Annotated in this window: 47 protein-coding genes, 1 tRNA gene and 2 pseudogenes (2 of these 50 cut by a window edge); 17 read left to right on the plus strand and 33 right to left on the minus strand. The window is 71.6% G+C overall.

The genetic code is table 11. From position 1 onward, the window contains the following. The 7 genes from bcsN to DK419_RS00165 all read right to left on the minus strand — a co-directional run. On the minus strand, positions 1–387 hold the 5' end (the start) of the coding sequence (gene bcsN, locus DK419_RS00135) for a cellulose biosynthesis protein BcsN (RefSeq protein ID WP_162561092.1). Its footprint begins 525 nt before the window's first position; the window shows 387 of its 912 coding nt (coding positions 1–387); the start codon lies at positions 385–387; the stop codon falls past the left edge of the window. After that, the gene (locus DK419_RS00140; RefSeq protein ID WP_109957304.1) at positions 384–2,180 is read right to left on the minus strand and encodes a tetratricopeptide repeat protein; all 1,797 of its coding nucleotides are present in this window, start codon (positions 2,178–2,180) and stop codon (positions 384–386) included. The genes bcsN and DK419_RS00140 overlap by 4 nt, the downstream gene beginning before the upstream one ends. After that, positions 2,165–3,220, minus strand: coding sequence for a family 8 glycosyl hydrolase (locus tag DK419_RS00145; RefSeq protein WP_109962027.1), 1,056 nt, complete (start codon positions 3,218–3,220; stop codon positions 2,165–2,167). The genes DK419_RS00140 and DK419_RS00145 overlap by 16 nt, the downstream gene beginning before the upstream one ends. 23 nt (positions 3,221–3,243) lie before the next feature. Then, positions 3,244–5,577 carry a cellulose biosynthesis cyclic di-GMP-binding regulatory protein BcsB gene (locus tag DK419_RS00150; protein WP_109957305.1) on the minus strand — a complete coding sequence of 778 codons (2,334 nt, stop codon included), beginning with the start codon at positions 5,575–5,577 and terminating at the stop codon, positions 3,244–3,246. A 12-nt stretch (positions 5,578–5,589) separates the two neighbouring features. After that, positions 5,590–8,253, minus strand: coding sequence for a UDP-forming cellulose synthase catalytic subunit (gene bcsA / locus DK419_RS00155; RefSeq protein ID WP_109957306.1), 2,664 nt, complete (start codon positions 8,251–8,253; stop codon positions 5,590–5,592). Then, positions 8,253–8,939 carry a cellulose biosynthesis protein BcsS gene (gene bcsS / locus DK419_RS00160; RefSeq protein WP_162561093.1) on the minus strand — a complete coding sequence of 229 codons (687 nt, stop codon included), beginning with the start codon at positions 8,937–8,939 and terminating at the stop codon, positions 8,253–8,255. Before bcsS ends, bcsA begins: the two co-directional genes overlap by 1 nt. A 547-nt stretch (positions 8,940–9,486) precedes the next feature. Beyond that, positions 9,487–12,249, minus strand: coding sequence for a PAS domain-containing hybrid sensor histidine kinase/response regulator (locus DK419_RS00165; RefSeq protein WP_109957308.1), 2,763 nt, complete (start codon positions 12,247–12,249; stop codon positions 9,487–9,489). A gap of 236 nt (positions 12,250–12,485) precedes the next feature. Between DK419_RS00165 and DK419_RS00170 the strand changes: the two genes are divergently transcribed. After that, positions 12,486–12,830 (plus strand): PilZ domain-containing protein, encoded by a 345-nt coding sequence (locus tag DK419_RS00170; RefSeq protein ID WP_162561094.1) that lies wholly within the window; start codon positions 12,486–12,488, stop codon positions 12,828–12,830. Positions 12,831–13,394: 564 nt separating this feature from the next. On the opposite strand, the gene DK419_RS00175 is transcribed toward DK419_RS00170, so the two are convergent. After that, a complete protein-coding gene (locus DK419_RS00175; RefSeq protein ID WP_109957310.1) occupies positions 13,395–14,555 on the minus strand; it encodes a ceramide glucosyltransferase in 1,161 nt (386 codons plus the stop codon). A 201-nt stretch (positions 14,556–14,756) separates the two neighbouring features. On the opposite strand from DK419_RS00175, the gene DK419_RS00180 reads away from it, so the two are divergent. Both DK419_RS00180 and DK419_RS00185 read left to right on the plus strand, forming a co-directional pair. Next, the gene (locus DK419_RS00180; protein ID WP_109957311.1) at positions 14,757–16,844 is read left to right on the plus strand and encodes a prolyl oligopeptidase family serine peptidase; all 2,088 of its coding nucleotides are present in this window, start codon (positions 14,757–14,759) and stop codon (positions 16,842–16,844) included. Between the two features lie 110 nt (positions 16,845–16,954). Next, on the plus strand, positions 16,955–17,587 hold the full coding sequence (locus tag DK419_RS00185; protein ID WP_109957312.1) for a L,D-transpeptidase: 633 nt from the start codon (positions 16,955–16,957) through the stop codon (positions 17,585–17,587). A gap of 122 nt (positions 17,588–17,709) precedes the next feature. Here DK419_RS00185 and DK419_RS00190 read toward each other — a convergent pair whose 3' ends face one another. Next, entirely contained in the window at positions 17,710–18,792 is a 1,083-nt protein-coding gene (locus DK419_RS00190; RefSeq protein ID WP_109957313.1) for an inositol-3-phosphate synthase, read from the minus strand. Between the two features lie 144 nt (positions 18,793–18,936). Here DK419_RS00190 and DK419_RS00195 point away from each other — a divergent pair, with 144 nt between their 5' ends. From DK419_RS00195 to DK419_RS00205, 3 genes are all read left to right on the plus strand, one after another. Further along, entirely contained in the window at positions 18,937–19,395 is a 459-nt protein-coding gene (locus DK419_RS00195) for a MaoC family dehydratase (protein ID WP_109957314.1), read from the plus strand. A 494-nt stretch (positions 19,396–19,889) separates the two neighbouring features. Next, positions 19,890–21,869: a hypothetical protein gene (locus tag DK419_RS28410; protein ID WP_162561095.1), complete on the plus strand. Its 1,980-nt coding sequence runs from the start codon at positions 19,890–19,892 to the stop codon at positions 21,867–21,869. A 341-nt stretch (positions 21,870–22,210) separates the two neighbouring features. Continuing rightward, on the plus strand, positions 22,211–22,612 hold the full coding sequence (locus DK419_RS00205; protein ID WP_109962028.1) for a DUF4345 domain-containing protein: 402 nt from the start codon (positions 22,211–22,213) through the stop codon (positions 22,610–22,612). Between the two features lie 149 nt (positions 22,613–22,761). Here the strand turns inward: DK419_RS00205 and DK419_RS00210 are convergent, their stop codons facing one another. Together DK419_RS00210 and DK419_RS00215 are read right to left on the minus strand one after the other, a co-directional pair. Beyond that, positions 22,762–23,175, minus strand: a complete 414-nt coding sequence (locus tag DK419_RS00210) for a DUF2147 domain-containing protein (RefSeq protein ID WP_109957316.1) — start codon at positions 23,173–23,175, stop codon at positions 22,762–22,764. 69 nt (positions 23,176–23,244) lie between these two features. Further along, the gene (locus DK419_RS00215; RefSeq protein ID WP_109957317.1) at positions 23,245–24,402 is read right to left on the minus strand and encodes a zinc-binding dehydrogenase; all 1,158 of its coding nucleotides are present in this window, start codon (positions 24,400–24,402) and stop codon (positions 23,245–23,247) included. Positions 24,403–24,579: 177 nt separating this feature from the next. Between DK419_RS00215 and DK419_RS00220 the strand changes: the two genes are divergently transcribed. The 4 genes and pseudogenes from DK419_RS00220 (at position 24,580) to DK419_RS00235 (ending at position 28,126) form a co-directional block, all read left to right on the plus strand. Beyond that, positions 24,580–26,604, plus strand: a complete 2,025-nt coding sequence (locus DK419_RS00220; RefSeq protein WP_109957318.1) for an FUSC family protein — start codon at positions 24,580–24,582, stop codon at positions 26,602–26,604. Next, positions 26,594–26,788 carry a DUF1656 domain-containing protein gene (locus DK419_RS00225; protein WP_109957319.1) on the plus strand — a complete coding sequence of 65 codons (195 nt, stop codon included), beginning with the start codon at positions 26,594–26,596 and terminating at the stop codon, positions 26,786–26,788. The genes DK419_RS00220 and DK419_RS00225 overlap by 11 nt, the downstream gene beginning before the upstream one ends. Before the next feature lie 10 nt (positions 26,789–26,798). Next, a pseudogene (locus DK419_RS00230) lies at positions 26,799–27,671 on the plus strand (efflux RND transporter periplasmic adaptor subunit); the annotation flags it as partial. Positions 27,672–28,039: 368 nt separating this feature from the next. Continuing rightward, positions 28,040–28,126: transfer RNA gene (locus DK419_RS00235), tRNA-Leu, on the plus strand. 25 nt (positions 28,127–28,151) lie between these two features. Here the strand turns inward: DK419_RS00235 and DK419_RS28415 are convergent. From DK419_RS28415 to DK419_RS00245, 3 genes are all read right to left on the minus strand, one after another. After that, a complete protein-coding gene (locus DK419_RS28415) occupies positions 28,152–28,442 on the minus strand; it encodes a hypothetical protein (protein ID WP_162561096.1) in 291 nt (96 codons plus the stop codon). Positions 28,443–28,626: 184 nt separating this feature from the next. Further along, positions 28,627–29,274: a DsbA family protein gene (locus DK419_RS00240; RefSeq protein WP_109957321.1), complete on the minus strand. Its 648-nt coding sequence runs from the start codon at positions 29,272–29,274 to the stop codon at positions 28,627–28,629. A 22-nt stretch (positions 29,275–29,296) separates the two neighbouring features. Then, positions 29,297–29,902 (minus strand): NAD(P)-dependent oxidoreductase, encoded by a 606-nt coding sequence (locus DK419_RS00245; protein WP_109957322.1) that lies wholly within the window; start codon positions 29,900–29,902, stop codon positions 29,297–29,299. A 135-nt stretch (positions 29,903–30,037) separates the two neighbouring features. Between DK419_RS00245 and DK419_RS00250 the strand changes: the two genes are divergently transcribed. Next, positions 30,038–30,409 carry a winged helix-turn-helix transcriptional regulator gene (locus tag DK419_RS00250; RefSeq protein ID WP_109957323.1) on the plus strand — a complete coding sequence of 124 codons (372 nt, stop codon included), beginning with the start codon at positions 30,038–30,040 and terminating at the stop codon, positions 30,407–30,409. 128 nt (positions 30,410–30,537) lie between these two features. On the opposite strand, the gene DK419_RS00255 is transcribed toward DK419_RS00250, so the two are convergent. The 5 genes from DK419_RS00255 to DK419_RS00275 all read right to left on the minus strand — a co-directional run bounded on the left by DK419_RS00255 (position 30,538) and on the right by DK419_RS00275 (position 34,116). Beyond that, positions 30,538–31,062: a prolyl-tRNA synthetase associated domain-containing protein gene (locus tag DK419_RS00255; RefSeq protein ID WP_109957324.1), complete on the minus strand. Its 525-nt coding sequence runs from the start codon at positions 31,060–31,062 to the stop codon at positions 30,538–30,540. After that, positions 31,059–32,015, minus strand: coding sequence for a threo-3-hydroxy-L-aspartate ammonia-lyase (locus DK419_RS00260; RefSeq protein WP_109957325.1), 957 nt, complete (start codon positions 32,013–32,015; stop codon positions 31,059–31,061). Before DK419_RS00260 ends, DK419_RS00255 begins: the two co-directional genes overlap by 4 nt. After that, a complete protein-coding gene (locus tag DK419_RS00265) occupies positions 32,015–32,788 on the minus strand; it encodes an enoyl-CoA hydratase (protein ID WP_109957326.1) in 774 nt (257 codons plus the stop codon). The genes DK419_RS00260 and DK419_RS00265 overlap by 1 nt, the downstream gene beginning before the upstream one ends. A gap of 78 nt (positions 32,789–32,866) precedes the next feature. Further along, a complete protein-coding gene (locus DK419_RS00270; RefSeq protein WP_109957327.1) occupies positions 32,867–33,604 on the minus strand; it encodes a phosphatase PAP2 family protein in 738 nt (245 codons plus the stop codon). After that, entirely contained in the window at positions 33,604–34,116 is a 513-nt protein-coding gene (locus DK419_RS00275; protein ID WP_109957328.1) for a 2'-5' RNA ligase family protein, read from the minus strand. The genes DK419_RS00270 and DK419_RS00275 overlap by 1 nt, the downstream gene beginning before the upstream one ends. An 86-nt stretch (positions 34,117–34,202) precedes the next feature. Between DK419_RS00275 and DK419_RS00280 the strand changes: the two genes are divergently transcribed. Beyond that, the gene (locus tag DK419_RS00280; RefSeq protein ID WP_109957329.1) at positions 34,203–35,138 is read left to right on the plus strand and encodes an alginate O-acetyltransferase AlgX-related protein; all 936 of its coding nucleotides are present in this window, start codon (positions 34,203–34,205) and stop codon (positions 35,136–35,138) included. Between the two features lie 65 nt (positions 35,139–35,203). Further along, entirely contained in the window at positions 35,204–36,178 is a 975-nt protein-coding gene (locus DK419_RS00285) for a glutathione S-transferase family protein (RefSeq protein WP_109957330.1), read from the plus strand. Positions 36,179–36,200: 22 nt separating this feature from the next. Here the strand turns inward: DK419_RS00285 and DK419_RS00290 are convergent, their stop codons facing one another. From DK419_RS00290 to DK419_RS00305, 4 genes are all read right to left on the minus strand, one after another. After that, entirely contained in the window at positions 36,201–36,803 is a 603-nt protein-coding gene (locus DK419_RS00290) for an SOUL family heme-binding protein (RefSeq protein WP_109957331.1), read from the minus strand. A 9-nt stretch (positions 36,804–36,812) separates the two neighbouring features. Beyond that, positions 36,813–37,463: an NAD(P)-dependent oxidoreductase gene (locus DK419_RS00295; RefSeq protein WP_109957332.1), complete on the minus strand. Its 651-nt coding sequence runs from the start codon at positions 37,461–37,463 to the stop codon at positions 36,813–36,815. Between the two features lie 379 nt (positions 37,464–37,842). Continuing rightward, complete coding sequence (locus DK419_RS00300) at positions 37,843–38,559, minus strand: PhoH family protein (protein ID WP_109957333.1); 717 nt, start codon at positions 38,557–38,559, stop codon at positions 37,843–37,845. 371 nt (positions 38,560–38,930) lie between these two features. Continuing rightward, the gene (locus tag DK419_RS00305) at positions 38,931–41,273 is read right to left on the minus strand and encodes an ATP-dependent helicase (RefSeq protein ID WP_109957334.1); all 2,343 of its coding nucleotides are present in this window, start codon (positions 41,271–41,273) and stop codon (positions 38,931–38,933) included. 150 nt (positions 41,274–41,423) lie between these two features. Here DK419_RS00305 and DK419_RS00310 point away from each other — a divergent pair, with 150 nt between their 5' ends. Continuing rightward, positions 41,424–41,678 carry a hypothetical protein gene (locus DK419_RS00310; RefSeq protein WP_109957335.1) on the plus strand — a complete coding sequence of 85 codons (255 nt, stop codon included), beginning with the start codon at positions 41,424–41,426 and terminating at the stop codon, positions 41,676–41,678. A gap of 33 nt (positions 41,679–41,711) precedes the next feature. On the opposite strand, the gene DK419_RS00315 is transcribed toward DK419_RS00310, so the two are convergent. Continuing rightward, the gene (locus DK419_RS00315) at positions 41,712–42,275 is read right to left on the minus strand and encodes a thioesterase family protein (RefSeq protein WP_109957336.1); all 564 of its coding nucleotides are present in this window, start codon (positions 42,273–42,275) and stop codon (positions 41,712–41,714) included. Positions 42,276–42,511: 236 nt separating this feature from the next. On the opposite strand from DK419_RS00315, the gene DK419_RS00320 reads away from it, so the two are divergent. Beyond that, positions 42,512–43,930 carry an FAD-binding oxidoreductase gene (locus DK419_RS00320; RefSeq protein ID WP_109957337.1) on the plus strand — a complete coding sequence of 473 codons (1,419 nt, stop codon included), beginning with the start codon at positions 42,512–42,514 and terminating at the stop codon, positions 43,928–43,930. A 97-nt stretch (positions 43,931–44,027) separates the two neighbouring features. On the opposite strand, the gene DK419_RS00325 is transcribed toward DK419_RS00320, so the two are convergent. The 7 genes from DK419_RS00325 to DK419_RS00355 all read right to left on the minus strand — a co-directional run bounded on the left by DK419_RS00325 (position 44,028) and on the right by DK419_RS00355 (position 52,442). After that, entirely contained in the window at positions 44,028–44,612 is a 585-nt protein-coding gene (locus tag DK419_RS00325) for a L,D-transpeptidase (RefSeq protein WP_109957338.1), read from the minus strand. 125 nt (positions 44,613–44,737) lie between these two features. Continuing rightward, positions 44,738–47,014 (minus strand): CDC48 family AAA ATPase, encoded by a 2,277-nt coding sequence (locus DK419_RS00330; protein ID WP_109957339.1) that lies wholly within the window; start codon positions 47,012–47,014, stop codon positions 44,738–44,740. Between the two features lie 280 nt (positions 47,015–47,294). Then, positions 47,295–48,116, minus strand: a complete 822-nt coding sequence (locus DK419_RS00335) for a DUF2182 domain-containing protein (protein WP_109957340.1) — start codon at positions 48,114–48,116, stop codon at positions 47,295–47,297. A gap of 12 nt (positions 48,117–48,128) precedes the next feature. After that, positions 48,129–49,712 (minus strand): tyrosinase family protein, encoded by a 1,584-nt coding sequence (locus DK419_RS00340; RefSeq protein WP_245442768.1) that lies wholly within the window; start codon positions 49,710–49,712, stop codon positions 48,129–48,131. A 144-nt stretch (positions 49,713–49,856) separates the two neighbouring features. Continuing rightward, positions 49,857–50,753, minus strand: coding sequence for a metallophosphoesterase family protein (locus tag DK419_RS00345; protein WP_109957341.1), 897 nt, complete (start codon positions 50,751–50,753; stop codon positions 49,857–49,859). A gap of 51 nt (positions 50,754–50,804) precedes the next feature. Next, complete coding sequence (locus DK419_RS00350) at positions 50,805–51,212, minus strand: VOC family protein (protein WP_109957342.1); 408 nt, start codon at positions 51,210–51,212, stop codon at positions 50,805–50,807. 51 nt (positions 51,213–51,263) lie between these two features. Then, positions 51,264–52,442, minus strand: coding sequence for an FAD-binding protein (locus tag DK419_RS00355; protein ID WP_109957343.1), 1,179 nt, complete (start codon positions 52,440–52,442; stop codon positions 51,264–51,266). A gap of 803 nt (positions 52,443–53,245) precedes the next feature. Between DK419_RS00355 and DK419_RS00360 the strand changes: the two genes are divergently transcribed. Continuing rightward, the gene (locus tag DK419_RS00360; RefSeq protein WP_109957344.1) at positions 53,246–53,551 is read left to right on the plus strand and encodes a hypothetical protein; all 306 of its coding nucleotides are present in this window, start codon (positions 53,246–53,248) and stop codon (positions 53,549–53,551) included. A gap of 26 nt (positions 53,552–53,577) precedes the next feature. On the opposite strand, the gene DK419_RS00365 is transcribed toward DK419_RS00360, so the two are convergent. Together DK419_RS00365 and DK419_RS00370 are read right to left on the minus strand one after the other, a co-directional pair. Beyond that, positions 53,578–55,005: a polysaccharide biosynthesis C-terminal domain-containing protein gene (locus DK419_RS00365; protein WP_109957345.1), complete on the minus strand. Its 1,428-nt coding sequence runs from the start codon at positions 55,003–55,005 to the stop codon at positions 53,578–53,580. Between the two features lie 154 nt (positions 55,006–55,159). After that, positions 55,160–56,400, minus strand: a pseudogene (locus tag DK419_RS00370) (glycosyltransferase family 4 protein). Positions 56,401–56,540: 140 nt separating this feature from the next. Here DK419_RS00370 and DK419_RS00375 point away from each other — a divergent pair. After that, positions 56,541–56,638 carry the beginning of a DMT family transporter gene (locus DK419_RS00375; RefSeq protein WP_109962030.1) on the plus strand. Its footprint extends 790 nt past the window's final position, so 98 of the gene's 888 nt are visible here — the first part of the coding sequence; the start codon lies at positions 56,541–56,543; its stop codon lies beyond the right edge, outside the window.

Consider the following 56,638-nt stretch of genomic DNA (forward strand, 5'->3'; position numbering starts at 1 on the left):
GGTGACGACCTGCATCGCCACGCCCGGGAAGGCGGCGGCGATCTCGGCGCGGATGCCGGCCTCGGTCGGCTTCCCGCCGAGGGCGGCATCGAGGGCGCCCGCGCGCGGGCTCGAGACCAGCACCAGGTCGTCGCGGCCGCCGCTCCGCCCGGGCGCCGCCAGGGTGAGCGCCTGCTCGAAGCCGCCGGGGCCGTCGCGCTCGCGCAGGGCGACGGGCCGTCCGATCCAGGCCGGCAGGACGACGACCGGCGTCGCCCGGGCCCGGCGGACCGGGGCGGGCGGCAGCGACGCGTCGAGGCTGGCGAAGAGCGGTCCCGCGGGACGCTCCTGCGCGGTGCAGGCGGCGAGCGCGAGGGCCGCGGCGGCGAGGACGAGCGGGCGGATCACGGCAGGGTCCTTCGGGTCGCGGCGGCGAGGGCGCCGGTGGTGGCGGTGTCCGGCCGGGCCGGCGGGTCGGCGGGCACCGCCTGCCTCGCCGACCACAGGGTGCCGAGGGGGGCGGGACGCTCGGCGGCGCTCGGCGCGCTCGGGCCGGTCTCGCCGGTCCAGGCCGGCAGGAGCGCGAAGCCGAAGCGCTCGTAGGGCATCGGCCCGACCCCAGGGACCCGCCGCGCGGTGGTCGGACCGCGCGCCGCAGCCCGCGGCGGGGCGAGGGCGACCGGGCTGCCGGCGGGGGCGGCGCGCAGGTCGTTCTCCATCGCCACCGCCAGCGGAAAGTCGCTCCGGCGCACGAGCGGGGCGGACGCCGCCTCGAGGGCGTCGGGCTGGGGCACGCGCCCGCGCGGCTCCGCCCTGGGGGCGAGGTCGAGATAGGCGCCGCGGGCGGCCGGCTCGGCGGGGCGGGCCGGGCCCGGATCGCAGGGCGAGTTCCGCTCGGAGCGGGCCGCGAACAGCAGGCCGACCACCCGCGGAAAAAGCCCGTCGTAGCGGTTGACCACCTCGACGAAGGCGCGCTGCTGCCCGGCCCGCTGCAGTGCCAGGGCGTAGCCGTAGACCGTGGCCTCCTTGGGGAACCAGGCCACGGCGCGGCGGAACCAGGCCAGGGCCGCATCGAACTGGCAGGTGTTGGTGGCGTACCAGGCGAGCGCCTGCGCGCCCTCGCCCGAGGCGGTGGCGGCGGTGACCTCGGCGTAGCGGCGCAGGCGCTCGGGCTCGATCGCCGGAGGCACGGCCCGGGTCAGGTCGCGCTCCAGGATGTCGATGAACAGGAGCGCGTTGTTCACCAGCGGCTCGCGCCAGGCATAGGCCACGTCCTCGGCCTCCCGGCGCAGGCCGAGGCGCAGCAGGGTGTGGGCGAGGCCGTGCGCCACCATCGCGTCGCCGCCGCGGGCGATGGCGCGCTTGAACCAGGCGAGCGCCTCCGGCAGGTCGCTGCGCTTGAAGGCGTACCAGGCCACGAGGCCGGCCTGATCGGCGTCGGGGGCGGCCGCCGCGTAGGCCTGGAAGGCGGCGAGGTCGTCCGGCCGCACCGCCTGCCCGGCCTCGTCGTGCAGCACGGCGGCGATGCGGGCGCGGATCAGGTCGATGCGGACCGGCGCGAGGTCGTCGGCCGGGATGCCGGCGGCGAGACGGTCGATCTCGGCCATCGGCAGCAGAGGGAGCGCCCGCAGGAGGCCGGCCCGGCGCTCGCCCGCGCTGGCGCGGGGGGACGCGAGGCCGGCGCCGAACAGGGCCACGGCCTCCGGCGCCCGGTCGGTGCGGGCGAGCGCCTCGGCGACCGTCCAGGCCACCTCCGCGTCGCCGGCCTCGATCTCCGGCCGGCGCCGGTCGAAGAGGGTCGCGAGGTCGCTCCAGCGCCCGGCCTTGCCCGAGGCCCGCACCTCGTCGCGCAGGATCCGGCGGGCGAGGGCGCCGGCGAGCGCCCCCGAGGGTGTCCAGCCGGGCTCGGTCCGGGCGCGCTCGGCCATGGCCCCGCGCAGGGCGTCGAGGCGGTCGGCATTCAGGAGGTTCCAGAACCCGTCCTCGTCCTCCGCGCCCGGCTCGGCGGACCAGAGGTCGGCGGGCGGCGTCCAGCCCGGGAAGCGGCGGGCGAGGCGCTCGGCCTCCGCGGCCACCCGCTCGGTCCGGGCCTGCGAGGCGTAGTAGCGCAGGGCCGTCTCGTCGGGCCGCTCGGCCGCGAGAGCCGGCGGCGCACCGGCGAGGAGCGCGGGGCCGAGGGCGAGGATCAGCGCGGCGCGCATGCGGGATACCTCGTCTTCAGGGTGGCCAGCGCCAGGAGCTGCAGGGTCGCCGGGTAGTAGTGCTCGCTCTCGGCCCGCACCCGGGTGAGGCCGGGCGGGAACGGCACGGCCTTCGCGGCGCAGGCGGCGAGGGCGGGAATCGCGCCGTAGCCGGATTCGGCGAGCCGGGCGGTGACCCGGCCGCTCGCCACCTCGACGAGGGCGAGCCCGGCTTCCGGCCGCGGCCAGAGGTCCAGGAAGGGCGCGTAGAGGTCGGCCTCGGTCGTCCCCGCCATGGCGAGGTAGAGCGGAATCCGGAGGGCGTTGTAGGCGAACTCGGCCGGAAAGCCGTCGGCCGGGCGCGGCGCCCCGGCGAGGGAAATCCACTCGCTCGGCAGGCGCGCCGGGCCGAAGCGGGCGGCGCGGATCAGCCGGCGGCCGCTGCGGTCGAGCCCGGCCCAGTCGAATTCGGGGGCGAGGAGCGGCATCCGGTCGAAGGCCGGGAAGATCCAGTACGAGAGGTTGACCACCGGGCCGTCGGGCCGGTCCTCGGCGGAGAAGCCCGCCACCGCCGGCAGCAGCAGCGGCCCGTGGGCGGCCCGCGGCAGGATCAGCTTGCGCCCGAGCTCGACCGCGATGCGCCGGCCGGCGACCCGGTGCGAGGGGTCGCCCCACGCCGCCACCGCCTCGGCCAGCGCCCAGGCGACCAGGAGGTCGCCGTCGGCGGCGTCGTTCATGTCGGCGACCGCCGGACGCCGGTCGGGCTCCCAGCGCCAGGCGACGAGCTGGTCGTCGCGCACCATCAGGTTGGCGCGGGTCCAGGTCCAGATCCGCTCGAAGGTGGTCCGGTCGCCGGCCATCGCGGCGAGGAGCATGCCGTAGCCCTGGCCCTCGCTGTGGCTGATGCCGTTGTTGCCGGTATCGACCACCCGGCCGGACTCGGTGACGAAGCGGGCCTTGTAGGCGCGCCAGCCCTCGCTGTCGGCGAGCGGCGCCGTCTGGGCGGCGGCGGTGACGCACGGGCCGAGCAGGGCGAGAAGGACGGCGAGGATTCGCGTCACCTTCGGCCTCGGAACGCGCACTCTCACGACGTCCTCCTGCCGAGGTTGCGCACCAGCCGGTGGGTCGAGGCGGCGAGCAGCCCGGCGCAGGCGAGCGCCAGCAGGGCGTAGACCCCGCCGTTGAGGGAGAGCCAGCCGGCGGCGACGCGGCGCAGGTTGCCGAACGAGGCCGGGGCCGTCGCGACGTAGCGGGCGTTCTCCGGCGGGCTCGCCGTCACCGCGCCGTCGGGCGCCATGAGGGCGTGGCCGCCGCGGAGGCGGCTCCAGACCTGGGGCTGGACGAGGCAGCCGACCGCCTCGCTCAGGCCCGCCGGGGTCGGGGCGGTGACGAGGGTCAGCACGTCGTCCGGCGCCGGCCCGGTCACGGCCTGGGCGAGGGCGAGGGCGGCCTGTGCGACACCGGCATTCGGCGCGCCGGGATCCGATGCCGCCGGCCCGCGGCAGCCCGGGGGCGCGCCGAGGCGCAGGAGCCGGCGGCGGGCGGCCGCTCCCGCGTCGGGTGCCGAGATTTCGTCACCCGGGGCCGAGGATCGGCGCCGGGCCGGGGAGTCGCGCAGCGCCCAGGCGTCGCGCAGGGCCTGCGGGTCGAGGCCGGCCGCGGTCACGAGCGGCGCGTCGAGGCTGCGGGCCGCGGCCACCACCAGGGTCGGGCCGAGGATGCCCGCGCGCCCGGCCGCGAAGGCGAAGGGGATCGGACGCCCGGCGGCGAGGCCGAGGCGGGTCGCGAGCGTGGCGGCGGCCGCCATCGTGTCGCGGTCCGGGGCCGGCACCGCGAGGGTCGGGGCGCGGCCGCGCGCCTCCGGCCGGTAGGGGAACCCCGCGGCCGCGGTGGCGGCGAGGTCGGGCTGGCGGGCGATCCGGGCCAGGCGGGGAACGGTCAGGCGGGTGCTGGCGCGCAGCAGCAGGCGCTCGCCGGCCGGCGCCGCGCAGGCCTGGTCCCGGTCCCGGGGCAGCTCGGCGACGAGGTCGATCCGGTTGAGACCGGGGCGCAGCAGGCGCAGCGGCAGGAAGACCGTGCGCCGGCGCAGGGTCTCGCCGCCGGCCCGCCCGAGGGGGACGCTGCCGGCCGCCTCGCCGTTGATCGCCAGGCCGATCTGCGCGCCCGGCGCGAGGCGGGCCGGGTAGGTCGCGTCGAGGTCGAGGGCGAGCTTGTCGTAATCCGCCGCCAGGAGGTCGTGCGGCAGGGCGAGATCGAGGGTGAGGCGGTGGGTCCGGCCGGTGACGGCCGCGTCGGTGAGGCCGAGATCCGCGAGGGTCAGGCTCTCGCCGCCCTCGATCCGCCGCCCGCCGGCCGCGCTCAGGGCGGCCAGCCCCTCCGGGGTGCCCTTGAGCTTCGCGGCGGCGAGGTCGGCCAGCTGCGCCAGCGCCGCCGTCACGTCGGCCTCGCTCGCCCCGGTGACGACGACGACCGGGCGGCGCTCCGGCGTGCCCGGGATGAGGGCGAGGCGCGGGCCGGTGACCGGGCCGAGGGCCGCGATGTCGAGGCTGCGGGCGAGCTCGGCCGCCGGGGCCACCGCGAGCGCCACGCCGTCCCCGGCCTCGGGTGCCGGCACCGGTGCTTGCGTAAGCACCGGTGCTTGCGCCGGCACCGGTGCTTGCGCCGGCACGAAGGCGACGGCCGGATTCGCGAAGCGGCCGGCGAGCGCGAGCGCCTGGGCGGCGGCGAGCAGGCCCTCGACGCGGCGCTCGGACAGGCGCTCGCCGGTCTGGATCAGGCGGATCGGCACGGCGCCGTCGGGCCCCGGACGGAGGGCGGCGAGGTCGCCGAGCTCGGCCACTCCCCCGCCGGCGGAGACGAGGCCGGTGGTCTCGGTGTCGATCTGGGTCCACAGCTCGTAGGTCGCCGCCACCGTGCAATCGACGCGGTGGCGCTGCTCGACCGCGATCGAAAGGGCGTTGAAGCCCGGGCGCAGGGCGCCCGGCGGGATCGTCACGGTGTCGAGCGTGAGGCCGCGGGCGCCATCGATCGCGGTGCGGCCGATCTCGGCGCCGTTGAGGCCGATCCGCAGGCTCGACGCCTCGGGCAGGACCGAGATCGCCGAGAGGGTGCCGACCTGGAACCGCCCGCCCGCCCGCGCCTCGGCGGCGGTGACGAAGAGCGGCCAGGTCACGCTGCCGCCCTCGCCCCAGAGCCGCAGCGGGCGCGCGACGGCGGGGAGGCGCCGCAGGACCGGGCCCGCCGCGGCGGGCGGCGGGGCGGTGGCCGGGGCCGGCACCGGGCCGGGGGGAGCGCCCGGCAGCAGCATCGTGGGGGTCGGCCCGAATCCGGAGAAGGTCTGGGCCAGGGCTGGCGCGCCGCACAGGAAGGCGGGCGCGCCGCACAGGAGGGCGCCGAGCGCCGGGGGGAGGATGCGCATGGTTCGGGCTCCTCAGGCGGCGTTGCGCGAGGCCGCGAGCGCGTCGCGCAACGCGGCGATGAGGTCGCGGGCATCGCCGGCAGGAGCGGCCTGGACGGGCGGCACGCGGTGGGGCGGCGCGACGACGACCGGCGCCGACCCGGCCCCGGCGAGCGCCCGGATGCTCTCGGCCCAGGCCGTCGCGTCGAGCGTGGCCGCCTCGGGGGAGGACGCGGCGGCGAGGAGGTCGGAGATGGCGGCGCGCCACTCCGCCTCGGCCGCCGGCGCCTCGGGGGCAGAAATCGCTTCAGCGAGGGCCGGAACCGGGACGGGGGCGGACGCTCCCTCCCCCCGCACGGTCGCCGGGGCGACGATCGGAACGGGCGCCGGCACGACCGGGGCCGCCGGTGCGGTGGCGACGGGCGCGTCGACCGGACGCTCCCGGGCGATCTCGGCGGCGAGGATCAGCTGCGGCGCCGGCTCGGCCGCCTCCGTCGCGGCGGGTGCCAAGGCGGCGTGGACCGTGGCGGCGGGGACCGTGGCGATCGGCCTTTCCCGCGCGGCGGGAGCCCGAACGGCCGGCGGCGCGGCCTTGCCGAGGTAGGACAGAGCCCGCACCGGCTCGGCGACGCCCCAGGCGAGGAAGCGCAGGGTGCCGGTGACGAGGTCGCGGTGGCGCCGGCGCCCGTCGAGGAAGCCGCGCAGGGCCCCGGCATCGCCGTAGATCAGGCCGGCGAGCGTGCGGTAATCGGCGGTCGCCAGCGGCGCGAGGGCGACGCGGCACCGGTCCGGCCCGGTGATCGCCCGGAGGGTGAAGCGCAGGGGCGGTCCGCCCTCGGCGTGGAGGCGGCCGCCCTCCGGCATCGCCGGGAACGGCGCGCCGTCGGCCCGGCGCAGCGTCGCGGCCTCGGGGCTCATGCGCTCGACGATCACGGCCAGCCGCTCGGCGCCGATCGCGGCCTCGGCCGGACGGCCGACCGGCAGGCTCGGACTGCGCTCCTCCTGGCGGCGCTCCGCCACGACGCCGAGGCCTACGCCGGCGATCACCAGGTTGAAGGCGCACCACAGGCCGACGACGAGCATCAGGCTGGTGACGCCGGGCTCGTAGAGGTAGCGCCACGCCGCCATGCCGCAGCCGGCGGCGAGGCTTGCGAAGATCGCGAAGAACGGCCAGGCGAGGGCCGAGAGGTGGTCGTGCTCGAGGCTCACGCCCTTGGCGGTGACCGAGAAGCTCGGGCGCCGGGGCGAGGCGATCACCGAGACGATCGAGCGCACCAGGAACACGCCCTGGACGTACTCGTACAGCTCGGAGACGAACGGCCAGCGCACGTGGCCGTAGAGGTAGTTCTGGATCATCAGGTTGGCGACGATGTAGGTCGCCGTGTAGGCCAGGGCCTCGTCGACCGACGAGACGAAGATCTTGACGTCGAAGAAGATGTGCAGCAGCGGCGCCAGCATGAAGATCAGCCGCGGCAGCGGGAAGAACCAGAACGTCATGCTCGACAGGTAGGCGAGCCGCTGGATCGGCCGCAGACCCGGCTTCAGCAGCGGGTTCTTGAGCATCAGGATCTGGATCATGCCCTGGCACCAGCGCGAGCGCTGGACGACGAAGTCGGCCAGGCTCTCGGGCTGCAGGCCCGCGATCAGGGGCTTGGCGACGTAGGCGCTGGTCCAGCCCCGGCCGTGCAGGTCGAGGGCGGTCTCGCAATCCTCCGTGATGGTGATGCCCGAGAACCCGCCGACGGCGTCGAGGGCCCGCCGCCGCAGGAGCGCCGCCGAGCCGCAGAAGAACGAGCCGTTCCACTTGTCGAGCCCGGTCTGGGTCACGCCGTAGAACATCTCGTTCTCGGACGGCATCCTGGCGAAGGTGCGCAGGTTGCGCTCGATCGGGTCCGGGTTGAGGAAGACGTGCGGCGTCTGGACCAGGAACAGGTTCGGATCCTGGGAGAACAGCCCGACGGTCTCGGCGAGGAACGAGCGGAACGGCGCGTGGTCGGCGTCGAGCACCAGCACGATCTCTCCCTGCGAGGCGGAGAGCCCGTTGTTGAGGTTGCCGGCCTTGGCGTGCGCGTTGCGCTCCCGCGTGAGGTAGCGCGCGCCGAGCGCGCCGCAGAGCGCCCGCAGCTCGGCCCGCCGCGCCCGCGCGGCCGCTGCCTTCTCCGGGTCCGTGTCGGCGCACTTCTGGTCGGTGCCGCCGTCGTCGAGGAGCCAGACGGTCAGCTTGTCGGCCGGGTAGTCGAGGTTGAGCGCCGCCGCGACGGTGACGGCGAGGATCGAGGCCGGCTCGTTGTAGCTCGGGATCAGCACGTCGACGGCGGGCAGATCTGCCGGCAGGGCGGCGGTCTCGCGCACCAGCGGATCGGCGTTGACGACGAGGCTGACCGCCAGGATCAGCACGCAGTAGAGCTCGGCGGCGAGCAGCACGAGCCCGAAGCCGAGGCCGACCGGGTCGTCGGGGGACGGCAGCGTGCCGGTGACGCGCCAGTAGACGTAGCGGATCACCACCAGCGTCCCGAGCGCCAGGAAGGCGAGCCGGGGCAGGCCGCGGCGCGGGGTGGCGAGCCAGAGCACCACCATGCCGGCACACGCCCCGCCGCAGAGCCAGGCCTGCGCCTCCGGGCCGACCGGCTGGACGAGGAGACCGACGGTGAGGAGCGCCGACAGGCCCCAGGCGGTCCAGCGGAGAGCGGCGGCCATCAGAATCCCGCCCGCATGTCGACGGTGGTGTAGAGGCCGCCCTTGCGGGCCTGGTCGTGCAGGTAGCCGGCGGCGAGGCCGAATTGCAGCGCGCCGAGCTGGAATCCGCTCCAATGCGCGCCGATCCGCCACTGCCGGTAATAGTCGTCGCCGAGCAGCGCGACCTCGGGGCCGAGGAACCCGCCCATGACCGCCACGCCGCCCCGCACCCGGCCGTAATAGGCGTTGAAGGTGCTGGCATAGGTGCCGGTGGCGTGCACCATCGTGCCCTCGGTCGGCCGGGCGTAGACGTCGAGCGCGGCCTTGAGGCCGCCGGCGTTGCGCACGCTCGCCTCCAGCCCCGGCACCTCGTTGCGGCGGACGTTGAGGCCGACGAAGGCCGACAGCACCGCCTCCGGCCAGACCCAGCCGTAGCCGATCATCGCGGCCGCCTCCGCCTGCTGGCCGAGCCCGGTCCCGGCCCGGTAGGAGCCGATCGCCGTGTCGGCACGCAGGCGCAGGCCGCTTTTCAGAAGGGTGCCCGCCGGCGCCGCGGTGGCGGTGGCCCCGGCGAATTGCGAGCCCTGCGAGCTCACGGTCGCCGAGGTGTCGACCGAGACGATCCAGGCGTCCTGCGCCCCTGCGGGCTCGGCGCCGGTATACCAGTCGGCCGCGAACGCCGGCCGGCCACCGAGAGCGGCCGCCACCAGGACGCACGGAAGTGGGCCGCGCCGGACCACGGCGCGAGCGAGATTGCGGTGCATGTCGATACGCCACGAGACCCTGCGACACGGACAGGATCGGGCGTGCAGCGTTAAGCGGACCTTGCCGGGAAGACCTGCATCCCATGCGATGAAGTCTTACGACCTTCAGGATAATTTCCGCCGGCGGGGTAGCCCGCCGAGGCGCGTCAAGCCTACGGGAGCCTTGCATCCACAGCCGCGGCGGGGGAGGTGGGCCAGGCGCGTCGCGCCGGCTTCACCAAGCTCCGGGACATCGCGGGATCCCCTCCCCCGTGTGGGAGAGGGGTAGGGGTGAGGGTGCGACGCCTCCGGTTAGGTCGCTGAGCGTGGTGCTGGTAGCGGAACGGCCGACGCTTTGTTCGGCACCGTCTCCACCCTCACCCCCGACCCCTCTCCCACACGAGAAAGGGGGGAGCGCTCGACTTGCGAAATCGTGTGTCGTCGGACGCGAGCATTGGACGACGTGCTGCCGATACTTTCGAACCGCAAGCCCCTCCCCGCCCGTGGCGCCCTAGGCCGTACGGCCGAAGTTCGCCGGCGCGGCGGTTCCGGCGTCCAACTCGGCCCTCAGGCGCCGGATCTCGAACGAGGCGGCGGCGCAGCGGGCGCGGGCGCGCGCGAGCGCCATCGCGAAGGCCGCCCCGTCGCGGGCGACCTCGTCCTCGTCGCAGGCCTCGATCTCGGCGCAAGCCCGCGAGAGCGCCGCGAACCCGAGCATGCCGGCCGCCGAGACGAGGCCGTGCGCCTCGAAGCGCAGGCGCGCCCGGTCAGCCGCGTCGGTTCCGTCCCCGGCGAGCGCCCCGGCGACCTGATCGGCGAGGTGGCCGAGCAGCCGGCGCACCGCCTCCGGCGGCAGGATGGCGCGCACGCCGTCGTAGAGCGCGTGGTCGAGCGCCGCGGGCTCGTCCGCGGCGGGCGGCGCGGCCGGGCCGCGGTCGAGCCATCGCGCGAGCATCGCGGCGAGCTCGGCCGGGGTGAACGGCTTGCCGAGGTGGTCGTCCATCCCGGCGTCGCGGAACGACTGCACCTGGTCGGGCAGCACGTTGGCGGTCATGGCGATCACCGGCACCCGCGCGGCCTCGCCCGGCAGGCACCGGATCAGCCGGGTCGCCATCGTGCCGTCGAGGCCCGGCATCTGGACGTCCATCAGCACGAGGTCGTAGGTGCCAGCCTCGACCGCCCGCACCGCCTGGAAGCCGTCGACGGCGACGTCGACGCTGTGGCCGGCGGCCCGCAGGGTCAGGCAGGCGAGCTCGCGGTTCACCTCGATGTCCTCGACGAGGAGGATGCGGCCCCGGCGCCCCGGCACGGCGGCGGGGCGGGGTTCCGGCGCCGCCTGGTCCTCGGCCCGGGGCAGGGTCAGGGTGAACCAGAAGGTCGAGCCGCACCCGGCCTGCGAGATCACCCCGATCTCGCCGCCCATCGCCTCGACGAGGCGGCGGCTGATCGCCAGCCCGAGGCCGGTCCCGCCGTAGTCGCGGCGGATCGAGCTGTCGACCTGGGAGAAGCGCTCGAACAGCCGGTTCTGCTTGTCGGCCGGGATGCCGATGCCGGTATCGGCGACGCTGAGGCGGATGCGCTCGCCGGCCCGGCCGCTGCCCTCGTGGCGCAGCGAGAGGGCGACGCTGCCGCGGGGCGTGAACTTCACCGCGTTGTTGAGGAGGTTGATGAGGATCTGGCGCAGCCGCGCCTCGTCGCCGACGAGGCGGCGCGGCAGGCTCGCGTCGATCGCGCTCGTCACCGCGAGGCTCTTCTCGGCGGCCGCACCCCCGACGACGCCGAGGCAGGCCTCGGCCAGGGCCTCGATCGCGAACGGGTCGCGGCGCAAGGTCACCGCCCCGGCCTCCACCGACGAGAAGTCGAGGATGTCGTTGACGAGCGTCAGGAGGCCGCCCGCCGAGGAGCGCGCGAGAGCCGCGTAGCGCCGGAGCTCCGGCTCCAGCCCCTCGGCCTGGGCGAGCAGGCCCGTGAAGCCGATCACCGCGTTGAGCGGCGTGCGGATCTCGTGGCTCATCGCCGACAGGAAGTCGGTCTTGGCGGCGTTCGCCCGCTCGGCGGCGGCCTTCGCCGCCTCCGCCGCGGCCTTGGCGGCGACGAGGCCGGCCTCCGCGTCCTTGCGGGCCGAGATGTCGAGGTTGAGGCCGGTGACCCGCAGGGCCCGGCCGTCGGCATCGCGGCCGAGCCGGCCGATCGCCTGGATCCAGCGCATCCCGCCGGGGAGCACGACCCGGAAGGCGATGTCGACGGTCCCTCCCCCGGCCACCGCGCCGCGGAAGGCGGCGAGCGCCGGCTTGCGGTCCTGCGGCGCCAGCCGCCGCAGCCAGGCGCCGAGCGCGATCACCGCCGGCCGGTCGCCGGGCAGGCCGTGCAGACGGGCGCTCTCTGGCGCCAGGGTGACCTCGCGGGTGACGAGGTCGAGGTCGAACAGGCCGGCGCCGGCCGCCTCCTGGGCCAGCCGCAGGAGGTCGCCGGTCTCCTCCAGCGCCTTGCGGGCGGCCAGGATCTCGTCGATGTCGAGGGCCGAGCCGAGCCAGCCGAGGAGCGCGTCGTCCTTGCGCAGGGGCTGGAAGGAGAGCTGGTGCCAGCGATAGGCGCCGTCGCGGTCGCGCAGGCGCCCCTGCGCCTCGCCGCTGCCGCCCTCCCCGAGGGCGGCGGCGATCCGCGGCCGGTCGTCGGGGTGATAGCGCTCCTCCCGGCCTGCGCGGCCCGGACCGATCGCGCCGAAATAGCGCTCGAAGGCCGGGTTGGCGTAGACGGTCTCGCCGGTATCGGTGCGCTCCATCCAGACGAGCTGGGGCAGCGTGTCGGCGAGCGCGCGGTAATGCGCCCGGCTCGCCCGCAGCGAGGCCTCGGTGTCCTGGCGCGCGGCGGCGTCGCGGATCGTCGCGACGAAGGGCGGGCCTTGCGCCGACAGCCGGGTCTCGACCCAGATCCAGCGCCCGTCGGCATGGGCGAGGCGGTGCACCAGGGCGCCGCCCCCGGCGAGGAGCGTCGCGAGGCCGGCGCGGTCCTCGGGATGGACGAGGTCGGCGAGGACGAGGCCCGCGAGGGTGTCGGGCGGGCGGCCGGTCAGCGCCCGGCTCGCCGGCGAGGCGCCGACGAGCCGGCCGGAGCGGTCGATCTCGGCGACGAGGTCGGGGCAGGCGGCGAGAAGCCGCGCGGCGCTCCCGCCCCCGAACAGCCGCGCGAGGGCGGCGCGCCAGCCGGCGCGCGTCGGCTCACGCGCCATGACCTCACGCGCCATGACCTCACGCGCCATGACCTCACGCGCCATGACGGCGGTCCGGCCCGGCGCCGCGCACCGCCCTTCTCCGTGCCCGGAGGACCACCGGATGCGGCTTCGTGTCGGAACCCATCGTCATGTCGCGGCGATCTCGGGAAGAACGAAAAGTTGTCAGATGATGGTTAACCGTCAATTCATTAAACGGGACTTAACCTCTCTCTGCGACCACGGACCGTATGAACGCCACGCCCCACACGCCACGAACCGGTCCGGTTTCCCCAGGGTCGGTGGGCCTCGTCGCCGAGGCGCGGAACGGCGGCGAGCGGCGTCGCGACCGGCGCTTCCCCGTCACCCTGTCGGCCCGGCTGCGCCACGGCGATCGGAGCTACCGCACCGAGATCCTGAACCTGAGCCGCGGCGGGCTGCTGCTGGCGCCGGTGGCGGCGATTCCGCTCGGTCCCGGCGCGGCGATCCGGATCGAGGCGGCGTCGATCGGCGAGGTCGAGGCCCGCGTGGTCAGCCTGAGCGCGCTCGGGATCCACGTGCGGCTCGAGGACGCCTCGGAACGCTTCCAGCACGCCCTGGTGCGTCTCGCGCGGCTGACGCGGATCTGGACGGTGCCGGGGGTGTGAGCGGGTTGCCCGACCGCACCGGTCGGCAGCCCGGACGAGCATCCTGTCGGCGCGACGTCCCGATGGCCTCCGCGCCATCCCAGGGCTGCGCAGCGGAGCCCGGTATCCATCAGCGCCGACGATCCAGGATGAGATGGCGGGCGTGCCGCATTCTCCGGAGCCGTCGGCGGCTCCCGGGTCGTCGCCTCCGACGAGCCGCAGGATGACGCGGAGGGCTTCGCGCCGAGGAAGAACATCGGAGACCGGCGTCGCGGGTACGCCGGATACCAGAGCGGAGGCGGCCGAGGTCGGGGCTCATCGGTCACCGGAAGGCGCACGCGAGCGCGTGGCTTCACCGCCCCGTGGGGGCCGCCTCCGCCCCGTCATCCGCTGGATCTGCCGCTACGCCTCGGCCCGAACGGGTGCCGGGGCGATCGTCGCGGCCCGCCTCATGGGTGGCGTCATGCCTTCCTCCGTCGGTGCCGCGCTGCCCGCGAACGGTGGAGCGCGAACGGGAGCCTGATCCCGTCCGCGCCGGCCGTCAAGCGGCCGATGCAAGCGGCCGATGCAAGCGGCCGATGGAGGTCACGCCGCCGAGGCGTCGGCGCCGAGGCGGGCGGGCTTGGTCCGGATGTCCTTCGTCCGGATATCCATCGCGTTGCCGCGCCAGACGATGTCGCGGGCGACCCAGGCGGCGAGCCAGATCGGCACGAACAGCAGGTCGCGGGCGAGGCAGGCGAGCGGGAAGCGCGGGGAGCGCGGCCAGCCGTTGCGGGCGGCGAGCCGCCATTCGGCGCCGTACCAGGCGGCCGCCGTCCCGAGCATCGCCGCGAGGCCGGGGAGCCCGCCGCCGGCCGCCGGATAGGCCGCGAGCATCGGGATCACCGCGCCGGTGCCGATCTCGGGGGCGAAGAACAGCGGGAAGGTGACGCGGCGCAGCCGCGCCCAGCGCAGCTGGCGCGACCACACCTCGCCCGCCCGCCGGGGCCCGAGGGGCTGGGCGAAGGGCGAGGCGACGAGGTGGACCTGCCGGCCCATCGCCCGCACCAGCTTGGTCGCGGCGGCGTCCTCGGCGATCTCGGCGGCGAGCGCCCGGATGCCGCCCTTCGCCTCGAGCAGCGGCCGGTGCCAGAGCATGCTCTTTCCTTGCGCGAAGCCGAGGCCCAGGGCCTCGCCGACGTACTGCCACCGGGCCTGGAGGGTGTTGAGGAAGGCGCACTCGACCTCGGCCCAGAAGCTGCCGGGCCGCGTGCCGATCGGCGTCGAGCAGACGAGGCCGGTCTCGGGCCGCCAGGCCGCGCGCAGGCGCTGGACGTAGTCCGGCGGCATCAGCACGTTCGAATCGGCCAGGACGATCCAGTCGTGGCGCGCCGCCTCCCAGCCGCGGATGCAGTTATTGAGCTTCGGGTTGTCGCTCACGCGCTCCTCGCCGACGATCAGCCGGGCCGGCACGGAGGGGTGACCGGCGATCAGCCGCTCGACGAGCGGCACGATCGGGTCGGTGGCGCGGGCGACGCAGAAGACCAGCTCGTAGGCCGGATAGGCGAGGCGGAAGCTCGAGGTCAGGGTCTCCTCGCTGTAGGTCTCGAGGCCGCAGACCGGCCGCACGATCGTGACCGGGACGTCCGCGAGCATCGCCGGCTCGGGATCCGGCCGCCCGAGCCGGCGCAGCGCGATGGCGAGGCTCGCGAGGTTGATCAGCGTGAGGGTGAGGCAGATGATGGCGGCGATGCCGGTACCGGTCATGCGGGTCCTCCCGGGCCGGTGCCGACCCGGGCCCTGTCCTCCCCTCAAACAGGCGGGCTGTTGCAGCCGTATGACGGTGGGGCGCTCCCGGGCGCGGCGTTCCCCGCGATGCTCCCGGGGGCGTTCCCCGGCGGCATCACCCTGGACCCCGCCCCCGGCCAGGCTAGATCTGACCCGACCCGCGAACCCGAAGGGCCCGGCATGACGCGCACCCCCGATCCCCGCCCGACCCTCCAGGCCCCCGACGACGATCCCCATCTCTGGCTCGAGGAGATCGACGGCGAGCGGGCGCTCGCCTGGGTCGAGGCGCAGAACGCCGACACGCTCGCGGCCCTCGCCGACGGGCGCTACGCCGCCGACCGCGACGGCCTGAAGGCCGCCCTCGACCGGCCGGACAAGATCCCGGGCGTCACCCGGCGCGGCGGCCTGTTCTACAACCTGTGGCAGGATGCCGGGCATCCCCGCGGCCTGTGGCGGCGAACGACGGACAGCGAGTACCCCAAGCCCGAGCCGGCATGGGACGTGCTGCTCGACCTCGACGCGCTCGCCCGCGACGAGGGCGAGGACTGGGTGTGGAGCGGCGCCGCGAGCCTGCCGGGCAGCCACGCGCGGGCGCTGGTCCAGCTCTCCCGCGGCGGCGGCGACGCGACCGTGGTGCGCGAGTTCGACCTCTCCGAGCGCCGCTTCGTCGAGGGCGGCTTCGCGCTGCCGGAAGCGAAGAGCATCCCGGTCTGGCTCGACCCCGACACGCTGCTCCTGGCCTCGCCCCTCGGCGGGCCGGAGCACGCGACGCCGGCGGGCTACGCCCGCACCGTGCGGCTGTGGCGGCGCGGCACCGACCCGCTCCAGGCCCCGGTGATCTTCTCGGCCGGTCCGACCAGCATGGTCGCCTACGCCTATCCGGACCGGGAGGCGACACCGGAGCGCCTGGTCTTCGCCGAGCGGACCGGCTTCTTCGACGGCACGATCGGCTTGGGCGACCGCACCGGCCCGAAGACCCGCCTCGACATCCCGACCGATGCCGATGCCCATTGGCATCGCGGCTTCCTCGCCATCCGCACCCGCACGCCGTGGGAGGTGGGCGGGACGACCCATCCGGCCGACAGCGTGCTCGGCATCGGGCTCGACGCGTTCCTGGCCGGCGCGCGGGACGTGGAGGTGCTGTTCACCCCCGGTCCGCGCCGGGCGCTGCAGGGCTTCTTCTGGACCGGCGGTCGGCTGGTGATCTCGGTCCTCGACGACTTGAAGGCGGTCTTTCCGGTCTTCACCCCCGCGGCGGGCGGCTGGACCGAGAGCAGGGTGGCGGGGCTGCCGGAGCTCGGCGTGGTCGGCGTGTGGTCGATGGACGGCGAGGAGGAGGAATCGAACGGCGACCTCCTGGTGGCGGCGAACGACCCCGTCACCCCCTCGACCCTGCTCGCGTCGAATCCCGACCTCGCCGCGCCGGTGCTCCTGAAGCAGGCCCCGTCCCTGTTCGAGGCCGACGGCCTGGTGGTGACCCGGCACGAGGCGGTGTCGAGCGACGGCGAGCGCATCCCTTACGTCCAGGCCGGGCCGCCGGGAGAGACCGGCGAGGCGCCGGTGCACCTGTCAGGGTATGGCGGCTTCCAGGTGACGAACCTCGCCGGTTACTCGGCGGTGCTCGGCCGGCTCTGGCTCGCCAAGGGCGGCACCCGGGTGGTGGCCAACATCCGCGGCGGCGGCGAGTTCGGCACCCGCTGGCACGAGGCCGGGCGGCGCGAGGGCAAGGCGCTCACCCACGACGACTTCGCGGCGGTGGCCGCCGACCTCGTGCGCCGCGGCGTGACGCACCCCAAGCGCATCGCCGCCGAGGGCGGCTCGAACGGCGGACTCCTGGTCGCCAACATGCTGACGCGTTACCCCGAGCGGTTCGGGGCGCTGTTCTGCACCGTGCCGCTGATCGACATGCGGCGCTACACCAGGCTGCTCGCCGGCGCGAGCTGGATCGCCGAGTACGGCGATCCCGACGTCCCGGAGGACTGGGCCTTCCTGCAGACCATCTCGGCCTACCACGTCGCGGAAGCCGGCAAGCCCTACCCGCCGATCCTGATCGCCACGACGCGACGCGACGACCGGGTGCATCCGGGCCACGCCCGCAAGATGGCGGCGAAGCTCCAGGCGCTCGGCTACGACGCCCGCTTCTACGAGCCCGAGGCCGGCGGCCATTCCCACGGCAAGAACAGCGCCGAGACCGCCGCCTTCGCGGCGCTCGGCGCCGCCTTCCTGCGCCGGGCGATCGGCTGGGAGCCGGAAGTCGCTGGCACGTAGAGGTATCTGCGCAGTCAAACCCGGGAACCTTGACGCGGCGCGCACGTCTTTCCGGCACTCGAAGCGTGGCATATCGCCCCCGCGTCAGTCCGGATGAGGAAGTCTCCACGATGCGCGCCGCAACAGCTCTCCTCGTCACCCTCTGCGTGGCGGGGGCCGGTGCCGGGATGACCGAGGCGCGGGCCGGGATCCTGATCCGGGTCGACAAGACCACCCAGCGAATGACCGTGACGCGCGACGGGCAGACGCTCTACGACTGGCCGGTCTCGACCGGCATGGCCGGCTACAGCACGCCCCGCGGCGCGTTCGCGCCCTCGCGCATGGTGGTCGATTACCGCTCGCGCGAGTGGGACGACGCGCCGATGCCGCACGCGATCTTCTTCACCGGACGTGGCCACGCCATCCACGGCAGCTCCCATACCGGCCGCCTCGGCAGTCCTGCCTCCCACGGCTGCGTGCGCCTCGCCCCGGGCAAGGCCGCGGCCCTCTACGCCCTCGTGAAGGCCGAGGGCATGGGCAACACCCGGGTGGTGATCGGCGGCGACGAGACCGTCCTCGCCGGGCGGGCCTCGCCGCGCCGTGAGGCGCGGGCGCGCCTCGACCAGGACGGCTTCGCACCGGTCGTCCGCGCCGCGCGCGGCCGCTCGTACGATCCGTGGGGCGATGAGGGCTGGCAGCCGGTCGGGGCGACGTACCCGTCTCCCTACGGCGGGACGTCCTACTCGTACGGGCCGTCGTATTGAGAGCGGCGACGTCGCTCAGGTCGAGGTGACATCGTGTCCGGAAGATGACTTCCGGACACGATGTCACAAGCCCGCGCGGTGAAGCCGACGGCTTCACACGCCTGAGCGAAGCCGAGGGCGTCCTACCGCCCCTCCCCCGCCACGAAGGCCAGCGTCCTGCGGTGCGCCTCCTCGTCGGTGAACTGCTCCGGCGGCGACTTCATCAGCCAGCTCGACGGCCCGACCAGCGCCCCCCCGATGCCGCGCTCCCGCGCCAGTGCGGCGCAGCGCACCGCGTCGATGACGATGCCGGCGGAATTCGGCGAATCCCACACCTCCAGCTTCAGCTCGAGGTTCAGCGGCACGCCCCCGAAGGCCGTGCCTTCCAGGCGGATATGCGCCCATTTCCGGTCGCTCAGCCACGGCACGTAGTCGCTCGGGCCGACATGGATGGCGTCGGGCGGCAGGGCGGTCTCGAGCTGGCTCTGCACCGATTGCGTCTTCGAGATCTTCTTCGATTCGAGTCGCTCGCGCTCCAGCATGTTGCGGAAATCGGCGTTGCCGCCGAAATTCAGCTGGTAGGTCCGCTCCAGCCTCACGCCGCGTTCGCGGAAGAGATGGGCGAGCGCCCGATGCACGATGGTGGCGCCGACCTGGCTCTTGATGTCGTCGCCGATGAGCGGCAGCCCGGCGGCCGCGAAGCGCTGGCGCCATTCGGGATGCGAGGCGATGAAGACCGGGATGCAGTTGACGAAGGCGCAGCCCGCCGCCAGCGCCGCTTCCGCGTAGAACTCGGTGGCGGCTTGCGACCCGACCGGCAGGTAGGAGACCAGCACCTCGGCGCGTGCGCGCCGCAAGCTGGCGGCGACGTCGACCGGCCGGACGGAGGATTCCGGCACGATCGCTTCCAGATAGCGGCCGAGCCCGTCGAGTGTCGGGCCGCGCTCCACGGTGACGCCCGTCGGCGCCACGTCGGCGAAGCGGGCGGTGTTGTTGGGCGCGGCCAGGATCGCCTCGGCGAGGTCGCGGCCGACCTTGTCCCGCGCGACGTCGAAGGCCGCCGCCACCGTGACGTCCGCTACACGGTAGCCGCCGAGATCGGGGCTCATCAGGCCCGGCACCGCCTCGCCGGGGCCGGCTTCCCGGTAATAGGTCAGGCCCTGCACGAAGGAGGACGCGCAGTTGCCGACGCCCGCGATCGCGACCCGCACGCTCTTCTGGCCCACTGACGGCACTCCTTCAGACCGATACCCTCCGGGACTAAGTAGAACACTCCGGCGGAGTATCGATCCCCGATCGAGCGTGGCCGTACGCCGCCTCGCGTCCTATAGTGCCGCGAGGCGGCGAGGACCGCGTCGGGAGGAGACCGCATGGAAATCTTCGACGGGCCGGAGGCCCTGAAGGCGTCGATCGGGCAGGAGATCGGGGTCGGCGAGTGGGTCACCGTCGACCAGGCGATGATCGACCGCTTTGCCGAGGCGACGGACGACCACCAGTGGATCCACGTCGATCCGGAGCGGGCGGCGCGCGACTCGCCCTACGGCGCCACGGTGGCGCACGGCTACCTGACCCTGTCGCTGGTGCCGCGCTTCATCGCCGGGGTGCGCCGCCTCGACGGCCTGCGCCTCAGCCTGAATTACGGCCTCGACCGGGTGCGCTTCCCCGCGCCGGTGGTGGTGAATTCCCGGCTGCGCGGGCGGGTTCGGGTGGCGAACGCCCTCGACGTGCCGCCGCGCGGCCTGCGCGTCACCTACGGGGTAACGGTCGAGATCGAGGGCGCCGAGAAGCCGGCCTGCCTCGCCGAGGCGGTGGTGCTGCACCACTGGTGAGGTCTCCGCATCTCGCGGAGCGATTCGAGCCGAGATGGGCACGAGCCCATCCCCGGCGGCCGGCCGCATGTCGGCACCTGCCTCGGCGGGTTTCGCCGTTGATCGGGCGGCGCCGGTCCACTGAAGCCGGCATGACTTCGGACCGTCGTCAGTCTTGGCGAGCAAAGATCCTCCGATCGACTTTCATTTCCTTGAACTCCGGGCGACGCAATCGTTTCTATTATCGCAAATTCAGAAATAAAATTTGTGGTCAGATCTTATAATGATATGATACGATTGATCGGAGGTCCGGCGTCGGTCGTGATAAATCGAAGCGCTCATTCCTTTGGGCTGAGGACTTGCCGGCGCTTCTATCGACAGCTACAAATGTGATGACACGATCGGCGGATCAAATTTCACGCCGAGGCATAATGGGGCTGCATTGCTGCCGACCTTATGATGGTGCCGCAATGTGCATACGTCATGACGTTCTCGCAACCTGATCGGGAATCAAGATGATCTTTGTCCTGACCGGCGCCTTGGCGGCCATATCGTTCTACTACCTATTCGTTATTCAGAATTCTCCGGTTGTCAAACCCGTCCAGTCTTGGGTCGTCGCTCGTGCAAAGCCTACACCTGCCACGCAGGATAGTCAGCAGCCTGGATCGTCATGGCTTTCGAGCTTCAAATCCATTGTTGCGGTCGCATTATTACTGATTCTATTCGGCATTCTGATCTGGCCGGCCCTCTACACATCCGGGCGTCTGATCTACCACGGGTCGAGCATCGACAAGGCGCTGGTCGATGTGCTGATCCCCTGGATCGTCGGAGCCGCATTCGGATACGGATTCGCAAGGATCTTTTCGACAATCAATATCAACAATGCATCCTACATCAAGGCTGCCGCTTTTCTGCTCGTATCCTTTCTATGTACTTTGTTTTTAATGACAGACGGTGAGTACAGCTGGATCAGACGTCTGCAGAAATTCAACGTTGCCGGCAGCTCAATCGAATTTTCGGCCGTCACGACGGCGATCGGCGGCTCGTCATATCCAACCTCCGAAAAATCCTTTCCGTCGTCGGTCGGCGTACCGACCGTCGGCGCCGATCGTATCGAGAACCTGATCTCATACATGGAGTCCTGGAGCGAGACGATCGACCGCGATCGAGACTACGCCAACGAGGCCGGCTTCAAGGCGGGCTTAGACGACAAGCTCCTTCAGCGGGAGAAGACATTCGGTGAGACCGACATCGTACCGCTCGGCAAGATTATAAAATACATTCATAATAATCGTGCCTACAACAACGTCGACACGCTCATACCGCCCGACGACCGCAACAAAATCAGGCAAGAATTGGTCTACGGTGTCTCCAATCGTTATCGAAACAAGACCAGCACGTCGGCGCGTCATAGAGATTTTCAATTAGCTATCAGGGCTTTGTGGAAATCGGCGTGCCGGGCCGCAAAAGACATAGATATATACACAAAAAATGTAAGCAATAAATATATCGATGAATACGAAATGCGTTTCATCAAGTGTCAGGAAAAATTAGCCAACGATGATGAGCCCGCCATTTCTGTTGATCCAAATCTGAATTATTACCATGATGAAACGATGATTCGATTGCCTTACCAGATCATACTGTCGTCGTATCTGCTCGCTGCCGCTGGCGACGACGATGCCGCCATCAAAGACATCGAAGGCTGGATGAAATCGGAGGAGCCAATCATCAGGCGTAACCGGGAGAGTTTCGGCTGGCTCCTGATGTATCGCGCGCATTATATGGTTGCTGCGATCCTGAATGGAAGCAGCACGATCAACGCTCGATCTTATCTTCTGATCGATCGGCACCGGAAGATCATCGATATCGGTCGGAATATACTAACATCCAAGCAAATCAGCGACCCCAAAAGTAAAGAACCGAAATCGTGGCGCCAATTCTCATCCGGCATGAAGATCGAGGAGAGTCCATTTTCTCTCATCAACAACAGTGCTTGCCTGCAGGATGCGAGCGAGGCGTTCAAGAAATTCTTCCAATCTTACGTTTCAGCTGCGAATAACATGGTATGGTTTTCGAGCCAGGAAAAATTTTTCACCGAAAATGAGAATATTATGAACGAAATGCAGGAGAACAATAAGTTTATTTCGGCGGTCAACATGTATTGCCTCGAAAATCGGAAAAACGCTGCCTCGCGACAGGATATCGAAAAAGCCAAGGCCGCGCTGCTGGACACCTCCGCCTCGGCCGACATTTCCATGGCCGAGTTCGAAGAGAAGGACACGATCGCAAAAGATCTGATCTGCAGCGCCCAGCGAAAGCAAAATGAGGCAGTTAAAATATTCGATAAAACGAGATCGATTTTCGCCGGGCATGCGCCAGAGCAATGGAAAGACGCAAGAAATCAAGCAGACGACATCGAGAGATTGCTATCCTACCGCCGCCGCCTGCTGTACATACAAGGCCTGATCAAGGACAAGAGCATCAGATGTTGAAGCTACGGCTGCGATGTGCTCGGTCCGGCCATCGCCTCCATGATCGGCATCATCGCGAAAATGCATACCATGAGGAAGAGGTATATCCTGATCATTGTTCGTCTCCTTCGACCCACACCATCTTAGCCGCGTCCCCTGAAGCCGGGGTGAATGCAGGGATTCGATAGTGCGCCTGATCGAAGCATCTATCAAGCCGGATGGATTGCGTCGTACCGGCAGCCTGCCGCCAGGCGTCTGCGGTTCAGGGGGCGATGCGCGTCCGAGTGTGAACCAGATGCCCCCCGGCAGATTGTCGTGGGGATCATGCGCGCGATGCGAATGCGGGACTCGGCGGAATGGACATCGAGGGTGAACGGCGGGCGCTTCAGCGCGTGGTGGCGGTGGCGGGGCTCGTGCCGGTGCTGGGCGGGCTCTACGGCGTGCTGTTCGGCCAGGCCGGTCTCGGCGGCGGCGCCTTCGACGTCTCGACCGACAGCCATTTCCGCTACCTGTCGGGCCTGCTGCTCGGGATCGGCCTGCTGTTCTGGTCGACGATCCCGGGGATCGAGACCAAGACCTCGCTGTTCCGCTTCCTGACCATGGTGGTGGTGCTCGGCGGCCTCGCCCGGCTCCTCGGCCTGTGGATGACCGGGGTGCCCTCGCTCACCATGCTGGCGGCGCTCGGCATGGAGCTCGTGGTCACGCCGCTGCTCTGCCTGTGGCAGATCCGGGTGGCGAGCCGGGCGGGGACGGCGGTGCTGTAGCTCAAGCCGTAAGCCGCGCCGCCCGCGACCCCTCCACCCTTCTGCGGGGGCGGGTGGCCTACGGAATAGGCCGGGACAGGGGCGGCGCGACGCCGATCCAGGCGGCGACCGTCATCGTGGTCGCGACCTCTCCGGACGCGGCGCGCCCCTTACTCCACCCGCGTCCACATCTGCTTCTTGCAGATCAGCCCGCCGAGCACGCAGCCCGACAGTTCCAGCACGTTCGGCCCCTTCATGGCGAGCTTGCCGGTATAGGTCTTGCCGTCGCGAAAATTGTAGAGCGAGCCCTCCCAGCCCTCGCCGGACGGGCGCATGTCGCGGGTCAGCGCCACGCCGACGAGGCTGCGGCCGCGCAAGCCGGCATCGGGGTTGTTCACGTCCTTGGTCTCGCCGGCCATCACCTTGGCGATGGTGCCGCAATAGGCGGCGCCGCAGCGGGCGATGCGGATCTGCGAATCGCCCCCCGGGGTGAGCCAGGTACCGGTGGGCTGGGGACCCGCCTGCGCGTGGGCGAGGGCCGGCGCGCAGGCGAGGAACAGGGCGGCGAGAAGGACGGGACGCAACGGCGCAGGCTCCGGCAACACGAATCGGGAGCCCCGACCTAGCGCCTTCGCGCCCGTCCCGCCATGCGGTTAGGCGACGAGTTCCGGGAACGGCACGATGGTCGATTTCACCGTCTTCATCGCCATCGCGTCCTTCACCGCCTGCGACACGCCCTCCTGGGTGAAGGGATAGACCGTCTGCATCTCGAGCCAGGGATACTTGTCCCGGGCGCGGTAGAGCATGTCGACGCCGAGGGGCAGGTCGTTGCCGGTGAAAGCCCAGGAGCCGAGCACGTTCAGGTCCTTGGAGCAGATCCGGTGCCAGGAGGTCTCGATCTTCCCGGCATCCGTGAACTGGCCCATCTCCACGTAGGTGCCGCCGTCGCGCAGGAACTCGATGCCCTCCGGCCCCGCCGTCGGGTGGCCCGAGCAATCCATGACGAGGTCGGCGCCGAAGCCGCCGACGATCTCGCGCACCGCCGCGATGCGGGCCTCCGGCGTCGTGACCTCGGTGATGTCGACGGTCGCCTCGGCGCCGAACTTTCGGGCGAGCGCGAGGCGCGGCTCCTCCGGCGCGCCGACGCAGATCACCCGCCCGGCGCCCATCTCCTGGGCGGCCGCCACCGCCAGGATGCCGATCGGCCCTGATCCCTGGATCACCACGGTGTCGCCCCACTTGAAGCCGCCGGCCCGGGTCGCCCGGTTGAAGGCGCGGATGCAGGAGGTCAGCGGCTCGGAGAGCGCACCGAGGCGCAGCGACATGTCGTCGGGCAGCTTGTAGACCTTGGTGCCCGGCAGCATCTCGAGGTCGACGTAGACGTACTCGGCCCAGCCGCCCCACAGGTGCGGCGCCTTGTCGAAGCCGAGGTAGCGCCCGTAATAGACCGGGGTCAGGCACTTGTTGGCCTGCTCCGGATAATGGACGCAGTAATAGCAGTGCCCGCACGGCATCAGCGGCGGGATCATCACCTTCGATCCGACCTGGAGCGGCTTCTCCATGAAGTCGGCGGTGAACTCGTCGCCCTTCTCGACGATGACGCCGCCGATCTCGTGCCCCAGCGTGAAGGGCCACGGCAGGGGCTTCGGCCAGTGGCCCTTGAGGATGTGCTGGTCGGTGCCGCAGACGCCGCAGGCGCCGACCTTGATCAGCGCCGCCTTGCGCGGAACCTTCGGCCAGGGCACCGATTGGATCACGGGTTCCGCCCCGGGGCCCGCGAACGTCGCGACGCGGATCTCTGGCTTGCTCATCGGCGCTTCCTCGGCTGGCTGTTCTGGCACGGCGTGCGGCCGCGGGCCGGGTCGCTGCCCGGTTGCCGCTACCCTACCATCGAATTCGAATCGTGCATCCCAATCGGGCGCGATCGATCTCGACGGCGTCGTTCTCGGCGGTATCGATCGTGACGACGTCGATCTCGGGGGGGCCGGATGGCCGAGGTGAACACCGCGGAGGCGAGTCGGCGGAGCGCCTGGATCGACGCGCTCCTCGACCGGATCGAGCCGCCGCCCCTCGCCTCCTGGGCCTATGCCCTGCGGATCTGGCTCGCCATGATACTGGCCCTCTATGCCGGGTTCTGGCTCCAGCTCGAGAGCGCCTCCTCGGCCGCCGTCACGGTGGCGATCCTGGCTCAAGCACGGCGCGGGCAGGCCCTGTCGAAGGCGGCCTACCGCTTCCTCGGCACGCTGGTCGGCTTTGCCGTCGCGATCCTGTTCACCGCCCTGTTCGGGCAGGACCGGGTCGAGATGCTGGTCGCCTTCGCGCTCTGGATGGGGCTCTGCGTCTTCGTCGCCAACTACCTCCAGGGCACCAAGGCCTACGGCGCCATGCTGTCGGGCTACACGGTGGCGATCATCGCGATCAACAACATCGACGCGCCGCAATCGGTGTTCGAATCCGGCATCGCCCGCGTCGCCGCGATCGCGCTCGGCATCGTGTCGATCACCTTCATCAACGACGCGCTCGGGGCGCCCTCGATCTTCCCCGACCTCAGCGCCGGCATGGGACGGGCGCGCGGCGCGGTGCGCGACTTCGTCCGCCGGGCGGTGCGGGAGGGCGACCCGGGCCCCGAGAGCGCCGCCGACACGATGGGCCTGGCGGCCGCCCCGCGCGACGCGATCGGCGTGGTCGCGACCGAGTTCCACGACGGCGAGAACCGGGCGGCGGGGGCGCGCAGCGCGGTGGCGGCCCTGTTCGCCTCGGTCGCGGCCGCCCGCTCCTTCGCGCTCGCCGTCGCGCGCACCGGCGATCCGGACGGCCTGCGCGCCAGGGTGCTCGCCGGCCTCGACGGCGACCGCGACGCCCTGCCCGGCCTGGTGGCCCGCCTCGACGCTCTCGCGGCGGGCGCCGCCGCGACCCCCGACGCGGTGCTGCTGCACCGGCGCGCCATCGACCTCCTGCGCCAGGACCGGCTCGCCGAGGACGGGATCGAGGCTTTGGAGACCGGGCGCGCCCCCTTGCGCGACATGCGCCTGCCGGTGCACCGCGACTTTCCGGACGCGCTGCGCAACGCCGCCCGGGTGGTGATCACGATCGCGATCAGCGCCGCGCTGTTCGTGCTCAGCGGCTGGCCCGCCACCTCGGCGGCTCTGCTCCAGGTCTCGGCCTTCGCGGCGCTCGCCTCGATCAACCCGAACCCGGTCGGCTTCGCCACCGGCGCGCTGTGGGGGATGCCGCTCGCGGCGGCCTGCGCCGGCATCGTCGAGTTCATCGTGCTCGACGGCGGCCAGGGCTTCCCGCTGCTCGCCATCGCGATGGCGCCGGTCATCATCGTCGCCTGCCTGCTCAGCCTGCGGCCCGCGACCGCGAGCCTCGGATTCATCCTGCTGGTGTTCTTCCCCGTCGTGCTGTCGCCGGCGAACCCGCAGCCCTACAACCCGGAATCCTACGTCAACGCGACCGTGCTGTTCTGCGTCTCCGGGCTGATCCTGTTCCTGGTGATCCGGATCGTGCTGCCGACCACGAACGCCCAGCGCCGGCGCTGGTCGCTCCAGGCCGCCCGCGCCGACGTGATCGAGGCCCTGTCGGGCGAGCCGCAGGAGGCCGACGAGCGGGTCAACCTCGATGCCGACCGCTTGGTGCAGTTCGCCGGCTGGGCCGGCACGGCGGGCGCCTTGCGCCGCGCCACCCTGCGGCACGCCTTCGCGCTCGCGGCCCTCGACACGGCCGCGGCGGGAGCGCAGGCGGGCCTGAACCGGCTCGCGGGCGTGACGGCCTACGACGATGCCGTGGCCCGGGCCCGCGCCGCCTTTGGGCGTGCCGAGGCGGAGCCGCTCCGCGAGGCGGGCGCCGCCCTGCTCGAGGCGGCCCGCACCGCCCCGGCGGAGTCGCGCCGCACCGCAACACGGATTGTGGCCGACCTCACGACCGCGTCCTATGTCGTCGAGGGGCAGGGCCGGGTGCTGCGGCGCCTCGGCCTGTGGGAGGCCGGGAACCGGGCGGGCTATGTTTCATGAACTGACGATCGGCGGGGTGCTGGTCTCTCCCTTCGTCGCCTACGCGGTCGCGGCCCTCGCGGTCCTGCTGGCCGTACGGCCGCTCCTTAGGCTCGTGCGCTTCGAGCGCGTCTTCGCGAACCCGCCGCTCGCCGAGGCGGGACTCTACGTCTGCATCCTGGCGCTCTTGATCGTGCTGGTCTGAGGAGGAAACGGTGGCGGTCAAGCGCACGACCCGGGGACGGCGGCTCCTGCGGATTCTGGCGACGCTGGTGGTGCTGGTGCTGGCCGGCGCGGCGGCGCTGATCGTCTGGCAATACTACGTCACCGCGCCCTGGACCCGGGACGGGCGGGTGCGTGTCCAGGTGGCGAGCGTCGCCCCCCAGGTCTCCGGCCAGATCACGGAGCTGCGCGTCGTCGACAACCAGCTCGTCCGCAAGGGCGACGTGCTCTACGTGATCGACCCGTTCGACTTCAAGATCGCGCTCGATTCGGCGAAGGCCGAGGTCGAGAACCGGGCGGCCGACCTCCAGGTCAAGCGTGCCCAGGCCGCGCGGCGCGAGGCGCTGACCACCGTCTCGACCTCGATCGAGGAGAAGCAGCAATTCGCCGGCACCGCCAAGCAGGCGGAGGCCGCCTTCGCCTCGGCGCAGGCGCAGGCCGCGCAGGCCGAGATCAACCTGAAGCGCACGGAGGTGAGGAGCCCGGTCAATGGCTACGTCACCAACCTGCTCCTGCGGGTCGGCGACTACGCCACCGCCGGCACCCGCAACATCTCGGTCATCGATGGCGATTCGTACTGGATCGACGGCTATTTCGAGGAGACCAAGATGGACCACATCCGGGTCGGCGACCCGGCGAGCGCGGCGCTGATGGGCTATGCCGAGCCGGTCCGCGGCCGGGTCGACAGCATCACCCGCGGCATCAGCACCCCGAACGCCGCGGCGAGCACGCAGGGGCTTCCCAGCGTCGATCCGGTCTATACCTGGGTGCGCCTTGCCCAGAGGGTGCCGGTGCGCATACGCATCGAGCAGGTGCCGCCGAACCTGGCGCTGGTCGCCGGCATGACCGCGACGGTCTCGGTCGGCGCCTACGCCGAGCACGGCGACCGCCTGCGCGACGCGTTCAGCGCCTTCGTCGACCGCCTCGGGCCGCGGCGGCCGGAAGGGACCGCGGTCGCGCCCGCCGGAAACACCACCACCGTCAAGGGCTCGCACGACGTCTCGACCCTGCCGGCGCCCGATCCGAAGGCGGGCCCGAGCGCCGAGCAGATCGCCCCCGGGATCGCGCCGGGCATCAACGAAGCGCCCGAGACGGCCAAGGACGCGGGCAAGGACGCGGGCAAGGACGCGGCTTCGAAGGACCAGCGCGGCCCGCACCGCCAGGGCTCCGGCCGCACCGCGCGGGATTGACACGCTCCCGCTTCGCACGGCACAGGAGAGGGGCTTCACCGCGCGCGGGCGTGGCGGAATTGGTAGACGCAGCGGACTCAAAATCCGCCGTCCTCACGGATATGTCGGTTCGAGTCCGACCGCCCGCACCATCCCCTGTTTTCCCATCGTCATGTCTCATGGCAGCCTGATGGGTGCGGAAATCTTGGCGGTTCGATAACCCTCTCCGCGCAAGTACGGCAGCCGGTTCACGAAGACCAGCTTGAGCACGGCCCTGCGATTCCTCGATCCGGGGCAAATGCCAGAGTTTGCAAGGTAGTCGAACGCGGTTCGATAGGTCTCGCTGAAACTTGCCAGCGGCTTGCCGCAGGAGGCGACCTTTTCGGCGAGCAGCGCCTTCTCCGTTTCGAGGTCCGCGATGCGCTTCTCGTGAGCTGCGACGACCGACGCGCCCTCCGCATCGACCAAGCGGTGTCGGCCATCGCAGATGAACTGACCTCGAAGGAGGGCTCCAGCTGCCTGTGCGATCCCTGCATCCCTCCTTCGAGGTCAGTCGATGTTCAATCGACCGACACCTCGGGATGCGGTCGCGGGTGAGAGGAGTTGCCGCCGCAGCCAGAAAGCCGTGTCGTGGACCGTGGTGCAACTCTCCTCAGCCTGCCGCGTCCCGGAGCTCACGCAGGAGGTCGTCGCGGTCGCCGAACAGGTGCGTGCCGTCGACGCCGCGTCCCTCCCCGCCCCCGACCACCAGGCCCGGCACGCCGCGCAGGCCGTGCCGGGCCATCGCCGCCCGGCCCGCCGCCATGCGGGCGGCGGCCGCCTCGCGCAAGGCCGGGCCGGCCTCGCGCAGGAGGGCGGCGGCGGGTGCGAGGTCGGTCTCCTCCAGGATCTCCGCCAGGGTCCCGGGGTCGCCGATGTCGCGGCCCGCGACGTAGCGCGCTCCCTGGATCGCCGCGAGGGCGTCCGGTTCCCGGTCGGGCGCGGCGAGGTGGATTGCGGTGAGCGCCAGGGTCGCGGGTCCCGAATCGACCAGGCCCCCGCGGGCTTCCAGCACCCGCGTCCGGTAGGCCTCGCCGAAGGGCTGGCCGGTGAGCGCGGCGATGCGCCGGTCGGCCGACCAGGCATGGGCGGAGAAGCCCGCATCCATCGGGACGGCGCCCGGCCCGGCGAAGAGGCCGACCGGCAGCACGGCGAGGGCCACGTCGTCCCGGGCGCGAAGCCAGGCCAGCGCCGGATGGGCGCCGTAGCACCAGCCGCAGAGCGGATCGTAGAGGCACGTCACGGTGATCGGGCCGGGCATGGTCCCTCGCCTCGCTTGTCCGTCAGTAGCCGACGGTGAAGCGCTGGCGCAGGTGCGCCGGGCGCTCGATCTCGTCGACGAGGGCGACGGCGTAATCCTCGTACGAGATGCGGCTGCCGGTCTCGCCGACGAGCAGCGCGTCGCGGCCGAGGCGGAACCGGCCGGTGCGCTCGCCCGCCTCGATCAGCGCCGAGGGCGACAGGAAGCTCCAGTCGAGGTCGGTGACTTCGCGCAGCGCGTCGAGGAACGCCGCGCCGCGCAGGGCCTCGTCCTTGTAGGCGGCCGGAAAGTCCGGCTGGTCGACGAGCCGCTGCCCGGGCGCGATCTCGAGCGAGCCGGCGCCGCCGACCACGAGGTAGCGCGTGACGCCCGAATCCCGCACCGCGCCGATCAGCGCCTCCGGGTCGGTGTCGCGGAAGCGCACCGCGCTCACCACCGCGTCGTGCCCGGCGAGCAGCCGGCTCAAGCCCGCGGCATCCCGCACGTCGCCGGCGGCGGGCTCGACCTGCGGCGCGGCGGCGCCCGGGTGGCGCGAGACGGCGGTGACGCGGTGGCCCCGCGCTGCCAGTTCGGCGACGATGCGCGCGCCGACGTTCCCGGTCGCGCCGATGACGGCAACCTTGGCCATGACACTCTCTTGGTTTGGTTTCGCGATCTGGTCTATGTTCGAGACCGTGGACAGAGCTAGACCCCCGCCGGACCTCGCGCAAGACGTCACCGTCGAGCGACCAGGTCATCGCGCGGTGACCATGGAGAGGTGCCTGTGCTCGACGAGGTGTTGCCGGCCGACAACTTCGGGCAACCTTGCGCGATCCGCGACGTCCTCGACCGGATCGGCGATCAGTGGAGCCTGCTGGTGCTGGCGACGCTGGCACCGGGGGTGAAGCGGTTCAGCCAGCTCGAGCGCGAGATCGGCGACGTCTCGAAGCAGATGCTGTCGAAGACCCTGCGCCGCCTGGAGCAGGACGGCTTCGTGGCCCGCGAGGTCCACGCCGAGGTGCCGCCGCGGGTCGAGTACCGGCTGACGCCGCTCGGGATCTCGTTCCTGGTGCCGATGCGCGGGCTGATCCGCTGGGCGGAGGCGAACCAGGCGGCGATCCAGGCTGCGCGGAGCGCGACGAGAGGGGCTGCGTGAGACGGCGGTTCGACCGAGGCCACGCTCTCTCCGCGCACCGCGTCACACTCCGGGGCCGCGAGAGCGGAGCCCGGAATGACCCTGATGTGTCGAAGTCGCTGCGCCTCGCCGAGGAGACGGCGCTCCGGCTATTCCGCCCGATCCTCCCCCGCCGGCTCCGGCAGCGCCATCACCCGCGGCGGATGCCCCGTCGCCTCCAGGAACCGGATCAGGCCAGCCGGCGCGACCGCCGTGGTGGCGCCGTTGTGGAGCGGGTGGAAGTTGACCGGATCGTGCGCCATCAGCCTGGCATCGAGGACCACCGCGACGGTGGCGTCGCGGTCGTTGATGAGGCCGAACGGCGTCACGGAGCCGGGGCGCACGCCGAGGCGCTCGTAGAGCAGCTCCGGCGAGCCGAAGGAGAGGTGGCCGGTGGCGCCGAGCGGCCCGTGCAGGCGCTTGAGGTCGATCCGCGCCTCGGCCTCGGCGACGACGAGGAAGAGCCGCCCGCGCTTGTCCTTGAGAAAGAGGTTCTTCGAGTGGCCGCCCGGCATCCCGGCCTTGAGGTCGCGGGATTCCGCGACCGTGTGCACGGGCACGTGCGCCACGGTGGCGTGGGCGACCCCGAGGCGGTCGAGGACGGCGAACAGGTCCTCTTGCGTCGCAGGACTCATGCGGCGAGGTGACGGGCGAGCGCCGCCGGGTCGACGTTGCCGCCCGACAGGATCACGCCGACGCGCTTGCCCGTCACCGGCACCGCGCCCTCGAAGGCGGCGGCCGCAGCGAGGCACCCGGTCGGCTCGACGACGAGCTTCATCCGCTCGACGAAGAACCGCATCGCCGACACGAGCTGCGCGTCCGTCGCGGTGACGATGCCGGCCGCCTCGCGCCGGATGATCGGGAAGGTGTGCTGTCCGAGATGCGTCGTCAGCGCGCCGTCGGCGATCGAGACCGGTACGGGGATGCGCACCACCTCGCCCTTGGCGAGCGATTGCTGGCCGTCATTGCCGGCCTCCGGCTCGACGCCCCAGATCTCGACCCCCGGCGACAGGGCGCGCGCGGCGAGGCAGGAGCCGGCGAGCAGCCCGCCGCCGCCGAGGCAGACGAGCAGCACGTCGAGGGGGCCGACCTCCTCGATGAGCTCCTTTGCCGCCGTGCCCTGGCCGGCGATCACGTCCGGATGGTCGTAGGGCGGGATCACCGACAGGCCGCGCGCCTCGGCGAGCCGCCGGCTCACCTCCTCGCGGTCCTCCTTGTAGCGGTCGTAAACGACGATCTCGGCGCCGTAGCCGCGGGTCGCCGCGACCTTGATGGCGGGCGCGTCGTGCGGCATCACGATCACGGTCGGCACGCCTTGCAGCGCCCCCGCATAGGCGATCGCCTGGGCGTGGTTGCCGGACGAGAAGGCCAGCACGCCGCGCCTGCGCTGCTCGGGCGAGAGTGCCCCGATGGCGTTGCAGGCGCCCCGGAACTTGAAGGCGCCGGCGCGCTGCAGCGGCTCGGCCTTGAAGAACAGGGTGGCGCCCGTCTGCGCGTTGGCGGTGCGGGAGGTGAGGACGGGGGTGCGGTGGGCGATGCCGTCGATCCGGCGGGACGCGGCCTCGACGTCGGCATAAGCGAGGCTCATCAGCGGTTCTCGAAGTTCGGTTTGCGCTTCTCGACGAAGGCCGTCATGCCTTCCTTCTGGTCGTGGGTGGCGAACAGCCCGTAGAACACCCGGCGCTCGTAGCGGATGCCCTCGGTCAGCGTGGTCTCGAAGGCGCGGTCGACGCTCTCCTTGGCCACCATCACAGCGGGCAGCGACATCGACGCGATGGTCTCGGCGGCCTTCATGGCCTCGTCGAGGAGTTCGGCCGCCGGCACCACCCGGGCGACGAGGCCCGAGCGCTCGGCCTCGGCCGCGTCCATCATCCGGCCGGTGAGGCAGAGTTCCATCGCCTTGGCCTTGCCGACCGCGCGGGTGAGGCGCTGGGTGCCGCCGGCGCCCGGGATCACCCCGAGCTTGATCTCGGGCTGGCCGAACCTGGCGGTGTCGGCGGCCAGGATGAAGTCGCACATCAGCGCCAGCTCGCAGCCGCCGCCGAGGGCGTAGCCCGCCACCGCGGCGATGATCGGCTTGCGGCGCCGGCCGACCTTGTCCCACTCGCCGAACGGGTCGGCCATGTAGAATTCGGGGTGGGTGCGGTCCTGCATCTCGCGGATGTCGGCGCCGGCGGCGAAAGCCTTCTCCGAGCCGGTGATGACGATGCAGCCGATGCCCTCGTCCGCCTCGTAGCCGTCGAGGGCGTGGTTCAGCTCGGCGATCAGCGCGTTGCACAGGGCGTTCAGCGCCGCCGGCCGGTGCAGGGTGACGAGCGCCACGCGCCCGCGCGTCTCGACCCGGATGTTCTCGTAGTCCACGGCGTTCCTCCCGCTCGTCTCCCGCACTTGGCTATGGGAGGGCGGGGCGGCGCGCAAGCGCCCCGCGTGAGTCCCTGTTCAGGCCGGCGGCGGGTCGGGGGCCTCCACCACGTCCTGGCGCTGGAGCTGCAGGGCGACGAACCAGCACAGGGAAGCCCAGGCGGCGCCGATGCACCAGCCGGCGAGCACGTCGCTCGGCCAGTGCACGCCGAGATAGATCCGGCTCACCCCGACGAGCAGCGTCGTGACGACGCCGAGCCCCATCACGAAGGCCTTGACCTTGCGCGAGCGCTCGACCCGGGCGAGCAGGATCGCCATCGTCAGGTAGGCGATCGCCGACAGCATGGCGTGGCCGCTCGGGAAGCTCGCCGTGAAGGTCTCCATGCCGTGCGGCACCAGCTCCGGCCGCGGGCGCCGGAAGAACAGCTTCAGGCCAGTCGACAGGAGCTCGCCGCCGCCGATCGCGATCACGACGAACAGGGCGGCGCGCCGCCGCGCCGTGATCGCGAGGTAGAGCACCACGCAGGCCGTGACGTAGACGATGCCGAACACGCTGCCGAAGGCGGTGATGTCCCGCATCGTCTCCGGCAGCCATGACGGTCCGATCGGCTGGGCGAGGTCGCCGGGCACCCGGAGCGCCAGGAGCAGCCGGTCGTCGAAGCCGAACGAGCCGCCCTCGCGGATCTCGTCGGCGAGCTTGAGGAACCCGAAGCCGAACAGGCTGACGGCGAGCAGCGAGGCCAGCGGCCCGATCTCGTTCAGGCGCAGGCGCCGCCACACGGCCGTGGCATGACTCTGGAACGGAATCGGCACCATCACGCGCCCCCGAACGGAAAACGTCCCCGGGCCTCCCACGGCCCGCCGAGGTAGCGCCAGAGCAGGAGCCCGGTGCCGGCGATCTCCCGGGGCACGAAGGCGGCCTCGAGCTCGCGGTGCAGCGCCCGCGCGTCTTCCGGCGCGACCTTGTTCTGCACCGTGACGTGCGGGCGGTAGCCCTGCCGGTCCTGCGGCGTCAGCCAGGGCTCGAAGGTCGCGGCGAGCCGCCCGCGCAAGGCCGACAGGCGCGGCGCCTCGAGCGCGTAGGCGACGCCGCGGCCGATGAAGCGCAAGGACGCGACCTTGACCGGGATCGGGCCCTCCGCTCGCATCTCCGCCGCCAGGGTCTCGACGATCCCGCGCTCCTCCTCGCCGGGCAGGTGGTGGAACAGCGTGACGTGGGCCGGAATCTTGTTGAGGCTTTCCGGAAAGTAGCGCCGGCGCTGGCCGTCGAACTCCGCGAAGGCGGCCTCGTCGAGTTCCAGGGTGAGGATCAGGGGGTTCTGCGGCATCCTGCCTGCGAAATGGCGCGGGCCCGGGGAAAGGCCAGGGCCGCCGCACGCTGTTCACGCCGCCGCCGTCCGGCTACACGGCGCCGATGCGCGACACGAGCGACATGGTCCATCGCGGCCGGGACGGATGGCTCTTCCTGACCGGCGGCACCAACCGGGTGCTCCGGCAGTACCGGGCGAGCCTTCCCGTGGCGTGGCGGCTGTGGCGCTGGCGCCGGCTGATCGAGGCCCGCACCGCGAGGGCCGCGGCGCTCGGCGCGCGCGCCTTCCACGTCGCGGTGCCGGAGAAGCTCAGCATCTACGACGACCGCCTCGACGGGCTTCCCCTCGATCCGGCTTTGTCGCCGGCCCGCCGCCTCGGCGCGCGCCTTGCCCGCTCGCCGGCGGCCCGGGCCTGGATCGATCTCGTCGGGCCCTTGCGGGCGGCGCGCGACGTCGAGCCGCCGCTCTATCTTCGCACCGACACCCACTGGAGCCAGGACGGCTGCCGGCTGGCCTACGGCGAGATCATGCGGGCGCTCGGGGCCGCGCCGCCGCCCGATCTCGCGGGCCGCCCGTTCCACGACCACGACGGCGTGCTCGACCTCGGCGCCAAGGTCGAACCGCCCCTGCGCGAGACGATGCGGATCTACGAGGTCCAGCGCGATGCCGTGCGGGTCTTCGCCAACCCGCTCGTCGCGGGCCACGAGGCGCGGGGCACGGCGGCCGACCTGCATGTCGGCGCCCACGTGGTGTTCCGCAACGAGAGCCCCACCGCCGACCCGCGCACGCTGATGCTGTTCGGCGATTCCTGCTCGCACTTCCACCCGATCTTCCTGACCGGGCTCCTGGCGGAGAGCTTTCGCGAGCTGCACTTCGTCTGGTCGGCGAGCCTCGACTGGTCCTACGTCGAGCGGGTGCGCCCGCACCTGCTGCTGGTCGAGGTGGCGGAGCGCTTCCTCGCGCGGGTGCCGGCCGACCGGTTCGACGTCGAGGAAGCGGGCGCGCGGGGCCTCGATTCCGCCGCCGAGGCCGGGATCTGAGCGAGGGACCATTGCGGCGCCGGGCGGCCGCCCCACCTTCGAGCCGACGGGCGAGGGAGGGTGCGATGGGACTTCTGGTCGACGGCGTCTGGCACGACCAATGGTACGACACGGGCAAGACCGGCGGGCGCTTCATGCGCAAGGACGCGGCCTTCCGCAACTGGGTCACGCCCGACGGCGCCCCGGGCCCGAGCGGCGCGGGCGGCTTTCCGGCGGAGGCCGGGCGCTACCACCTCTACGTCTCGCTCGCCTGCCCGTGGGCCCACCGCACCCTGATCGTGCGAGCGCTCAAGGGATTGGAGGACGCCGTCACGGTCTCGGTGGTCGACCCGCAGATGGGCCGCGAGGGCTGGGTGTTCGGCGACAGCCCGGGCGCCGGGCCGGACACGGTCAACGGCGCGAGCCGCCTCTACGAGGTCTACGGCAAGGCCGACCCGCATTACAGCGGCCGGGTCACGGTGCCGGTGCTGTGGGACAGGGTCCGGGGCACCATCGTGTCGAACGAGTCGGCCGAGATCATCCGGATGCTGAACGCGGCCTTTCCGGGCGGCCCCGACCTCTGCCCCGAGGAACTGGCCCCCGAGATCGACGCCGTAAACGCCCGGGTCTACGACCGGGTCAACAACGGGGTCTACAAGGCCGGCTTCGCGACCAGCCAGGACGCGTACGAGGAGGCCGTGACGGCCTTGTTCGAGGAACTCGACGCCCTCGACGCCCGCCTCGACCGCGCCCGCTACCTGGTCGGCGGACGCCTGACCGAGGCCGACATCCGGCTCTTCACCACGCTGGTGCGGTTCGACCCGGTCTATGTCGGGCACTTCAAGTGCAACCTGCGCCGGATCGCCGACTACCCGAACCTTGCGCCCTACCTGCGCGACCTCTACCAGACCCCCGGCATCGCCCCGACGGTGAACCTCACCCACATCAAGCGGCACTATTACGAGAGCCATCCGACCATCAACCCGACCGGGATCGTGCCCCTCGGGCCGGTGCTGGACTACGACGCGCCGCACGGGCGGGCGGAGCGCTTTCGCGACTGAAAGCCTGGCAGACGAGGGCCGGTCACGTCCCCAGCCGCGCGGCCACCTCGTTGCGCCGCAGGAAGGGAAGCGCGAAGGGCGGATCGTAGCCCATGAAGAGCGGCGGGCCCGCCGGTGTCCGGCCGGCCTGGCGCAGCACCTCCGCCAAGACGCGCTCCTGGGCGGCCCGCGCCTCGGGGGTGATGCGGCCGGAGAAGCGCAGGGCGGCGATCCGCTCCGGCGGGATCTCGACGAGGCGCACGCCGGCTTCCGTCGGCTCCGGGGCGCCGGCCGCCGCGACGGCGTGCGGCAGGAAGAACCGCATCGTCCCGCCGGTCCCCTGCTCGACCGGCACCGTCATGGCGATCCGTTGCCCGCCGGCTTCCACGGGAGCCGTCATGGCGATCCGGCCGCCGGTCCGGTTCGCGCCGGTGATGTAACGGAACAGTCGCCCGAACGCTTCGCCGTCGCCCTGGCCGCGCGCGTCGGTCTCGACCGCGAGGCGCGGCTCGTAGGCGCGGATCTCGACGCCGCGATCGAGCCGCTCGACCACGGCGTAGCGGGGCTGGTCGTAGAACGCCCGCACCCCGAACACGCCGAGGACGGATTCGACGAGGGTGACGGCGTAGTAGAGGATCTTGTCCATGGTGCGGGATCAGAGCGGGAGCGCGTGGCTGATGAGCACGACGGCGCGCCCGACATGGTCGCGGGATTCGAGGTCCCGGACGATGAACTGCGCCACGTCCGCCCGGGCGATCAGCCCGTTCGTCCACGACGAGGGCCGGTCCAGCACCCGGTAGCGCCCGGTCGCAGGCCCGCCGGTGAGCACGCCGGGGCGCACGAAGGTCCAGTCCAGGGACGAGCGGCGGATGCGCATCTCCTGCGCGTCCTTGTCGTCGTAGGCGCGACCGAAGACGAGGCGGAACGGCAGGCGCTGCAGCGGGCCGATCGCCTCGCGGCTATCGCCTGTGCCGAACCCGGTCACTGCGATCAGCCGGCGCACGCCGGCCGCCTCCATTGCCGGCACCAGGACGTTGGTGGCGTTCGAGAACAGCCGTACCGGACCGAGCAGGTCGCGGACCGGCACGCCGAGGGCCTGCACCACGGCATCGATCCCGCCGAGGGCGCCGGCGACGTCCGGCGCCGACGTCGCATCGCCGGGAAAGCGCTCGAGATTCGGATCGGACAGGGCGATGTCGCCCGCCGAGCGGGCGAAGGCGCGCACCCGATGCCCCGCGGCGAGCGCCGCCTTCACCGTCTCCAGGCCGATGCCCTGGCTGGCGCCGATGACGAGGAGATGGGCCATGGATCGCGTCCTGGGTGCGTGAGGCGGCAGACCCTCAAGACGATGGGAGGCGTGATGGTTGCTCGCGCTGCGGCAGATTTCCGGGCCGGGCCTGGCGTGTGTCTTCCCCGTTCTCGTCGACGATCACACGCTTACCGGCCACTCTGTTCCGAAACCAATGAAATCCCCTCTCACCGCGGGCGGGGAGAGGGGAGTGGCGCTATACATTTACCGCTCAGATCAGACAGAAAACGCATCGCACAGGAGACGTGCGATGCGCTGGCACGTCAATCCAACGTGACGAAGGAGGATGAAACGTCATCCTGCCGGTTCAAGCTCGTTCTCGGATGGTCGTCCCGGGCGACCTGCCCGACCCTCCGGCCGGGCAGGCGTCGGGGTCTCACACCCGCGCTTCCTCGAAGGCCCGCACCCACTCGGCGCAGATCCCCGAGCGCACGATGTCGTCCAGCCCGAACTCGACGATCGGGATCGGCATCATCCGGCTCTTGACCAGGTGGATCACGGTGCGCAGCCCCGAGGTCTCGCGCAGATCGGTCTGGGAGACGTCGCCGTTGATGATGACCTGGGTGTCGTCGCCGATCCGGGTCAGGAACATCTTGATCTCGGCGGGGGTGGTGTTCTGGGCCTCGTCGAGGATCACCAGGCAGTTCTTGAAGGTGCGGCCCCGCATCACCTCGAAGGGGACGACCTCGATGTCGCCGGCCTTGACGGCAATCTCGAAGGCGCCGTCGCCCATGCGCTCCTTCATCGTCTCGGTGAGGGGCGCGACCCAGGGGGCGATCTTCTCCTCGATGCTGCCGGGGAAGAAGCCGAGGGAACGGCCGGAGGGCACGTTCGGCCGGGTGATCACCACCTTGGCGACGCGGCGCTGGCGCAAGAGGTCGGCGGCGCGGGTTCCGGCGATGTAGGTCTTGCCGGTGCCGGCAGGGCCGAGGACGATGACTTGCGGATGGGACCCGAGGGCGTCCAGATACTCGGCCTGGCGGGCCGTCATCGGCTGGATCGGTGGCGGGTTGCGTTCCTCCTCGAAGCGAGTGCGGTGCACCCGGATCGAGCGGTCATCAACCAGTTCAAGTCGTGCGCGTCGTCTCTTCACGGATCAACACTCCCACTGGACTTGCGGTGCCGACTATCGTGTGCCCTCTCGTGTCCCGTATCTCCTGTGTTCTACTGGCGATTCAAAGCCTCGCGGGCCGTAACGGTTCCGGTCGGGGTTGACGCAGGCGGTGGACAAGTCCGCTTGCTTCTCCCGATACGGTAAGCGGATGGTGATGAACGAGCAATTGTCGCGCCGCACCATGCCGTTGAGAAACGGGAGGGGGCTGAACGGCACGACGACTTGTGATGAAAACCACACAGGGGGTTGGGGGGAGGTCGGCGCGGATCTCCGCGATCTGCCTGCCGGAGGGGGTCGCCACCTGATCGCCGCTCCCCGGTTGGCGCAGGTCGGGCCCGCACGGGACCGCTTCAGGCCGGCTGGACGAAGCTGTCGAGGACCATCTTCCGGCCGGCCTTGTCGAAGTCAACGGTGAGCTTGTTGCCGTCGACGGCCGCCACCGAGCCCGGTCCGAATTTGGTGTGGAAGATCCGCGCGCCGGGCTCGTAGGCCGACGGCGTGCCGGTGGACTTCGCCACCAGCGTGCCCTCGATCTGCTGCGGCCCGCGCCGGCCGGGTGCGCTGCCCCGCCCTCCCCCGCCGAACCGGTCCTGGCCGGCGGTCTGCGCCTGCGCCCGCTGCCAGCCGGGCGTGGAATAGGACGAGCCGAAGGCCGGCGCCTGGCGGTCGAAGCGCGAGGGGCCTTGCGAAAAACTCGCCGGCGCGTCGAGCACCGCGACGCTCGCCTCGGGCAACTCGTCGATGAAGCGGCTCGGCACGGTCGAGGACCACAGGCCGTGGATGCGGCGGTTGACCGCGAACGAGATCTTGGCGCGCTTGCGCGCCCTCGTCAGGCCGACATGTGCCAGCCGCCGCTCCTCCTCCAGGCCCGCCCGCCCGCTCTCGTCGAGGGCGCGCTGGTTCGGCATCAGACCGTTCTCCCAGCCGGGCAGGAACACGGTGTCGAACTCGAGGCCCTTCGCCGCGTGGAGCGTCATCAGGCTGACCCGGTCGCCGCCCTCGGCCTCGTTGGCGTCCATGACGAGCGACACGTGCTCGAGGAAGCCGGCGAGGTCCGGGAACTCCTCCATCGAGCGCACCAGCTCCTTGAGGTTCTCGAGGCGCCCGGCGGCGTCGGCGGTGCGCTCCTTCTGCCACATCTCGGTGTAGCCGGATTCCTCCAGGATCGTCTGCGCCACTTCGGTGAACGGCTGGTCCTCCAGGAGCTTGGCCCAGCGGGAGAAGCTCTGGCACAGGGCGCGCAGCGTCGAGCGGGGCTTGGGCTTCAGCTCCTCGGTCTCGCTCATCATGCGCGCCGCCTGGAGCAGCGGCACCTTGGCGCGGCGGGCGAGCCCGTGCAGGGCCTGGAGCGTCGCGTCGCCGAGGCCGCGCTTGGGCGTGTTGAAGATCCGCTCGAAGGCGAGGTCGTCGGAGCCGTTGGCGACGATGCGCAGGTAGGCCAGCGCGTCGCGGATCTCGGCCCGCTCGTAGAAGCGCGGGCCGCCGACGACGCGATAGGGCAGGCCGAGCTGGACGAACCGGTCCTCGACCTCGCGCATCTGGGCCGAGATGCGCACCAGCACGGCGATCTCCGACAGCTTGTGGCCCTTGGCCTGCAGGCTCTCGATCTCCTCGCAGACGAGGCGCGCCTCCTCCTCCGAGTCCCAGGCGCCCGTGACGGTGACCTTCTCGCCCTCCGGGCTGTCGGTGCGCAGGGTCTTCCCGAGCCGCCCCTCGTTGTGGGCGATCAGCACCGAGGCCGCGGCCAGGATGTGGCCGGTCGAGCGGTAGTTGTTCTCGAGCCGCACCACCAGGGCGCCGGGGAAGTCGTGCTCGAAGCGCAGGATGTTGTCGACCTCGGCGCCGCGCCAGCCGTAGATCGATTGGTCGTCGTCGCCGACGCAGGCGACGTTGCGGTGCCCCTGCGCCAGCAGGCGCAGCCAGAGGTACTGGGCGACGTTGGTGTCCTGGTACTCGTCGACCAGGATGTAGCGGAAGCGCTGCTGGTAATTGGCCAGCACGTCCGGGTTCTCGCGCCACAGCCGCAGGCAGAGCAGCAGGAGGTCGCCGAAATCGACGGCGTTCAACGCTTTCAGCCGTTCCTGGTAGGCGGCGTAGAGCGCGCCGCCCTTGCCGAAGCCGAAGGCGCCGGCCTCGCCCGCCGGCACCTGCTCGGGCGACAGGCCGCGGTTCTTCCAGCCGTCGATGGTGCCGGCGAGGCTGCGGGCCGGCCAGCGCTTCTCGTCGAGGTCGGCCGCCGCGATCACCTGCTTCAAGAGCCGCAGCTGGTCGTCGGTGCCGAGGATCGTGAAGTCGGAGCGCAGGCCCACGAGCTCGGCGTGGCGGCGCAGGATCTTGGTGCCGATGGCGTGGAAGGTGCCGAGCCACGGCATCCCCTCGCCTGCCGGACCGATGAGCGAACCGATGCGCTCCTTCATCTCCCGGGCGGCCTTGTTGGTGAAGGTCACCGCCAGGATGTCGAAGGGCCGGGCGCGGCCGGTCGAGATCAGGTGCGCGATGCGGGTGGTCAGCACCCGGGTCTTGCCGGTGCCGGCGCCGGCCAGCACCAGCACCGGCCCCTCCGTCGCCTCGACGGCGCGGCGCTGCTCGGGGTTGAGCCCGGCGAGGTAGGACCCCTCCTGCGGCACCACCGCGGCGCGGGCGCGGGCGGAGATCGAGGTCGGGGCGGTCCCGGCGGGCAGTTCGCGAGTCATGCGCGCATCACTGGACCAAAACGCGAACGGCGTCGAGGGTGGCGGGCGCATCCCTCGTCCGCGAGCGCCCGGAACCGCGCAACGGAACCTTGCGCGGCCCCCGGCGTCGTCTCCCACGGACGATGCCCCCGCACACGGAAGGACACCCCGATGCGCGCCCACAGCCTCCTGATCCTGGCGCTCGCCGCCGCCGCGCCGCTCCCGGCGCTCGCCCAGAACCAGGTGCCGGTCAACCGCTCGCAGCAGCGGGTCGAAGGGATCAACCGCTCGCTCGAGGCCGGCGCCGAATCGCGCGGCATCCAGCAGCAGAACCGGTTCGAGACCAACCAGCTCCAGGGCCAGATCCAGCGCCAGCAGAGCGTCGCACCGCCGCCCCCGGCGCCGATCATCGTGCCGAACCGCTGACGGCGGGGGCGACCGGTCGCCGGGCCGAAGCCTCTAGTGCCGGACCCGGGCGCCCCCGGCCGCGAAGGCCATGGTGTCCGGCCGGGCGTGGCCGCGGGCCGGGATGCCGATCACCCGCCCGAGATCGTCGGGACGTGGCAGCCGGGCATGCGACCCGAGCATCACCGCCAGGTTGGCCTGGATGTCCTCGGGAAAGGCCGCCACCCGGCGCGTCGCCGGGTCGACGTGGAGCGACAGGTTCTCCGAGGTCGCGGCGACCCAGCCCTCGGTGGCGTGCCGGATCTCGGAGTAGAAGTGGATGCGCTTCTCGTCGAAGGCGATGAGCTGCAGCGTCACCCGGATCGGATCGTCGAGCACGAGTTCGCGGCGGTAGCGCACGTGGACTTCGGCCGCGAAGGTCGTGCCGCGCCCGCTCTCCATGTAGTCGGGTCCGAGGCCGACCACGCCGAACGCCTCGTCCACCGCCCGGTCGAACAGGACGTGGTAGTACGCCATGTTCAGGTGACCGTTGTAATCGATCCAGCCGGGCTCGATCGCCATGGTGGACGATACGAAGGGCGCGAAGAAGAAGACCGATGCGGGACGGTCGTCAGCCATTGTGGGGCTCCCGATCAGGCGCAGGCGGGATGACAAGGGCGCCGTGGGACGTACCATGCCTGATCCGGCGATGCACCCCCGATCGGGTTGCACCTTGGGGCAAGGCGGCACTCCCGTGACGCACTTCTCCGTGACCGGCGGTCCGGATATGCCGGGCCGGACGCGGCTGCTAGAGTGGCCGGCAAAAGGCCGGGCCCGCCCGGTCGCCGAAAATCCGTCCGGGAGGTCGATGTCCCATGAACGCCCAGAGCCCTGCCCCGTCGCGCGAGCGCCCATCCCCTGAGACCGTCGAGGCGGTCATCCGCGAGCTGACGGCGCAGTTCGGCAACCGCGTCGTCACCTCGCAGGCGGTGCGCGAGCAGCATGCCAGCACCCTGACCTGGGTCGTCAACCAGCCGCCGGACGCGGTGGTCTACGCCGAGAGCACCGAGGACGTGCAGGCGATCGTGCGCGTCTGCGCCGCGCACAAGATGCCGGTCGTCGCCTTCGGCACCGGCACCTCGCTCGAGGGCCACGTCAACGCGCCGTTCGGCGGTATCTCGATCGACATGAACGGGATGAACAAGGTGCTTGCCGTCCATGCCGAGGACCTCGACTGCGTGGTCCAGCCCGGGGTGACCCGCAAGGCGGTGAACGAGCACCTGCGCGACCAGGGCCTGTTCTTCCCGATCGATCCGGGCGCCGACGCCTCGCTCGGCGGCATGGCGGCCACGCGCGCCTCGGGCACCAACGCGGTGCGCTACGGCACGATGAAGGACAACGTCCTGTCGCTCACCGCCGTGATGCCGAACGGCGACATCGTCCGCACCAGCCCGCGCGCCCGCAAGACCTCGGCCGGCTACGACCTGACCCGGCTGATGGTCGGCTCGGAAGGCACCTTCGGCATCATCACCGAGCTGACCCTCAAGCTCGCCGGCATCCCGGAGGCGATCTCGGCGGGCGTCTGCCCGTTCCCGAGCATCAAGGCGGCCTGCGACGCCGTCATCGTGACGATCCAGTCCGGCCTGCCGGTGGCGCGCATCGAGCTCCTCGACGAGGTCCAGGTCGCGGCCTGCAACGCCTACTCGAAGCTGACCCTCCCCGAGACCCCGCTCCTGCTGGTCGAGTTCCACGGCACCGACGCCAGCGTGCGCGAGCAGGCCGAGCGCTTCGGCGAGATCGCGGCGGAGTTCGAGGGCGGACCCTACGAGTGGGCGACGAAGCCGGAGGACCGCACCCGGCTCTGGCAGGCCCGCCACGACGTCTACTGGGCGGCGGTCGGCATGCGCCCGGGCGCGCGCGTCATCGCCACCGACGTCTGCGTGCCGATCTCGCGGCTCGCCGAATGCGTCGACGAGACCAAGCGCGACATCGTCGAGAGCGGCATCACGGCACCGATCGCGGGACATGTCGGCGACGGGAACTTCCACACCTCGCCGCTCGTCATGATGGACGATCCCGACGAGATCGCCCGGGTCACCGGCTTCATCGAGCGCCTGGTCGCCCGCGCCATCGCCATGGAGGGCACCTGCACCGGCGAGCACGGCATCGGCCAGAAGAAGATGCGCTTCATGGAGTTGGAGCACGGGCCGGAGGCGCTGAACCTGATGCGGGTGCTCAAGCGGGCGATCGACCCGGACAACATCATGAATCCGGGAAAGGTCGTGGCGGTTTAAGCGGAGGCGTTTTTCCCCTGACGCGGAGCGGCTCCGCCGGCGTTTGTGCTGGCGTATTGAGCCGCTTCGCACCCGGATGGCACTCTCGAGAAAAAGCCTACGGCAGCACCACCACCTTCGTCCCCACCTTCACGCGATCGTACAGGTCGATCACGTCCCGGTTGGTCATGCGGATGCAGCCGGACGACACCGCGGCGCCGATCGTCTCCGGCTCGTTCGAGCCGTGGATGCGGTATAGCGACGAGCCGAGATAGAGCGCGCGCGCGCCGAGCGGGTTGTCGTTGCCGCCGGCCATGTAGCGCGGCAGGTCGGGGCGGCGCTTGATCATCTGCTCAGGCGGGCGCCAGGCCGGCCATTCCTTCTTCATCGTCACGGTCTTCGTGCCGGCCCACGAGAACCCCTCGCGGCCGACGCCGACGCCGTACTGCACCGCCTCCTGGTTCGGCAGGATGTAGTAGAGCCGACGCTGGCTGGTCGAGATCACCACCGTGCCGGGCTTGTAGGGGCTGTTCCAGCCGATGGTCTGGCGCGGCACGCCCTGCTGGCGGAACACCGTCAGGAAATCGGCGATCGGCCCGCGGTCGAGCAGGCTCAGGGCCTGGGCCGGCGCCGCCAGGGTGAGCAGGGCGGCCGCTGTCAGGAGCGGCTTCAACAGGCGCCGCGGCGCGGTCAGACGGGTCATCGTCCCCTCCCGTTCGATTAACGTCGAACGGGTTGGCCGCCGGGCTGTGGCGACAACGTGGCAGAAACAATGGCTGGGCGGCCTGTGATGCATGTGCGCCACAGGCCGCGACGGCGCAGCCCCGCCTACTCCGCCGCCGGCCGGAGCGGCATGAAGCCGATCGGCTGGCGCTGCGGACCCTCCTGCTTGAGCGTGCGCAACATGGTCTCGTACTCCTGCTCCATCTCGGGCGTCACCGACGGGCGCGTCTCATGCAGGGCCGCGTCGAAATGGGCTTGGCGGACGCGCTCGCTCGCCAGGTTCTCGCGCAGGGCCATCAGGCCGGCGCGCCGGGTGAGGTCCTCGAGATCGGCGCCCGTGAAGCGCGTGGTGCGCTCGGCGAGGGCATCGAGGTCGACGTCGTCGGCGAGCGGCATCGACCGGGTGTGGATGCCCAGGATGTGGCGTCGCCCGGCGATGCTCGGCACCGGCACGTAGACGAGCTCGTCGAAGCGGCCCGGGCGCAGGAGCGCCGGATCGACGAGGTTCGGCCGGTTGGTGGCGGCCATCACCACCACGCCCTGCAGTTCCTCCAGCCCGTCCATCTCGGCCAGGATGGTGTTGACCACCCGCTCGGTCACCGCCGGCTCGCCGAGGCCTCCGCCGCGCACGGGGGCGAGCGAATCGATCTCGTCGATGAAGATCACCGTCGGGGCGACCTGGCGGGCGCGGGCGAACAGGCGCGAGACCTGCTGCTCGGATTCGCCGTACCACTTGGAGAGCAGGTCGGAGGATTTCGTCGCGACGAAATTGGCCTGCGCCTCGCGGGCCACCGCCTTGGCGAGCAGGGTCTTGCCGGTGCCGGGAGGGCCGAACAGCAGGAACCCCTTGGCCGGGCGGATACCGATGCGGCGGAAGGCCTCCGGGTTGCGCAACGGCAGCTCGACGCCCTCGCGCAGCGTCGTCTGCACCTCGCCGAGGCCCCCGATATCGTCCCAGGTGACGTTCGGGACCTGGATCATGATCTCGCGCAGGGCCGAGGGCTGGACGCGCTTGAGGGCGTTCAGGAAGTCCTCGCGGCAGACCTGGAGCTTCTCCAGGATCTCGGGCGGGATGCCCTCCTTGAGGTTGATCTGCGGCAGCACCCGGCGGAGCGCATCCATCGCCGCCTCGCGGGCGAGGGCGGAGAGATCGGCGCCGACGAAGCCGTAGGTGGTCCTGGCGATCTCGTCGAGATCGACGTTGTCGCCGAGCGGCATGCCGCGGGTGTGGATCGTCAGCACCTCGCGCCGGCCCGGCTCGTCGGGCACGCCGATGATGATCTCGCGGTCGAAGCGGCCGGGCCGGCGCAGGGCCTCGTCGATCGCGTCGCGCCGGTTGGTGGCGCCGATCACCACGATGTTCTGGCGCGGCTCGAGGCCGTCCATCAGGGTGAGGAGCTGGGCGACGATGCGCCGCTCGACCTCGCCGCGGACTTCCTCGCGCTTCGGGGCGATCGAGTCGATCTCGTCGATGAAGATGATCGCGGGCGCGTTGCGCTGGGCCTCGGAGAAGATCTGGCGCAGGCGCTGCTCGGATTCGCCGTACTGGCTGCCCATGATCTCGGGGCCGGCGATGTGGAAGAACTGCGCCTCGGTCTCGTTCGCGACCGCGCGGGCGAGCAGCGTCTTGCCGGTGCCGGGGGGGCCGTAGAGCAGCACGCCCTTCGGCGGGTCGATGCCGAGGCGCTGGAACAGCTCGGGGTGGCGAAGCGGCAATTCCACCATCTCCCGGACCTGGTCGACGGTGTTCCCCAGGCCCCCGATGTCGTCGTAGGTGACGTCGGCCCTGCGGACCTCCTTCGGCTCCTCGTAGAGCGGGCGCAGTTCGACCTCGGTCTCGGCGGTGACCTGGACGATGCCGCGGGCCGGCTGGGTCGAGACCACGACGAGGCGGATCTCCTGCAGGCCGTAGGCCGGCAGGCTGAACATCTGGCGCAGTTCCTCCGGCACCTGGTCGCGGGCGAAGCGCGAGGGCACGGAGGTCGAGATCACGTCGCCCGACACGAGCGGACGGCGGTAGAAGGTGCGGCGCAGGGCCTCGCCTGAGCCCTGAAGCCGCAGGTTCTTCTGGGCCGGGGCCAGCACCACCCGGGTCGCGGGGCGGACCTCGGCCTTGCGGATCTCGACGTGGTCGCCGGAGCCGACCCCGGCATTGACGCGCTGGAGGCCGTCGAGGCGGATGATGCTCAGGCCCTCGTCCTCCTGGCCGAGCGCGATGGCGAGCGCCGTGGTGTGGCGCTTGCCGATGATCTCGATCGGCTGGCCCTCCTGGAGGCCGAGGCTCGACAGGACGGCGGCGGAGACCCGGGCGACGCCCCGGCCTACATCCTCCGCCCGCGCGTTCGCGACCTGCGCCCTGACGTCGCCTGCTTCGTCTGCCATCGGCTTCCTCTCCGTGCGGGAGCGGAACCGGACCGGCCGGGGGCGTCGCCCGCCGACCGAGCGCGCGCGGGCAACTGCCCGGCCCCGACACGATCAGGCGCCGCCACGGCGCCTTCGGCGGGGGAAACGCCGACCCTCCTGAAATGTTGCGGCGGATCGACGGCAGGGCGCCGGGCCGCTCCGCCACCTCTCGCGGCCCGGCCCCGTCCCGGTTCCTGGGCGACGCCGAGAGAAGCGACGCCGGTCTGGATCGGGATATCGAAGACCGGGATGCCGGGCCTCACGGGGTTCCCGCCTCCGCCCGGACCGCCGGCTGCGGCATCGCCCAGGAACCGGGACGGTGCCGGGCCGCGAGCGCGGCGGCGACGCGCAGGGCGGGGCCGGCCCGCCAGGGCCGCCAGCGCCAGCCTGGGGCTGTCGCCGGCGCCAGGCGCTCGGCCAGGATCCAGGCCGCCAGAACCGCCATCGCGGCGAGGTGCCCGGCCGGCAGCACCAGCATCACCAGCATCAGCGCCCAGCAGGAGCCGGCGCACCAAGCCCCATGGGCGAGCCCGAACCACCAGGCATCGCGCCTCGCTGCCGCCCCGAAGGCGGCGAGCGGGGGCCGGGCGTGGCAGCGGTTGAGGCAGCGCTGCTTGGCGGGCGAGGCCTGCCAGAGCAGGGCGGCCAGGAGTACCGGCGCCAAGGCCGCCGCGGGCCCGGCCGGCAGCAGCACCAGGGCAAGCGCCGCGAGGCCGATCCCGGCGATGCTCCATGCCGCCGCGTAGCCGGCGAGGAAGAGGGCGACCGCACGCCCCCGTCCCGATGCGAGGCTGCGGGCGCGCAGGTGGCAGAGGGGTGCGACCAGGGTCGGCCCCATCATGGCGGCGACCATCAGGATCCAGGTCGCCGCGAGGGCGGCCGGCGGGGTGACGGCCAGCGCCAGGATCACCTCGTCGGCCGAGGGCAGCCGCCAGGCGATGCCGCCGGCGCAGGCAGCCGGCAGGGTCCAACCGATCGGGATCGCGGCGAGCCCCAGCCAGGCGACGGCACCGGCCGCGAGGACCGGAACCCGGACGCCCATGCGCTCGCGGGCGGCAGGCGACATGAGGAACGTCCCCATCGGCGGCCTCGCTCAGCGACCCTGGCGGAACACGCTGACGCGCCCGATGCTGATCTGCGCCTCGGCCGGCACCGGCTGGAGCGGGACGATGCGCACGTCGAGCTTGTCGGCGTCGAGGTCCCGGCTCGCGTGCAGGGCCTCGACGATGGGCGTGATGTCGAGCACGAAGGTCAGTCCGCTTCCCCCGTGGGGTCCGTCGCGCTCGGTCGCCTGGCTGACGCCGAACAGGCCGACGCTGCCGGCCAGGGCCTCCGATTTCCCGGACGGGTCGCTCCCCTGCGGCCCGACATAGACTTGGAACGCCACCCCATCGAGGAGGCCGCGGACGTTCTCGAGGTTGAGGAGGACGCGCTCCGGGGGAGCCGCCGCGGCGTTCTGCGCCGACACGGTGCCCGGGGCCGAGGCCGCCAGGTTCGCGGAGACGCGCTGGCGCGCGTCCGGCGCCAGGGTGACGGCGGCCTGGGCGCTCTGCCCGACGACCTTGATCGCGGATTGGCTCGCACCGACCAGTTCCACGTTCTTGCCGCTGGTCATGGCGGGACTCCCCTGAGGTAGGCTTGCCTGAAGTGGGCTTGCCTGGGACGCATTTGCCTGGGCTACGCCTGCCGTCGCGGCCTGCGCGCGGAGCGCCGGATGCAGCGCCGCCATCAGGACCTCGCCGCCCGAGACGTCGTCGTACTCGTAGCCGAGCTCCACCGTGCTCTCGGTCTGCCCGGGCGCGAAGGTCCAGTTCCGCTTGCCCGGGAGCGGCATCACGAAGGAGCGATCCGCCGGACCGTCGACCCAGTTCGCCACGGTCGGATCGACGTGACCCGGCGCGCGCCCGCGCCAGACCTGCCACAGCCGGTCGATGTTGGCGTGATGCAGCCAGAAGATCGGGTCGAGCCCGGCCGTCGAGGGAACCGACATCAGGCCGGGTTGCCGGGTCCCTCGCAGGACCCCGCCGATGAGGACGTGCACGATGTTGTGCGGCTGCGATTCGACGCCGCCGTTGACGCTGCCGCCGTGCGAGAAACCGGTATCGACGCCGCCGAAGCCCGGGCTGCCGCCGCCCGCCTCCCCGGTGAACTCGCGGTCGTTCAGGGCGAGCAGATTGACCTGGTCCAGCGGGATGAAGACCTTGCCGTCGCCCGCCGGCCCGTAGCGCTGCGGCACGAAGAGCGGGTTGTCCCCGTCGCCGCCCGTCCAGTTCCGGGACGCGAAGGCGGGTGGCAGCGCCGACTGCCCCTTCGCGAAGTAGTTCCAGTACGGCAGGGTCCAGTCGGCCGGTCCGCCGAGGCTGACGACCGCGTCGCGCACTACGGTCTCGAACGCCCACAGGTAGCCGCGGTGCCAGGGCAGGAAGTACCAGGTCTGGTGCTGGCACTGATCCCAGAACAACGTCCTGGTCTTCGCATCCGGAAGCTTGTCGTTGTCGCTCAGGAGACCGAGTTGTTTCCAGAGCTGCGCGTTGAAACCGTGGATGCCGCCGTAGAAGCGCCAGCTCGTCGGGTCGTCGAGCGGCCGCTTCTTCATGAGGGCAACGGCGCGGGCGTACCACAGGATCGGGTCGGCCCAGTCTGATCCGAGCGCATAGACATTCTTCCGGACGAGCACCAAATCCGCCTCCCGTCGAATCTGACGACTTCGCTTTTATACTCTCAGAAGCGTACCTCGAAACGGCGGAAACTGCAAAACTGTTTCTCGTTCTCCATCGCCCGGCCCGGCGAGGACGAGCCGGGGGCGGGGCGAGGCGCGTCGTCAGCCCCGGAGCGTCAGGGTGCCGAGATCGCCCAGCCCCCCCTCCGGCAGGAGCCCGCGCAGGGTGGCGGTGAGGGAGAATCCGGTGGCGGTGCGCTCGATCTCGTAGAGGTGGTAGCCGGCGCAGTGCTTGAGCGCCCCGCCGCGGGCGGAGGCCGAGGGCGCGCCGATCACCGGCACCCGCCGCCCGCCCGGCGCCATCACGAAGGCGACCGAGCCGACATGGTTGTGGCCGTGCAGCACGAGGTCGGCGCCGACGCGGCCGATCATCGCCTCGAAGGCGTGGGCGTCGGTGAGGTTGCGCCCCGCCTTGGCGCCGCCGACATGGGGTGGATGGTGGATCATCACCACCCGGCACGGCCGCTCGGGCTCGGCGGCGAGGTCCTTGAGCATCCGCTCGGCGGCCCGGATCTGGTCCGAGCCGAGGCGCCCGCTCGCCACGAAGGGGGCGGTCGGGATCGCCGAGGACAGCCCGACGAGCGCGATCGGCCCCCTCCGGCGCAGGTAGGGAAACGCCTTGTCCCGGCCGGCATCGTCCCGGGTCCAGGGGCCGACCGCGTCGAGGAGCCCCTTCAGCGAGCCGCGCACGTAGGCGTCGTGGTTGCCGGGCACGAAGCTGACGAAGCCGGGCTCGCCCAACTCCTCCATGAAGGTGCGGGCGGTCTCCCACTCGCTCGGCAGGCCGATGTTGCAGAGGTCGCCCGTGCAGGCGATGTGGTCCGGCGCGGCGGCCCGGATATCGGCCACCAGGGCGGCGAGGATCTCCATGTCGTGGGTGAGCTTGCGGCCACGGCTCCAGTTGACCCAGCCGGTGGCGCGCTTGCTCATCAGCTGGCGCAGGCGCGGGCGCGGCAGCGGGCCGACATGGGGATCGGTGAGGTGGGCGAGACGGAACATCGGGGGAGGCCGGTCGTCGGAGCGCGTCACGCCGGGAATCCCGACAATCTCTCAGGCATCGCCTTCGGCTTCATGACACACCACGCAGAGCTTGTTGCCGTCGAGATCACGGACATAGGCACCATAGTCATTCGGATGATAGTGCGGCCGCAGCCCGGGAGGACCCTCGCAGGTGCCGCCCGCCGCGAGGGCGAGCGCATGGCAGCGATCGACGCTCGCCCGCGACCGCGCGGTCAGCGCCGTCATCGGCCCGTTGCCCGGCGCGGGCGCCTGCCTGTTATACGGCCGGCCGACGATCAGGAGCGGCCGGTCGGCGTCGCGCGGCATCCAGCCGGCCCATCCGTTCTCGGGCTCGTGGAACCGGAGCTTCAGGCCGAGCTCCTCGAAGAGCGGGGCGTAGAAGGCGACGGCGCGGGCGAGGTCGGCCGCGCCGAAGCAGACATGCGAGATGACGCTCACGGTCTTCGCTCCCTCCCGGCAGCCGTCCCCCGGCCGGCGGCCGGGAGGCTGTCAGATCCCGGCGTACATCCGCCCCGGGTTGAACAGGCCGGCGGGGTCGTGCGCGGCCTTGAGGCCGGCGGTGATGCGCATCAGGGGCTCGGACAGGGGCTCGAAGACCGGCACCGCCGCCCGCACCGCGTCGGGCGCCCGCACCAGCGTGGCGTGGCCGGCGCCGGCGAGGGCCGCCCGCACGGTCTCGGCGCCCGCATCGCCGGTCGCCGGCGTCGCGAGCCAGATCAGGCCGCCGCCCCAATCGTAGAACCAGCGCGCCGGCCGGGCGGCGGCGATCGCCGCGGTCACCGCGGGGCCGCGGCCCGGGGCGGTCGAGAGCCGCCACACCGCGTCCTCGCCGCCGGCGAAGGGCAGGACGTCGCGCACCGCGATCCAGAGCTTGCCCGCGGGCTCGCCCTCCTGGATCTCCGGACGGCCGAAGCGGCGCAGCAGGCGGGTCAGCTCGCCGAGACGGTAATCGACGGAGGCGGAAAAACCCTCGATGCGCAGGAGCGTGCGCGCGGAACCGTCGAGGCCCCCGGGCAGGTGGGCCGCGCCGGTGATCTCGAAGGCTGAGCCGAGCGCCAGGCTCATCGCCTCGACGGCGCGGGCATCGTCGAGGCCGGCGAGCACCAGGGTCGCGGTGCGTTCAGGGGTCGGCAGCACCTTGAAGGTGACCTCGGTGAGGAAGCCCAGCGTGCCCCAGGAGCCCGCCATCAGCTTCACGAGGTCGAGCCCGGTGACGTTCTTCATCACCCGGCCGCCGGACTTCACCGCCTCGCCGCGCCCGTTGACGAAGCGCACGCCGATCAGGCTGTCGCGGGCGGCGCCCCCGGCGATGCGGCGCGGCCCCGAGATGTTGCCGGCCGCGATCGCCCCGATGGTCGGCGCGCCGGCGGAGCCCAGGAGCGCGCGGTGGTCCATCGGCTCGAAGGGCAGCATCTGGCCGCCCTCGGCGAGCCGCGCCTCGACCTCGGCCAGCGGCGTGCCGGCCCGGGCCGCGATGACGAGCTCGGCCGGCTCGTGGAGGGTGATGCCGGTGAGCCCCGCCGCCGACAGGGTCGCCTCGTCTTGCGCCGGCCGGCCGATCCCGGTCCTCGTGCCGCCGCCGACGAGCCGCAGCCGCTCGCGCCGCCCCGCCGCCTCGCCGATCAGGGCGGCGGCCTCCGCCTCGCTCCGGGGCTGGTAGTTGCTCATCGGGGGCTCGCTCGGTGGGCCGGGCCTTGCGCCGGGTGCGCGGGATCGGGCGCGGATCTTTGCGGGCAACCGGGGCGGGTTGCAAGCGGGGGAGGCGTCAGGTCGGGCCGAGGCCGCGATCCTGCCGACGCATTGATGGTGCTCTCTTGCGAATTTCGGAGCCTGCTTGACCTGATCGACAGTCTTGACGCCCACCGGGTCATTCCGGGGCCGCGCAGCGGAGCCCGGAATCCAGAAGCTCAGGTTATGCAGGACGAGTCGGAACGCTCCTCGCTTGATCCTGAACACTCAGCGGTTCGGATTTCGGGCTCCGCCGCCCGGCTGGCTGACATGTCCCGGCCACGGCCAGCGTTTGATTTCGCGTGACACGGAAGGAGATTATCCTGCAAACTGGCGCTGGACCCTACGGCATAGGGGTAGCGAAAATCCGAAATTTTCGAAGTTTATCAGATCGCGATAGATGATGCATGTTTATATTTGCTCTTATTCTGACGACCTGCATCGTAATACTTATTGTAAAGTTTGGGATACTGTGGCGACTATTCCAAAAATCGAGATTCGTCATATCCTGGTGGCCGCTTCCGGACGTCACTGCGCCGGATGGGTGGGAGGTCGGACGCGGTGCGATCCCGGGGGCGCTCGTCGGCTCATTCATGTTTCCTGTCGTGCCATTCATCCTGTGGCTTTTCGCATGGGCCGCCAGAGATTCCCATGATTATTCGATATCTTTGTCGGACGTGATTTTATTTATAAAAACGATATTCATAGTTCTAATATTTTGGGCATTTTGTGCCGCAGTTTGGATGATTTTCATCATCATGATAATCCCGATCTGGGATCTCGCGTGCCGGCGCGGTGTGCCTGGCCCCAGGTCCGCCGCATCGTTGGGCGCGGCCTCCGCCTACATGACCATGGTCATCGGCTTCCTGGCGGGCAAGACCCCCGTTTTGGCGATTACTTCGCAGATCGCCGCCATATACGTCGCCGCCGCCGGGGCAATCAGTGGCGCCGTCATGTGGTGGGCCGCTTACGAACCGGATACGCTCAAGGTACGCATCCGTCTCTGCCTAATTGTTCGCCACTGTTGCGATCAGCGCCGAGTCAGATGATCGGATGTAGGATCGGCGCACCACGATTACGCCGGCACGGCCCGCCCGAACCGCGCGACCATCGCCGCCCGCAACCCCGCGATGTCGAAGCGCCAGACCAGCGCGCCGTAGACGAAGCCGCCGACGATGACGCAGGCCGGTAGGGCGAGCCAGGGGTCGAGCCCGCGCAAGGGGACGATCGCGACCGTCATCGCGGCGGTAGCAAGCACGACGGCGAGCGGATCGCGCCAGGGCATCCGCAGACGGTTCGGCCCGGTGAGCCCGCGGATTCCGAGGAACAGCATGGCGGCGAGGAAGCCGAGCGATTGCGCCGCGGCGATGCCGTGGGGGCCGAAGGGCCCGGCCAGCGCCAGGGCGCCCACGAGGTTGACGAGCGCCCCGACGAGGCCGGCCGCCACGAGCGGCAGGGTGCGGCGGCGGATCTGGAAGATCGGGTTGAGGGCAAAGTTCATCACTGCCAGGGCGACGAGGCCGGGCAGCAGCAGCAGCGTGTAGTCCACGAAATGGCCGCGATAGGCCGCCGGCACCACGAGCGCATCCAGCGCCGGGGCCACCGCCCAGAACCCGGCCGCGCTCGGCAGGATCAAGGCCAGCACCACGGCGCCGTTGCGGGCGACCTGCTCCTCGCCGGCCTCGTGGCCGTGGGTCTCCGCCGCCAGTACGGCGATCTGGAACAGCAGCAGGTCGAGGGCGGCGCCGAGCGTGCCGAAGATCCGCCCGCCGATATCGGCCGCCAGCGAGAAGTAGCCGGACTCGGCGAAGCCCGCGACGGCCGCGACGGCCGAGCGGTTGGCGAAGGGCATCAGCTGGTAGACCACGTTGGCGGCGACCACCGGCAGGCCGTAGGCCATGAACAGGCGGAGCGACTCGCGGCGGCGGCCGGCGGCGTGGGGGCGAGGCGGATCGCTCAGCGCCCGGTGCACGATCACGGCGGCGAGGAACTGGCTCAGGCCTCCGGCGAGCATCACCGCGGCGGCATCCGCCGTCGCCCAGGCGGCGCTGACCATCATCACCAGGGCGAGGCCGTTCTTGACCAGCACGAGGCGCAGATAGAGCCCGCCGACGAACCGGGCGCGCGCCAGCGCCGCCTGGTAGTCGAACAGCCCGATCCCGACCGCCGTCCCGGCCGCGGCGGCCGCGAGAAGGGCCGGCTCCCCGAGCACGGGGGTTCCAGCGAGCGCCAGGACGGCCGCCCCGGTCAGGCCGATCGCCGTCGCCGCGTAGGCGCGGTCGAGCATGGCGCGGATCCAGGGTTCCGCCTCCCGGACCCGCGCCGAGTAGAACCGGGTCGCCGAGAGCCGCAGCCACTCGAACAGCAGGATGTTGAGCACCACCGCTCCGGCGGTGCCGAGGGCGAAGCGGCCGAAATTCGCCGGCCCCAGGATCTGCGCGATCAGCAGGCCGAGGACGAGGTTGAGGGCCGCATTGACCACGAAGGCCGCGATGACCGCCATTGGTGGGTGCTCGTCGAAGGGCCGGAGGCTGCGTGCGTCCAGCGTGGTTCTCGCGTCGTCACAAACGCCGCTTCGAGGACTTGGCGCGTGTCCCCCCTCTCCCGAGTGGGAGAGGGGATCCCGCGCCTCGCCTTAGACGGCCGGAAGAGACTTATCACACCGCCCGCGCCAGCGGCCTCGCTTGCTCCCCCCGGCCCGACACGTCGCGATAGACCCGCTCCAGCCCGTCGAGGTGCCGGTCCATGGTCAGCGGGTCGGCCCAGAACAGGTCGTAGGCGGCCCGCCCCATCCGCAACGCCGTGGCGTCGTTGGCGAGATGCGCCATGGCGTCGGCCAGCGAGCGGGGATCATTGGAGCGGAACCACAATCCGCTCTCGCCGTGGCGCACCGCCTCGCGCCCGGCGCAGACGTCGCTCACGATCACCGGGGTGCCGAGGGCGAGGGATTCGAGCACCGTGAGGGGCTGGCCCTCGTACCAGACGGAGGGGAAAACCAGGGCACGGGCGGCCCGCAGCACCGCCTTCACCTGGTCCGGGCTCTGCCACCCGAGGAAGGATGCCTCGGGGAACCGGGATTCCAGCTCGGCTCGCATCGGCCCGTCGCCGGCGAAGACCGCCCGCGCCCCGGCGAGGCGCGCGGCCTCCCCGAACACCCCGGCCCCTTCTCGGGCGACAGCCGGCCGACGAAGACGAAGTCGCCGGGAGGACCGGCGCGGTGGCCGAGCGGCTCGGCATCGACCGGGTTCGGCACGTCGTAGTAGCGCATCCCCGCCGGCAGGTGGGGCGCCAAAGCCTCGCGCTGCAGCCGGCTGATGGTGATCATCGCGTAGATGCCCTCGACGAGGCCGGTGCGGCGCATCAGGGCGTGGCGGGCAACCCGCATCAGCTTGCGCGGATAGGTGCGCGAATCGCAGTTGTGGGTCAGGCAGGCCGGCCCGTTCGGCACCCGGTGGCAGGCCGCGGCGACCGGGTAGTCGTAGAAGCCGCCATTCGGGCAGGCGAGGTAGTATTCGTGCGCGGTGTAGGCCACCGGCGCGGGGCTCGCCCGCAGCACCGGGCCGATCGCGGGCGACAGGGCCTTGGCCCAGGCATGGACGTGCACCACGGTGTCGCGCGGGTCGGATTCGGCGATGAGGGCGCTCAGGGCGGCGGCGGCGGGAGCGTTCCACAGCCACTGCACCCCGAAGGCGGCGAGCGAGCGCGCCCCGGTCACGTCGGTCTGGCCGAGGAGCACGACCCGCACCCCCGCTTCCGCCAGCCGGGGATCGGCCGGGCCGACGGCGGCGAACAGCACGACCTCGTGGCCGCGGCGGGCGAGCCCGATCGCGCTCTCGAGCGAGACCTTGGCCTGGCCGCCGTTGATGTAGGCGTGGTCGGCGACGAGGATGACCTTCATGATCTCATTCCCAGCCGCCTCGCGCGGATCGGGCGCCAGGATGGATCCCACCCCTTAGGAAACGCCTAAGCGGCGTGGTGCATCACGACACCTCGCATCGGCCCTTGCGCCGCGGCCGCGGGCGGGCCATCCGCCTCCGCATGCTCCCCCGCTCCACCTCCCCCGCCTCGGCGGTGCTGCTCGCCGCCCTCGGCATCGGGCTCCTGTCGCTGATGGACGCCACCATCAAGGGCCTGTC

The sequence above is a fragment of the Methylobacterium terrae genome (assembly GCF_003173755.1).
Taxonomy (GTDB): domain Bacteria; phylum Pseudomonadota; class Alphaproteobacteria; order Rhizobiales; family Beijerinckiaceae; genus Methylobacterium; species Methylobacterium terrae.

Bases quoted from the DNA above. Each gene is read 5' to 3' on its own strand.
- DK419_RS00140 (WP_109957304.1), bottom strand. From the start codon at position 2,180: ATGCGCGCCGCGCTGATCCTCGCCCTCGGCCCCGCGCTCCTCGCCGGT.
- DK419_RS00150 (WP_109957305.1), bottom strand. From the start codon at position 5,577: ATGCGCATCCTCCCCCCGGCGCTCGGCGCCCTCCTGTGCGGCGCGCCC.
- bcsA (WP_109957306.1), bottom strand. From the start codon at position 8,253: ATGGCCGCCGCTCTCCGCTGGACCGCCTGGGGCCTGTCGGCGCTCCTC.
- DK419_RS00165 (WP_109957308.1), bottom strand. From the start codon at position 12,249: ATGGCGCGTGAGGTCATGGCGCGTGAGGTCATGGCGCGTGAGGTCATG.
- DK419_RS00175 (WP_109957310.1), bottom strand. From the start codon at position 14,555: ATGACCGGTACCGGCATCGCCGCCATCATCTGCCTCACCCTCACGCTG.
- DK419_RS00180 (WP_109957311.1), top strand. From the start codon at position 14,757: ATGACGCGCACCCCCGATCCCCGCCCGACCCTCCAGGCCCCCGACGAC.
- DK419_RS00185 (WP_109957312.1), top strand. From the start codon at position 16,955: ATGCGCGCCGCAACAGCTCTCCTCGTCACCCTCTGCGTGGCGGGGGCC.
- DK419_RS00195 (WP_109957314.1), top strand. From the start codon at position 18,937: ATGGAAATCTTCGACGGGCCGGAGGCCCTGAAGGCGTCGATCGGGCAG.
- DK419_RS28410 (WP_162561095.1), top strand. From the start codon at position 19,890: ATGATCTTTGTCCTGACCGGCGCCTTGGCGGCCATATCGTTCTACTAC.
- DK419_RS00215 (WP_109957317.1), bottom strand. From the start codon at position 24,402: ATGAGCAAGCCAGAGATCCGCGTCGCGACGTTCGCGGGCCCCGGGGCG.
- DK419_RS00220 (WP_109957318.1), top strand. From the start codon at position 24,580: ATGGCCGAGGTGAACACCGCGGAGGCGAGTCGGCGGAGCGCCTGGATC.
- DK419_RS00225 (WP_109957319.1), top strand. From the start codon at position 26,594: ATGTTTCATGAACTGACGATCGGCGGGGTGCTGGTCTCTCCCTTCGTC.
- DK419_RS00240 (WP_109957321.1), bottom strand. From the start codon at position 29,274: ATGCCCGGCCCGATCACCGTGACGTGCCTCTACGATCCGCTCTGCGGC.
- DK419_RS00245 (WP_109957322.1), bottom strand. From the start codon at position 29,902: ATGGCCAAGGTTGCCGTCATCGGCGCGACCGGGAACGTCGGCGCGCGC.
- DK419_RS00255 (WP_109957324.1), bottom strand. From the start codon at position 31,062: ATGAGTCCTGCGACGCAAGAGGACCTGTTCGCCGTCCTCGACCGCCTC.
- DK419_RS00260 (WP_109957325.1), bottom strand. From the start codon at position 32,015: ATGAGCCTCGCTTATGCCGACGTCGAGGCCGCGTCCCGCCGGATCGAC.
- DK419_RS00270 (WP_109957327.1), bottom strand. From the start codon at position 33,604: ATGGTGCCGATTCCGTTCCAGAGTCATGCCACGGCCGTGTGGCGGCGC.
- DK419_RS00275 (WP_109957328.1), bottom strand. From the start codon at position 34,116: ATGCCGCAGAACCCCCTGATCCTCACCCTGGAACTCGACGAGGCCGCC.
- DK419_RS00280 (WP_109957329.1), top strand. From the start codon at position 34,203: ATGCGCGACACGAGCGACATGGTCCATCGCGGCCGGGACGGATGGCTC.
- DK419_RS00285 (WP_109957330.1), top strand. From the start codon at position 35,204: ATGGGACTTCTGGTCGACGGCGTCTGGCACGACCAATGGTACGACACG.
- DK419_RS00290 (WP_109957331.1), bottom strand. From the start codon at position 36,803: ATGGACAAGATCCTCTACTACGCCGTCACCCTCGTCGAATCCGTCCTC.
- DK419_RS00295 (WP_109957332.1), bottom strand. From the start codon at position 37,463: ATGGCCCATCTCCTCGTCATCGGCGCCAGCCAGGGCATCGGCCTGGAG.
- DK419_RS00305 (WP_109957334.1), bottom strand. From the start codon at position 41,273: ATGACTCGCGAACTGCCCGCCGGGACCGCCCCGACCTCGATCTCCGCC.
- DK419_RS00310 (WP_109957335.1), top strand. From the start codon at position 41,424: ATGCGCGCCCACAGCCTCCTGATCCTGGCGCTCGCCGCCGCCGCGCCG.
- DK419_RS00315 (WP_109957336.1), bottom strand. From the start codon at position 42,275: ATGGCTGACGACCGTCCCGCATCGGTCTTCTTCTTCGCGCCCTTCGTA.
- DK419_RS00320 (WP_109957337.1), top strand. From the start codon at position 42,512: ATGAACGCCCAGAGCCCTGCCCCGTCGCGCGAGCGCCCATCCCCTGAG.
- DK419_RS00325 (WP_109957338.1), bottom strand. From the start codon at position 44,612: ATGACCCGTCTGACCGCGCCGCGGCGCCTGTTGAAGCCGCTCCTGACA.
- DK419_RS00330 (WP_109957339.1), bottom strand. From the start codon at position 47,014: ATGGCAGACGAAGCAGGCGACGTCAGGGCGCAGGTCGCGAACGCGCGG.
- DK419_RS00335 (WP_109957340.1), bottom strand. From the start codon at position 48,116: ATGGGGACGTTCCTCATGTCGCCTGCCGCCCGCGAGCGCATGGGCGTC.
- DK419_RS00345 (WP_109957341.1), bottom strand. From the start codon at position 50,753: ATGTTCCGTCTCGCCCACCTCACCGATCCCCATGTCGGCCCGCTGCCG.
- DK419_RS00355 (WP_109957343.1), bottom strand. From the start codon at position 52,442: ATGAGCAACTACCAGCCCCGGAGCGAGGCGGAGGCCGCCGCCCTGATC.
- DK419_RS00360 (WP_109957344.1), top strand. From the start codon at position 53,246: ATGATTTTCATCATCATGATAATCCCGATCTGGGATCTCGCGTGCCGG.
- DK419_RS00365 (WP_109957345.1), bottom strand. From the start codon at position 55,005: ATGGCGGTCATCGCGGCCTTCGTGGTCAATGCGGCCCTCAACCTCGTC.